Here is a 54463-nt window from a genome sequence, read left to right as displayed (position 1 = left end):
GACGAGTGCTATTGGGAAAACGGTCAGCGTCGCTACTAGGATACTGAACCGCAAGGTTTTTCAGGGCGGCTCGTCGACGGCGGGCCGCCCTTTCCGTGAGAGAATTCAGGGAGGCGGCGACATGACGATGAAATCGACGATTCTGGCGGCCAGTTTGGCGGCTATGGCGCTGGCGGGGTGTTCAAGCCTGCGGACGCCCAGTCGTGACGAGCTGGTAACCGAGCCCTCGGCCTGCGCCGCCAAGCGGTTCGACATCTATTTCGCCGAGGACCAGGCGAGCCTGACGCCGGCCGCGCGGACGGCGATCGGCCTGACCGCGACCCAACTTCAGGGCTGCGAGATCAAGACCGTCCAGGTGCTGGGCCTGGCGTCGTCTACGGGCAGCGCCGACGCCAATCAGGCCCTGTCCGAGCAACGCGCCCTCGCAGTGGCCGAGGCCCTGACCGCCGCCGGATGGCCGACGCCCGCTTTTGAACTCACCGCTGCAGGTGATCAGGGCGCCACCACGCCCTCAGGCGTGGCCGAACCCCTGCGCCGCCGCACCGAAGTCCTGGTTGAGGCCGCGCCCCGCTAGGGATCGTGCCGTCCGTGCTCGACGACGCCCAGCGCGTCGGCGAGCCGGACCCTGGCCGATCCGCGCGGCAGCGGTTTCGGCTGGCTCTCATGCGGCGCCCAGCCCGCCAGGTTGACGATCTCGAACGTGACCGGAATGCGACCATCGGCCTCGCCATATCGCTTTGAATAGAGGGCGGCCGCCCGCGCGATGATCGGCCGGGTCAGGGGCCGGACCGCGCCCGCCAGCACATTGGTCTCGCCCATGGCGCGCAGGTCGCGGATCAGGGCGAACAGGTCCGGATAGCGAACCGTCAACCGATCCACGTCCGCCACCGGCAGGGCGAACCCGGCCCGCTGCAGCAGGCCCGCCCCGTCGAAGCCGTCGGCAAAGGGAGAGACCCGCGCCTGGGCCCCGCCGCGTTCGGCCAGCTCCGCCTCGGTGAGCACGCCGCGCAGTTCCTTCAGCGTCCCCGCGCCCAGCAGCGTCCCCAGAAACAGCCCGTCCGGCTTCAGCGTCCGCCGGATCTGGCTCAGCGCGCCGGGCAGGTCGTTGGCCCAGTGCAAGGTCATCAAAGACACGATCAGATCAGCCGACCCCGGCTCGATGTCCAGGGTCCTGGCGCCCGGTCCGGCGCGATCCGTCCGATCCCCGACCGCGCGCGGCGGTCCGACCCGGCCAGCGGCATCGCTCCCGGCCAGAGCCTGAGCGAACGGTCCCGGATGCGCAGACAGGTCGACGGCGACCGGAAACTCCCGCAAGGTCGCTTCGAGACTCAGAACGGCGTTCTCGGCGGCGCGGTGGTGCAGGAAGTCGGCGTCAGCGAAACGGCGCTCCGACCGCGCCAGCCGGGCCGCCCGCCGCGCGGCGTCGAAGATCAGGGGAGGGCCGGTTTCGGTCATGGCTGTTCAGGATGGGGGCTGGAGCGAGCGTTGGGAAGACGGCCGGTCGCGGATCGGTCGAAGCCTGACGTCTTTCGGCCGGGGTCTGGCCGACCTGATCCTGCCGCCCATGGCCCATGACAGCCGCGAAGCGACGGCCGCCGCCGGCCTGACCGCCGGCGCCTGGAGCCGGGTGATCTTTCTTGAAGACCCCGTCTGCGACGGCTGCGGGGCGGCGTTCGAATACGACGGCGGCGACTTCGCCTCCGACCGCTGCGCCGCCTGTCTGGCCCGGCCCTACGCCTTCGCCCGCGCCCGCGCCGCCTGCGTCTACGACAACGCCTCGCGCGGCCTGATCCTGAAGTTCAAGCACGGCGACCAGCAGCAGTTCGCATCTCTGTTCGCCCGCTGGCTGGGCCGGGCCGCCGCGCCCCTGGTCGAGGACTGCGACGCCGTCGTGCCCGTGCCGCTGCATCGCTCGCGCCTGCTGGCCCGGCGCTTCAACCAGGCCGCCGAGATCGCGCGGCCGATCGCCCGGGCGGCGAACCGCGACTATCTGCCCGAGGCCCTGATCCGCGCCCGCGCCACCGAAACCCAGGGCGGACGCAGCCTGCGCGGCCGCAAGCTGAATGTGAAATCGGCCTTCGCCGTGTCCGAAGCTGCTGCGCGACAGGTACGCGGGCGGCGCATCCTGCTGGTCGACGACGTCCTGACCACCGGAGCGACGGCCGAGGCCTGCACCCGCGCGCTTCTCGAGGCCGGCGCCCGCGCCTTGGACCTGGCCGTCATCGCGAGGGTGCGAACGGCGCGGGAACTGCCTAGATAGGGGAACAGTTCGATCCGTACGCCTTGCACCGTGCACGGTCGATCACACTGATTTTTCGGAGTTGCCGCCTTGGCCGACGTCGTCCTCTACACTAAACCCGGTTGCCCCTACTGCATGGCCGCCATGGGCCTGCTGGCGCGCAAAGGCGTCGACTTCATCGAGATCGTGGCCTCCAACGACCCGGAGAAGAAGGCCGAGATGATCCAGAAATCGGGCGGCAAGGCCACCTTCCCGCAGATCTTCATCGACGGAAAACACATCGGCGGCTCCGACGACATGCACGCCCTGGACCGGCGCGGCCAGCTCGACGAGCTTCTGGCCGCCTGATGTCTTCGGGCCTGCCCATCGCCCTGATCCAGACCCGCACCCCGGGGACGCAGGCTGCGGCGCTGGCCCATGTAGAGCCTCTGATCCGGCAGGCGGCGGCGCACGGGGCGAAATTCATTCTGACGCCCGAGGGGTCGAACCTGCTGGAACAGCGCAAGGACCGCCGCGGTCTCTCCATCGTCAGCGAACGGCAGGACGCCGTCGTCCTGGGCCTGCGCCATCTGGCGGCGGAGCTGGACGTCTGGATCCTGATGGGCTCAGCCATCGTCAAGTCGGAGCAGGCCGGAGACGACCGGGCCGCCAACCGTTCCCTGCTGATCGACGCCCACGGCGGCATCGTCGCCCGCTATGACAAGCTGCACGTGTTCGACGTCGACCTGCCGAATGGCGAGACTCACCGCGAGAGCTCGACGATCCGGCCCGGCGACGGCGCGGTCGTGGCCGACACGCCCTGGGGCCGTCTGGGCCTGACGGTCTGCTACGACATCCGCTTCCCACACCTGTTCCGCCAGCTGGCCAAGGCCGGCGCCGGCATGATCTCGGTTCCGGCCGCCTTCACCGTCCCGACGGGCGAGGCCCACTGGGAGACCCTGCTGCGCGCCCGCGCCATCGAGACCGGCGCCTTCGTCCTGGCTCCCGCCCAGGGCGGGACGCACGAGGACGGCCGGAGGACCTGGGGCCGCTCGACCGTCGTCGGTCCCTGGGGCGAGGTGATCGCCAAGCTGGATCACGACGAGCCGGGCGTGCTGTACGCGAAGCTGGACTTCTCGGCCGTCGAGAAGGCCCGGTCTTCCGTGCCCGCCCTGCGTCACGACCGGGAGTTCACGGCGCCATGATCCGTTACGCCCTCGTCTGCGATCACGCCCACCCGTTCGAAGCCTGGTTCGGGTCGTCCGACGCCTATGACGATCAGGCGGCGCGCGGCCTCGTCGAATGCCCCTTCTGCGGCTCCCACGCCGTATCGAAACAGATCATGGCGCCGGCCCTCGCGGGCACGAAGACTCGCGGTGCCGATCCCGATCTGGCGGCCCGGGTCCAGACGATGATGATGCAGGCCGCCCGCGAGGTGCGCAGCCATGTCGAGCAGAATTTTGACTATGTCGGGGATTCGTTCGCCCGCGAAGCCCGCGCCATCCACGAGGGCGCCGCCGAGAAGCGCGAGATCTACGGCGAAGCCACGCCCGCCGAGGTCAGGGCGCTGAAGGAGGACGGCGTCCCCTGCGCCGCCCTGCCGCCAGTCCCGGTGGATCCGGCCAAGACGAACTGAGGTCCCTTCCCTCCGTGCATCCCGGCCAGGGCCGGGATCCAGATCACGGACACGGGCAGGTTGGACGACGGACCTGGGCCCCCTGAAACGCGTCATTCCATCTAGACCCCGGCCTTCGCCGGGGTGCACGGTAGGAGGGGTTGGGGGATCGCCGCTTGAGCACTGAAGACCGTTACGCCGAGTTTCCGCCGCCGCCGTCCCTTGCCCCCTGGGTCAAGGTGGTCTGGACCTACGCCAGTCCCGAGCCGTCGGACACCGTCCAGCGGATCGCCCCGGACGGCTGTCCCGAACTGATCCTCGACATCGGCGCGCCGTATGAAGAGCAGGGGCCGAACGGCGTCTGGAGCCTCCAGCCCAGGGCCCTGTTCGCCGGCCAGATGACCCGACCCATCGCCATCCGTCCGGTCGGGCCGGTGGAGCTCGTCGCTGTCCGTTTCCATCCCGACGGCGCGAGGGATTGGCTGGACGCTTCGTTGAGCACCGCCACAGACCAGCGGCTGGACATGGTCGCGCGGCTTGTGGGCGTCGCCCCGCCTGCCGGCGATCCGGAGGCGCAGGCGAAGGCCATGACCGACCGGCTGGAGGCGCTGCGACTCCAACAGGGCTGGACCGTCGATCCGGTCGTCCGCGCCGAGGTCGAGGCGATGATGGACGATGCGCCCGCCGCAGTGCGCGCCCCCGCCGGCCAGCGCGCGATGCAGCGCCGCTTTCTCGACCGGGTCGGCGTCTCGCCCCGGATGCTGCGCTCCGTGCTGCGGTTCCGGCGGGTGTTCGACCATGCGCTGGAACCGACGCCCGAGGCGGGAGGCTGGCTGGAGGCGGGGCTGGGCGCCGGCTATTTCGACCAGCCGCAGATGGCACGCGACTTCCGCCGTTTCCTCGGCTGCACGGCGACCGAATGGGCGCGCGAACAGGTCGAACTGGCCCGCGCCATCGCGTCGCAAACCTACAAGCCTGGCCCGCCGCACCTAGCCTAGCCTTACCTCATCGCCGTCTGACGCGGCCTTGGAGGACAAACCATGATCCTGACCGCCCTGTTCGTCGCCGGCCTGACCCAGGCCGCGCCCATCACCGCCGACCAGTTGTCGTGGATGAGCGGCTACTGGCTGTCGTGCGACGGCGGCCGCGAGGTCTCGGAAACCTGGACCGATCCGCGCGGCGGGCTGATGGCGGGACACGCGGTGACCCTGCAGAACGGCCGGGCCAGTTTCGAACTGTCGCGCATCGCTCCGACCACGGCCGGAGCGCCCGGCGTCGCCTATTTCGCCGGGGTCGAGGGCGCGCGCGCCGTAGTCTTCCCCGTCGTGGAGGCTGGCGGGACGCGCGTGGTGTTCGAGAACGCCGCCCACGACTTTCCCCAGCGCGTCATCTACGAACGCGACGGAGATGTCCTGAAGGCCCGCATCGAGGGAGATATGGGCGACCGGCAACAGGCGATGGCATGGGAATATCGCAAGGCGGACCTGAACGCGCGCTGCCCGGGCTGACCACCGGCTGGCGGTCGATGACGGCTGCGGATCTCGATCGCGTCGCCGGGATCGCCGTCATCGGTTTTCCCAACCATTTCGAGGGCCGGGACTGTTTCGAGAACCGGCTCGCCCTCAACCCGGCGGGCTGTTTCGTGCTCCAGACGCCGGGCGGGCTGGAGGGCTATCTGGTCGCCTATCCGTGGACGAGGGACGCAGCGCCGACGCTCAACACCCTGATCGAGGCGATTCCAGCGGACGCCTCGATCCTCTATCTGCACGACCTCGTCCTGACGCCCGCGATGCGGGGGCAGGGCTGGTCGAGGCCGGCGGTGGCCGCTGTGGTCGATCTGGCCAGGGCGAGCGGCCGGACGACGATCGCCCTGGTCGCCGTCAATGACGCCGTCGACTTCTGGCGCGGTCATGGCTTCGAGCTGCGCGAGACGCCGGAGATGGCGGCCAAACTGGCCAGCTACGGCTCAGACGCCCGCTATATGACGAGAGCGCTCTAGCTGCGGGTCCAGCCCTTTTCGGCCATGCAGACGACGAAGGCGTCGCGGCTTTCGGTGCGGTCGTCGCACTCCTCGCGGGCGGCGTCGAACGGCTGGGCATTGTTGCCGTGCCAGGAGTCGTCGCCGTCGGCGTCGATCACGGTGATGCAGCCCGAGGCCATCAGGGCGGCGGAGACGGTGGCGAGAATCAGCAGGCGTTTCATTGCGGAGGCTCCATTGCGATGGCTCCTCGTTGCCACCGCGCGCGGCCAAAATCCCGTTACAAGTCTGACAGCTGGATGAAATCTCCGTAAGCTTTGCGGTCAGTCCCGTGTGGCCAGCATCATGTAGTTGACGTCGGCCCCGGCGCTCTCGCTCCAGCGGTCGCTGAGCGGCGAATAGTTCAGGCCGAAGGGGCCTGTCACCGCTACCGGCTCGGTCGACAGCATCGACCGGATCTCGTCCGGCTTGAGGAATTGACGCCAGTCGTGCGTGCCCGCAGGCACCCAGCGCAGGATGTATTCGGCCGCGATCTTGCCAAGCGCCAGCGACTTCAGCGTCCGGTTCAGGGTGGCGACGACCAGGATCCCGCCGGGCGCGATCAACCGCGCACAGGCCCGGATGAAGGCCTCCGGGTCGGCCACATGCTCGATGATTTCCAGCACCAGAACGACGTCAAACGGTCCCGCGCCTTCCGCTTCGACCTGCTCCACCGTCGCGGCGCGATAGGCGATGTCGAGACCCTGTTCGGCCGCATGGGCCCGGGCCGTGCCGATGTTCTCGGATGAGGCGTCGACGGCGGTGACGGCAAACCCCATTCGCCTCATCGGCTCGGCGATCAGGCCGCCGCCGCAGCCGATGTCGATCAGGCTCAGGCCCTCGAACGGCGCGCGCGTCCTGGGGTCGCGCCCGAACCGTTCGGCCACCCGGTCGCGGATGAAGGCCAGCCGCGCCGGGTTGAACCGGTGCAGGGGGGCGAACGGGCCGCTCGCGTCCCACCATTCCGCCGCCTGGGCCGAGAACCGGGCCACGTCGGCGGGATCGATGCTGGCGCCTTCGGCTATATCGGCAAAACCCTGCCCCGTTTGGGGTTTGCGCATCGTCGACGGGTCGGTAGAAGCGGCCATGGCGGCAAGGGTGAACCCCTTTTGCGGCTTTCTGGCAAGACGGGGACGAACGCCACGATGACGCGGCCGACCAACACACGACTGGTGATGAAGTTCGGCGGCACGTCGATGGGCGACCTCGAGCGCATTCGTCGCGCCGCCCGGATCATCGCCGCCGAGGTCAAGGCCGGCCATTCGGTGGCCGTCGTCGTCTCGGCAATGGCGGGCAAGACCAATGAACTGGTGGCCTGGACGGACGGCGCGGGAAGCGCCGCCGCCGGCCTGCCGCTGTCGGACGATGAGTACGACGTCGTCGTCGCCTCGGGCGAACAGGTGACCTCAGGTCTTCTGGCCATCACCCTGCGCAACATGGGCCTGAACGCGCGCAGCTGGATGGGCTGGCAGATTCCGATCCTCACCGACGAGGATCACGCCCGCGCTCGCATCGTCGACGTGCCGGGCGAGACACTGGGCGCCGCGCTGGACGCCGGGGAGATCGCGGTCATCCCGGGCTTCCAGGGCGTCTCGCCGACCGGCCGGATCACCACCCTGGGCCGGGGCGGATCGGACACCTCGGCCGTGGCCGTGGCCGCCGCTCTGGGTTGCGGCTGCGACATCTATACGGACGTGGACGGGGTCTATACGACCGACCCGCGCATCGAGAGCCGGGCCCGCCGGCTGGAAAAGGTCTCCTACGAGGAGATGCTGGAAATGGCGTCGCTCGGGGCCAAGGTGCTCCAGACCCGATCGGTCGAACTGGCCATGGGCATGCAGGTCCCGGTGCGCGTGCTGTCCAGCTTCATCGAACCCGACGAAAACGGCGTGTTGCCCGCCAAGTCCGGCACCCTGATCTGCGACGAGGAGGAAATCGTGGAAAAACGCATCGTGTCCGGCGTGACCATGAGCCGCGACGAGGCCCGTATCACCCTGCTGGGCCTGTCCGACCGGGTCGACGCCCCCGCCGATGTCTTCACCCGCCTGGCCGAGGCCAGCGTCAACGTGGACATGATCGTCCAGTCCCAGGCCCGCACCGAGGGGGCGGTCAACCTGACCTTCACCACCGGCCGGCGAGACGCCGCGCGCGCCGCCGAACTGATGCGCGCGGCCCAGAAGGACATCGGCTTCGAGGAAATCCGCGTCGACGAGGACGTGGCCAAGGTCTCGGTCGTCGGCGTCGGCATGCGCAGTCACGCGGGTGTCGCCCAGACCATGTTCAAGGCCCTGGCGGACAAGGGCGTGAAGTTCCAGGCCATCTCGACCTCGGAAATCAAGATCAGCGTCCTGATCGACGCCGCCTATGCCGAGCTGGCCGTTCGCGCCCTGCATTCGGCCTATGGGCTGGAAGCGGTATAGTATCGGCTGAACCCGTCCCCATCCCGGGGGCGGACAGGGAGACCGGATGGCCATAGCGGGCGGAGCGATGACCAGGGGACCTCGCGTCCTCCTGCGCCAGATCCGCGAGGCGATGGCCGATGGCGGCCCCGCCCAGGGTCGTCTGGACGTCGTGGTCACCACCATCGCCCAGTCGATGGTGGCCGAGGTCTGCTCCATCTATCTGCGCCGGGCCTCGGGCGAGCTTGAGCTGTTCGCCACCCACGGCCTGAACCGCGACGCCGTCCACGCCACCCGCCTGAAGCCCGGCGAGGGTCTGGTCGGCGAGGTGGCGCGCCTGGCCCAGCCGATCAGCCTGTCGGACGCGCCGAGCCACCCCAGCTTCTCCTACCGGCCGGAGACGGGCGAGGATCCCTATCATGCCTTCCTCGGCGCCCCGCTGCTGCGTGGAGGTCGGGCCATCGGCGTCCTGGTCGTCCAGAACCGGGCCGAGCGCCGCTACGATCCCGACGAGGTCGAGGACATCCAGACCATCGCCATGGTCCTGGCCGAGACCGTCGCTTCGGGCGAACTGCTGGCCCAGGAGGAGCTGCGTGACATCGAGGTCGCGCCCCACCGGCCCGAACGCATCAAGGGCCAACGGTTCGCCGAAGGTCTGGCCTTCGGCCGCGTGGTCCTGCACGAGGCGCCCCTGCCGCCGGAACGGCTTCTGGCCGAGAACCAGCAGGTCGAGGAAATCCGCCTGCGCGAGGGGCTCACGGTCCTCAAGACCTCCATCGACGCCCTGCTCGACGGCGGACAGGGCAAGCTGTCAGGCCAGTCGTTCGAGGTGCTGGAAACCTACCGCATGTTCGCCGACGACCGGGGCTGGAACCGGTCTCTGGAGGAGGCGGTCCGGGGCGGATTGACCGCCGAGGCGGCGGTCGACCGGGTGCGCAACGAACACCGCGCCCGCTTCGCCCAGGCCCGCGATCCCTATATCAAGGAACGGCTGCACGACTTCGAGGACCTGGCCAACCGGCTGCTGCGGGTGCTGGGCGGCGAGAAGCCGGGGCAGCGCGTCCTGCCCGACGACGCCATCCTCGTGGCGCGCAACCTCGGTCCGGCCGACCTGCTGGAGTATCCGCGGCACAAGCTGAAGGGCCTGCTGATCGAGGAAGGCTCGGCGGCCAGCCACGCCGCCATCGTCGCCCGCGCCCTCCAGATTCCCTGTGTCGGCCGTCTGCAGGGCGTGCGCGACCGGCTGAGCGAGGGCGACCTCGTCATCGTCGACGGAGAGACCGGCGAAGCGTATCTGCGACCCCGTCCCGACATGTTGGAATCGATCCAGTCGCGCATGGCCGTGCGCGAACAGCGGCAGGCCGAGTTCGCCAAGCTGCGCGACGTCCCGGCCGTGACCGTCGATGGAACCCGTATCACCCTGTTGACCAACGCTGGCCTTGCTGTCGACCTGGAGAACCTGGATGAGACCGGCGCCGAGGGCATCGGCCTTTTCCGCACCGAGTTCCAGTTCATGGTGTCGGAGGAACTGCCGCGCCTGAACTCCCAGACGGCCCTGTACAAACTGGTGCTCGACGCGGCCGGTGACCGGCCCGTCACCTTCCGCACCCTCGACATCGGCGGCGACAAGGTCCTGCCCTATATGGAGACCACCGAGCGGGAGGAGAATCCCGCCCTGGGACGGCGCGCCATCCGCCTGGGTCTCGACCGCCCCTCCCTGCTTCGTCTTCAGTTGCGCGCGCTTCTGGCCGCGGGGGCCGGGCGGGAGCTGCGCGTCATGTTCCCGATGATCGCCACGGTGGACGAATTCCGCGCCGCCCGGGAACTGGTCGATGTGGAATGCGAATGGGCCCGGCGTCGCGGTCGGCCCCTGCCCGCGACCCTGCGCGTCGGGGCGATGATCGAATGCCCAAGCCTGCTCTGGCACCTGGACGCCCTGCTGCCGATGACCGATTTCGTCTCGGTCGGCTCCAACGATCTGTTCCAGTACATGTACGCCGCCGACCGGACCAATCCCCTGGTCTCGGATCGCTACGACGCCCTGTCACCGCCGGCCCTGCGCGCCCTGCAATCGATCCAGAAGGCCTGCACCGAGACCGGAACGCCCGTTTCGGTCTGCGGCGAGCTGGCCGGCCGGCCGCTGGAGGCCTTCGCCCTGATCTGCCTCGGCTTCACCCGGCTGTCGGCGCCGGCGGGCGGCATCGGACCGGTCAAACGGATGATCCTGACGACCGATCTGACGGCGGCGAAACGCGGCATGAACAACCTGCTCGGATCATCGGCCGGATCGATCCGCAGCGAAATCGAAAGCCTGGCCCGGAAGTTGAACGTCGGTTCGTGATCCGTCCCGTCCGGGGACGGATTCAAGCTTAACAAGGCGTTGAACCGGCGGCTGAAATGGGTTATCCACAGGACGATATGAGTGGGCCTCCGGGGGGAGGCGGGATCCGTCATACCAACGTGGTAAGCGGGTCCTGGTCGAGTACGGCGCGGCTGGAATTCCCGGTCGGGCCGAGTGTGGGGCGACGCGTCATGGCGCTGGATACGGGGAATGTCCCCGATGAATTTCGGGCTTATCCGGACTGGAAGGACCCTGTGCCCTCCATCACAGACGCGGCGACTCTGGGCGACGGCCTGCGCAAGGCCCGCGAACTCTCCGGCAAGTCCATGGCCGAACTCTCCGCCGACACCCGGGTGCACCAGCGCTATCTGAACGCGCTCGAGGAAAACAATATCTCCGGCCTGCCGTCGCGCGTATTCGCCATCGGCTATGTGCGCGCCTATGCCGGCGCCCTGGGCCTCGACGAACAACTGGCGGTCGAACGCTACAAACGCGAGACGCCGGACGCCTCGGTGCCGCTGCAGGCGCCGACCGGCGTCGCCTTCGAGGAGGTGCGTCGCTATTCGCCGCGCATCGTCGGCGGCATCCTGATCGTGGTCGTGGCAGTCATCGGCTGGAACGTGTTCCAGCGCGTCAGCCTAATCCGCGCGCCCCAGCCCTCCGACATCGCCGAGGTTCCCGAAAGCTGGAGCCTCGGAGACGTTCCGGGCCAGAGCGGCCTGCGCGTCGGCGCGCCCCAACCGGCTCCGGCCGACCAGACTACGCCTGTCCTCTACATCACGCCCGGCCTGGAGGCGCAGTTGACCGGCGTCGATCCGTCCGACACCGCCGCCGTCGCGGCGGCTGCGGTGGCGAACGCCCCGCCCGTCCAGGCCGCCTTCAACCCGCGCGGCGCTGTCTACGGCGCCTCGGCCACCGCATCCCAGGTCGTGCTCCAGGCCCGCAAGACCGGCGCCCTGATCGTCAAACTGTCTGACGGCAGCGTCCTGTTCGCTCGCCAGCTCGCAGCCGGAGAGGCCTGGCGCGCTCCGATCGGCCTGTCCGGGACCATCGACGTTTCCGATCCCGCCGCCTTCGACGTCTATCTGAACGGAGAGCATGGCGGGGCCCTGCCCGCCGCACTGACGCCGCTCAGCCAGTTGAACACCCGCGCCGCCACCCTCGCCCGCCAGACCGCGGCCCAGGTCCAGGCCCAGGCCCTCGCCGCCCAGGCCGCAGCAGCCCGCGCGGCGGCCTCGACCCAGCAGGCGTCCATGGTTCAGGCCGTCTCGACCGGGCAGCAGACCTTGGCGCGCTGATCTCGCCTCCTCCCTGTCACGCAGCGATGGGGAGGTGGCAGCGAGCCCTTCGCGAGCTGACGGAGGGGTTCTTGCCGCACGCAGAACCCCTCCGTCTCTCCGCTACGCTTCGAGCCACCTCCCCACGCCTGCGGCGCAGGGAGGAGACAGCAAGCCGTCATGGCCTTGTCTCCGCTCCGCGCCTATATTGATCCTGTCATGAGCGACCATTCCCACATCCGTCCCTGGCGCCACATCGAGCGCCGGAAGTCTCGCCAGATCATGGTGGGCAATGTCGCGGTCGGCGGCGATGCCCCGATCAGCGTCCAGTCGATGACCAACACCCTGACCTCGGACGCCAATGCGACCATCGGTCAGATCCGCGAGCTGGAAGAGGCCGGGGCCGACATCGTCCGCGTCTCCTGCCCCGACGAGGCCTCGACGGCCGCCTTCCGCACCATCGCCCGTGAGGCGAAGGTCCCGCTCGTGGCCGACATTCATTTCCACTACAAACGCGGCATCGAGGCGGCCGAGGCCGGCGCTGCCTGTCTGCGCATCAATCCGGGCAATATCGGCAATGCCAGCCGCGTCCGCGACGTCATCCAGGCGGCCAAGGACCACGGCTGCTCCATGCGCATCGGCGTCAATGCCGGCTCGCTGGAGAAGGAATTGCTGGAGAAATACGGCGAGCCCTGCCCCGAGGCCATGGTCGAATCGGCCCTGAACCACGCCCGCATCCTGCAGGATCACGACTTCCACGAGTTCAAGATCTCGGTGAAGGCCTCCGATCCCTTCCTGACCGTCGCCGCCTACCAGCAGCTGGCCGAGGCCATCGACTGCCCGCTGCACCTCGGCGTCACCGAAGCCGGCCCGCTGCGTTCCGGCACGATCAAATCGGCCATCGGCATGGGCAATATGCTGTGGGCCGGGATCGGCGACACCATCCGGGTCAGTCTTGCCGCGGACCCGGTCGAGGAGATCAAGGTCGGGTTCGACATCCTGAAGTCGCTCGGCCTGCGCCACCGGGGCGTCAACATCATCGCCTGCCCGTCGTGCGCGCGTCAGGGCTTCAACGTCGTCGAGACGGTCGGCCTCCTGGAAGAGAAGCTGGCCCATGTGACCACGCCCATGTCGCTGTCGATCATCGGCTGCGTCGTCAACGGCCCCGGCGAGGCGCTCTACACCGACGTGGGCTTCACCGGCGGCGGCGCCGGCTCGGGCATGGTCTACCTGAACGGCAAGATGGCCCACAAACTGGCCAATGGCGGGATGATCGAACACATCGTAGAGCTGGTGGAGGCCCGCGCGGCCGAACTGGACGCCGCCCGCAACGCCGCCCTCGAAGCCGCCGAGTGACGACGAAGCTCTACATCGCCGCCCCCTCGCCCTTCGCCCGCAAATGCCGCATCGTGGCCCGCCAGAAGGGGCTGGCCGACCGGATCGCGGAGATCGCGGTCGATCGCTACGCCTGATCCGGCCTCAGGCCAGCACGCCCGCCAGCTGCAATCCCTGGACGCCGGCCAGCAGCAACAGCACGATCCCGACTCCATAGGCGAGAACCCGCCGCGGCACCCGTTTGGCGATGAGGCCGGCGAAGGGCGCCGCCGCCAGCCCGCCGACCACCAGTCCGGCCACGGCTGAGGCATGGTTGGTCAGGGCGTCCGCGTCCTTCCAGTGTCCGGTCACCAGGGCCCAGACGAAGGTCGCCGAGATGGCCACTGTCAGAAAGAATTCGGCGGTGTTGACCGTGCCGATGGCGCGGCGCGGCTCCTGACCGGCCCCCACGAGGGTCGAGGACACCGTCGGGCCCCAGCCTCCACCGCCGATGGCGTCCAGAAAGCCGCCGATCAGCCCCAGCGGGGCAGTCACCCATGAGCGTATTCGGCGCAGGGGGATGTCATGCCCGGCGCGCCACAGGATGTAGACCCCCATCAGCGCCAGATAGGCGACCACGAACGGCTTGATGACCCTGCCGTCAATGCCGGCCAGCACATAGGCGCCCAGACAGCCGCCGATCACCCCGGCGACCGCAAGCGGCGTCAGCAGCCGCCAATCGACGTTGCGATGCCAGATATGGCTGCCGGCCGAGGCGGCGGTGGTGAAGACCTCAGCCCCGTGCACGCTGGCCGAGGCCGTAGCGGGCGGCACGCCCAAGGCCAGAAGCACCGACGACGATATCACTCCATAGGCCATGCCCAGGGCGCCATCGACCGCCTGGGCGACCAGGCCGACCAGCAGAAACAGCAAGAACGTGTCCATTCGGCCCCTGTAGGGTATCGATCGTGCGTCCCGGGAAGCGTCACCGGTCCCGCCTTAACCGATTTTACCCGATCGGGTTGCCTCGCTACACACCCTCAAACGGACTTGTCAGCGGCGACTCTCCGCCGCGCCGCCAGCACCTGGCGGCGGCCCCGCAAGAAACGAGGGCTCAGTTCGCCACCGCCCCCGCCTTCGGCGCCGCCACCGTGCGGCCGAGGTCGCTGGCGAGGCTGCGCCAGACCTGGATGGGATCGTCGAGCTGCTGCGGGCCCGCGCCCGCGCTCAGGAGGACGTCGTACTGGGCCACGGCCTGGGGGTCGGCGCCTTCGGTTTCTGGCGCGGCGTAGAAGGCCTTCACGAAGCGGCGGTCGCCGTTCCAGCGCGAGACGATGTCCGGCGTGGCGTCGGCTCCGGAGAAGACGGCCGTGAACTGCACGTCCGGGCAGGAGCCGTCGGTGCAGGAAAACAGGGTCATGACCCAGCGCATCGGGCCGTCATCGACGCGCAGATAGACCCGGTCGGCGTTCGTCTGGGGCGGGGCGACGGTCAGGCCGGCGGCGGTCAGCCGGCCGGTGATCTCCGCCACCGTCAGGCCATTCCAGCGGGCCGGGGCTGACTGGGTCGCGGGCGCAGCGGGCGCGTCCTGGGCGAGGGCCGGGGCGGCGGTGACGGCGAGGAGGGCGGCGGCGGCGGCGGTGAGGGATTTCATGGGCATGTTCCGTTGAGAGGGCGAGCCTAGAGGGCTTTGCGGCGAACGGAAGGCCGGCAAGGGGTTCAGTCCGTGTGCTCGGCCTGTTCCAGCCAGGACTGCGACGACATCTCGTTCAGACGGGACACCGTGCGTTCGAACTCGAAGGCGCCGTCGCCGGTCGGATAGAGGCTTTCGGGGGCGCCGGCCGCCATGGCGACCAGGCGTGTCTTGGCCTCATACAGGGCGTCGATCAGGGTGACGAAGCGGCGGGCGGCCTGTCGATTGTCGGGCGTCAACAGAGGCACGCCGTCGAGGAAGAGGGTGTGGAACCGCCCGGCGATAGCCAGATAGTCCTGCGGCCCCAGGGGCTGTTCGCACAGTTCGGCGAAGGTGGCGCGGGCTAGGCCGCCGGCGGTGCGCGCGATGACCACGTCGCGGCCCAGAACGGCCAGATGCGCCGGGCATTCGGGCGTGTCGCCCTTCAGGTCGATCCACAGCTGTTCGAAACCCTCGCGGCGGGCGCCGGCCTCGCCCCCCTGCTGCTTTCCAAGGTCATACCAGACGCGGGAGGCCTTGATCCGGTCGAGCCGCCAGTCCCGCGCGCCCGAGAGCTCGACGACCTGGCAGCGCTCCTTGATCCGTTCAATGAAGGGGACGAACAGGGGGCGGTTGATGCCATCCTTGTAAAGGGCGTCCGGGGCGCGGTTGGAGGTGATGCAGACCACGACCTTCCTCTCGAACAGGGCGTCGAACAGCCGGCCCAGGATCATGGCGTCGGCGATGTCGGTGACCTGGAGCTCGTCGAAGCACAGCAGCCGCGCTTCCGAGGCGATCAGGGCGGCGACCGGCTCGATGGGGTCGTCGCCCTTGTGGGTTCCGAAGACGTCCTGACGGGTCTTTTTGTCACCCTCGCGCCACTGGCGGATCAGGTCGTGGACCCGGGCCATGAAGGCGTGAAAATGGGCGCGGGTCTTTCGCGTCTCCGGCGCGTTGGCGCAGAACAGGTCCATCAGGATGGATTTGCCGCGCCCGGGCGGGCCCCACAGGTAGACGCCCCGTACCTCGGAGACACCGCCGAACAGGCCTCGCCTGCCAAGGCCCTTCTCCAGGCGTGTCAGGGCGTCGACGGCCTTCTTCTGCGCCGCATCGGCGGTCCACTGGCCGGACTTGAGACGATCGGCATAAGCGCGGGCAATGTGTGACGGCATGGAACTGGGCCTTAACCGGCCCGCCTCCGGCTGAAAAGCGGTTGCTTCGCAGGCGCGAACGCCTAAATGCGGAACCCCGAGATTTGCTTATCTCGGACTCCCCAACTTTCGCGCTCAAGCAGCGAGCCACCGCGTGGCGAGCGTTAGCGCGTCCGAAGGACTACGCTTATGGGATATGTTGTCGCTATCGTCGGCGCCACCGGCAATGTCGGGCGCGAAATGCTGACCATCCTCGAGGAACTGGAGTTCCCCGTCGACGAGATGCACGCGGTCGCCTCGCGAAAATCCAAGGGGATGGATGTCGCCTGGGGCGACAAGACCATCAAATGCCAGGACATCGAGAGCTTCGACTTTTCCAGGGTCGACATCGTCCTGATGTCGGCAGGCGGGGACGTGTCGCGCGCCTGGTCCGAGAAGATCGGCAAGCTGGGCCCGATGGTGATCGACAACTCCTCGGCCTTCCGCAAGGACCCGGACGTGCCCCTGATCGTGCCCGAGGTGAACCCGGACGCGATCAAGCTGGCGGGCAGGAAGAACATCATCGCTAACCCCAACTGCTCGACCGCCCAGCTGGTGGTGGCGCTGAAGCCGCTGCACGACGCGGCGAAGGCGAAGCGGGTCGTCGTCTCGACCTATCAATCCGTGTCGGGCGCCGGCAAGGAAGGCATGGACGAGCTGTGGAACCAGACCAAGGCCATCTATGGCCTGGGCGACGCCAAGCCGAAGAAATTCCCCAAGCAGATCGCCTTCAACGTCATCCCCTACATCGGCTCGTTCAACGAGGACGGCTACACCGACGAAGAGCAGAAGATGTCGGACGAGACCCACAAGATGCTGGACCCGAACATCAAGCTGACGGTCACCTGCGTCCGCGTGCCGGTCTTCGTCGGCCACTCCGAGGCCGTGACGGTCGAGTTCGAAAAGCCGATCAGCCCCGACGAGGCGCGCGCCATCCTGCGCGAGGCGCCGGGCGTGCAGGTGATCGATAAGCAGGAGCACGACGGCTATATCACGCCCGTCGATGCGGCCGGCGAGCACGCCGTCTATGTCTCGCGCATCCGCAAGGATCACACGGTCGAGAACGGCCTGGTCTTCTGGGTGGTGTCCGACAACCTGCGCAAGGGCGCGGCCCTGAACGCGGTCCAGATCGCCCAGCTTCTGGACGAGACGGGCACGATCAAGCCGAAGAGCGGATACCGCAGCCTGACCGTCTAGGGCCATGGCGCCGCCGACTCCGACACGCGCCGCCTTCCTGTCGGCGGTGGGTTGCTATGTCATGTGGGGGTTCATGCCCCTGCTGTTCATGGGCCAGGCCGCGCTGGGCTTCTCCGCGCCGGAAATCCTGTCGCACCGCGCCCTCTGGTCTGTGCTGTTCGCCGGCGCCCTGGTGCTGCTGGCCGGGCAGTCGAAACAGGTGCGGGCCGTGCTGGGCCAGCCGAAGACGCTCGCCTGGCTGGCGCTGGCGACCGTGCTGATCGCGGTGAACTGGGGTATCTACGTCTGGGCCACGACCCACCATGCGACGCTGGAAGCCAGCCTGGGCTACTACATCAACCCCCTGCTCAACATGATCGTGGGGCTGTGGCTGTTCCGCGAAAAGATCGACAAATGGGGCTGGGTCGCCATCGGTCTGGCAGCCGTGGGCGTGCTGTTCCAGGCGCTGGCGCTGGGGCGGCCGCCTTGGATCTCCATCGCGCTTGCTCTGAGCTTCGGCGCCTATGGGGTGATCAAGAAACGCATCCCGGTGGACGCCCAGACGGGGCTGTTCATCGAATGCCTGTTGCTGCTCCCGTTCGGTCTGATGTTCGTGATCTGGCTGCAGACGCAGGGACTGGGCCATGGGTTCGCGACATGGGAGGGCTTCGGCTGGGCCCTGCTGAACGGGCCGGCGACCGTGTTCCCCCTCGTGCTGTTCGCCTGGGCGGCGCGGCGGATGCCCCTGTCGACCATGGGCTTCATCCAGTTCCTGGCGCCGACGATGCAGTTCGGCATCGGGCTGGCGACCGGCGAACTGTTCACGCCGCTCCGGGCCGTATCCTTCGCCTTCATCTGGCTGGGCGCCGGGGTGTTCGCGGCGGCGGCCCTGTGGCGGGCGCGGGCGGCCAGGCGGGCGATGGCGGAGACCGCGCAACCGGTCTAGCCTCCCGTCCATGGCGGAGGCCCACCCAGACCTGTCGAAGGCGCAAAAGCGGTGGATCCTGGTCGCTACGGTGCTGGGGTCCAGCCTGACCTTCATCGACGGTTCGGCTCTCGGCGTCGCCCTGCCCGCCATCCAGCGTGACCTCGGGGCGGGGCCGGCGGCGGCGCAATGGATTTCCAACGCCTATCTGCTCACGCTGGGGGCGCTGGTCCTGATCGGCGGGGCGGCGGGGGACCGGTTCGGACGGCGGCGGGTGTTCCTGATCGGGGTCGTCCTGTTCGCCCTGTCGTCCATCGCCTGTGGACTCGCGCCCACCGCGCAACTGTTGATCGCCGGGCGGGCGGCGCAGGGGATCGGCGCGGCCCTGCTGACGCCGGGGGCGCTGGCGTTGATCGGAGCGACCTTTCCGCAAGACGAGCGCGGGGCAGCCTTCGGGGCCTGGGCGGGGGCCGGGGCCCTGTTCGGCATGGTCGGGCCTCTGGTCGGCGGCTGGCTGTCGGACCATGCGGACTGGCGGTTCATCTTCTGGATCAATCTCCCCCTGGCCGTGCTCACGGTGGTCGTGGCGCTGAAGGCAGTGCCGGAGAGCCGGGATGAGAGCGCCACGGGGCTCGACTGGCCTGGCGCAGTGCTCGCCATCGGCGGACTGGGCGCGCTGATCTGGGGGCTGACGGCGGCGCCGGATCTGGGCTGGACACACCCTGGGGTGATAGGCGGATTGATTGGCGGGGTCGTGCTGCTGGCGGGTTTCCTGTGGGCCGAGGCGAAAGGGCCGCATCCGATGATGCCCCTCGGCCTGTTCCGTTCGTCCGTGTTCAGTGGAATCAATCTGTTGACGCTGCTGCTTTATTTCGCGCTCAGCGGGGCGATGTTCTTCCTGCCGTTCGAGCTGATCCGGGTGCACGGGTGGTCGGCGACCGGGGCGGGGTCCGCCATGCTGCCGTTCGCGGCAGTGATGGGGCTGTTCTCGGGCGCGGCGGGCAGGCTGGCCGACCGATTCGGGGCGAAGCTGTCCCTCAGCGTCGGGCCTGTGCTGGCCGGAACTGGCCTGATCCTGCTGGCCCTGATGCCGCCGGACGCCGGCTATGTGGCGGGGCCGCTGGCCGGGATGACGGTGATGGCCGTGGGCATGACCCTGGCCGTCGGGCCGTTGACGGCGGCGGTCATGGGGGCGGTGAGGGAGGGCCACACGGGCGTGGCCTCGGGCGTCAACAACGCCGTGGCCCGGATCGCTGGCCTGCTGGCCGTGGCCCTGCTGGGGGTGCTGTTGTCGGCGGTGTTTGTTTCAGGCCTTGGGTCGGGGGTCGATGCGCCGGATGCGCGGGCTCAGCTCGGCGCGGTGATGGCCGGGGAAGGTCGTGTCCCGGACGGGGCGGTCGCCGCCTTCCACCGGGCCTTCCAGTGGGTGATGCTCGCCTGCGCGGTCTGCGCAGGACTGGCCGGGGTCATCGGGCTGCTGACCGCGCCCGCCAGAATTCAAGAACATGGGGTTCAGAAGGCCGTGTAGAGGGCCTCGATCAATCGTTGCGCCCGGGGGTCGCCGATCAGATACTGGGACTGGCGGGTCATGGCGTAGGCGGCCGACAGCCTGATCTCCGGGTCGACCATGACGCAGCTGCCGCCCCAGCCGCAGTGGCCGACCGCGTCCGGGTTGGGGCCGAAGATGTTGAGCCCCGCGTTGCGCATCAGGCCCGCCGCCCAGGTGATGTCAAAGGGCAGGACCTTGTCCGGTCCCGAAATGCGCGGCTTCGTCGCCTCGGCGAGGACGGCGGGGGAGAGGATGGGCTGGCCGTCGAGCGCGCCCTCGTTGGCGAAGACCCCCATGATGCGGGCGAGGGCCAGGGCCGTGCCGTGCAGGTTGGCGGACGGGATCTCGATGGAGCGCCACTCGGCCGAGCCGCGCCCGCCGGGGGCCGAACCCTTGTCGAGGAAGGCGGCGGTCTTGATGGCGTCGATGGGGCCGAGGTCGGGGGCTTTCGACGGCTTGCGAAGGGCCGCGACGCGGTCGTGCTCGGCCTCGGGCAGGCCGATCCACAGGTCGAGCCCGAACGGCCTGGCGAAATCCTGCCGCAGGGCCTGACCCAGACTGCGGCCGTCAGCGAGGCGATGGACCTCGTTGGCGAGGAAGCCGACCGTAACGGGGTGGTAGCCGGAGGCGGTTCCCGGCGGCCACATCGGCGCCTGGGCGGCCAGGCGGTCGAGCACGGCGCCCTGGTCGAACCAGATGGCGGGATCGACGGGTTCGTCGAAGCCGGGCAGGCCGTCCTGATGCGACAGCAGCTGGGCGACGGTGACCTCGGCCTTGCCGTTGGCGCCATAGGCCGGCCACAGGTGGGCGACCTTCTCCTCATAGGCCAGCCTGCCGCGCTGTACGGCCGAGGCCATCAGCAGGGCCATGACCGCCTTGCCGGACGAGAAGACGGGCACGAGGCTGTTGTCCGTGAAGGGCGTCTTCTCGCGCGGATCGGCGACCCCGGCCCACAGGTCGAGCACCGTCTCGCCGGCGATCACGACCGAGAACCGGGCCCCCTGTTCGTTCAGCCCGTCGGGGGCGTCGGTGAAATTGGCGGCGAAGGCGTCCTTGACCGCGTGGAAACGGGGCGGGCAGAGGCCGGAAATCTCGGGCGCGGATACGGTCATACGGGGCTTGTATCGGCCGTTTGCGACGCCTGCCAGCCGAGGACGCCCTGCGCCGCGACCACGCCGGAGGCGAGGCTGGCCTGCAACAGATAGCCGCCGGTCGGGGCTTCCCAGTCGATCATCTCCCCGGCGACGAAGACTCCGGGCCGTGCGGTCAGCATCAACGATGGACTCACGGCGTCGAAACGCACGCCGCCGGCCGTGGAGATGGCCCGTTCCAGCCCCTGGATGCCGGTCAGCTTCAGGCGCACCGCCTTGATCCGTTTGGCCAGCTTGTCGAACCCCGGCGGAATGTCGCCGATCTCGCGCAGCAGGGCGACGGCGACGGGCGACAGGCCGCCGGCCTTGCGCAGGTGGTTGGTCATGGAATCCTTGCCGCGCGGGCGGGACAGGCGCTCGGCGAGGGCCGCCTCGGTCAGGTCGGGGCGCAGGTCGACGACCAGGGTGGCGGAGCCCTCGGCGGCGATGACGGCGCGCAAGTGCGCGGAGAGGGCGTAGATCGCCCCGCCCTCGACGCCGTAGCGGGTGACGACCATCTCGCCGCGCACCGTCTGCTCGCCGAAGGTCAGGCTGGCGGGCTTGAGCACCTGACCGGCGAACCGTTCGCTCAGGATGTCGGACCAGGCGACGTCGAACCCGGCGTTGGCGGGGACCAGGGGCGAGACGGCGACGCCGTCGCTCTCCAACGTCCGGACCCAGAGGCCGTCGGAGCCCAGCCGGGGCCAGCTGGCGCCGCCCATGGCGAGGACGGTGGCGGCCGGATGCTCGATCCGTTCGCCGTCGGGGGTCTCGAAGGTCAGGGCCTCGTCCCGCCAGCCGGTCCAGCGCGAGCGAGTGCGGATCTCGACGCCGAGCTCGTTCAGTCGGTTCAGCCAGGCGCGCAGCAGGGGCGAGGCCTTCATGGCGCGCGGGAAGACGCGCCCGCTGGAGCCCACAAAGGTCGGCTGGCCCAACCCTTGCGCCCACTGGGTCATGTCGTCGGGCGAAAAGGCTTCGAGCCAGTCGGAGATCGGCTCTGCGGCCTCGGCGTAGCGGGCCAGAAAGGCCGGCTGATCCTCGGTGTGGGTCAGGTTGAGCCCGCCGCGCCCGGCCATCAGCAGCTTGCGCCCGACCGACGGCATGCGGTCGTGGACCACGACGCGGGCGCCGGCCCTGGCCAGGGTCTCGGCGGCCATGAGGCCTGAGGGACCGGCCCCGATGATGTGGACGGCGTGATCGGAGGGGGTGGTCATTGGCGGGGGTGTAACGCGCGAGAGAACGGTCGTCTCCCTCCCACTTGGGGGAGGGTCGTCGCGAAGCGACGGGGTGGGGACGGCAGGGTGATGCGGATGCAGGCCTGCGGGGTTTCCTTGCCGCCCCCACCCGGTCTCCGCTGCGCTTCAACCACCCTCCCCCAAGTGGGAGGGAAAGAGTTGCGCGGGAACATCCGTGTCCCGCATACGCTTTCCCGATCATGAGCGTCGCCTTCACGCGCGAGGAGGATCTGGAGGCCACGGCCGCCGATCTGCCGGACCGCCCCATCTCCACCCATCCCAATCTGGTGACGCCTGCGGGCCTCGCCGCCATTGAGGATGCACTGGCGTCGGCGAGGGCCGCCTATGCCTCGGCCCAGGCGTCGGGGTCGATTGAGGCGGATCGGACGGCGATGGCGCGGGCGACACGGGACCTGCGCTACTGGTCCGCACGCCGGGCCAACGCCCAGCTGGTCGAGACCCAGGTCGACGGCCGGGTGCGCTTCGGCGGATCGGTGACCATCGAGCGCGACGACGGGCGGACCCAGACCTGGCGAATCGTCGGCGAGGACGAGGCGGACCCCGCCAACGGTTCCGTCAGCCACGTCTCGCCCCTGACCCGCGCCCTGATCGGCAAGGGCGTCGGTGACGAGGCGATGGTGGCCGGACAGTCTGTGGAAATCATCGCGGTGGACTGAGGCATCTCTCCGTGCACCTGACGAATGTCGGGGTCCAGGACCGCGAAATCTGGCATCCGGGATCAGGCATCACCACTTCTGTTCCCGTTGACGAACGTTTCCATCTGGACCCCGGCCGCAGTTTATCCTGGGGCTGGCTCTAGCCAGACCCGGGGGCAGGGGTGCACGGTGTGCAGGAATGAGCTCTCTGCTCGAAAGGACATCTCTCTTCATGGCCAGAAAACCCAACTACGGCTTCGAACGCATGGAACGCGACAAGGCGGACGCCGAGAAGGCCGCCCGCAAGGCGGCGGCAAAGCTGGCGAAGAAGGAAGCGAAAGCGCGGGGCGAGGACGTCGATCACCCCGACTGGCAACCGCCGGAAGACCAGGCCGTTTAACTCCACGGCCCCGCTTGGGGCTGGGAGGACGGCATGGCGGCGAAGGGCGAGCTCGAGACCTATCAGGCCAGGCGCCGGTTCGAGGAAACGCCCGAGCCCAAAGGTCGCAAAGCCGTCGGCAAGAAGGCCGCGCCCCGCCGCTATCTGATCCAGAGGCATGCGGCGACGCGGCTTCATTATGACTTCCGCATCGAGATCGACGGGGTCCTGAAGTCGTGGGCGGTGACCCGGGCGCCGTCGCGCGATGTCTCGGTCAAACGTCTGGCGGTCGAGGTCGAGGACCATCCGCTGGACTACGGCGGCTTCGAGGGCACCATCCCCGCCGGAAACTACGGGAGCGGCACGGTGCAGATGTGGGACCAGGGAACCTGGGAGCCGCACGAGCCGGACCTCGATGAGGCTTTCCGCAAGGGCCAGATCAAGATGGTCCTGCACGGCGAGCGGCTGGCCGGAAAATGGGCGCTGATCCGGCTGAAGTCCGATCGCGGCAAGCCGTCCAAACGATCGAACTGGCTGCTGATCAAGGAGAAGGACGCGTTCGCCGTGGCCGGCGAGGGCGACGCCCTGATGGAGATCGACGCCTCGGCCACCACCGGCCGGTCGCTGGCGGAGATCGCCGGGGGCAAGACCGAGTGGGTCTCGTCGAAGAAGACCGGCCAGAAGGCGCCGCCGAGGCCGAAGGCGTCAAAGGCCCTCGCCAGCACGGCGACCAGGCCGCCAGCCTTCACGCCGATCCAGCTGTGCAAGGTCGTCGATCATCCGCCGCCGGGCCCCGGCTGGGTGCACGAGATCAAGTTCGACGGCTATCGGATGCAGTTCGGGATCGGCGGCGGCAAGGCAAAGCTGCGGACCCGCTCGGGCCTCGACTGGACGGCGAAATTCCCCAACCAGGCGGCCGATGCGGCGCAATGGCCGGACGCGGTGGTGGACGGGGAGCTGTGCGCCCTGGCCGAGGACCACAGGCCAGACTTTTCGGCATTGCAGGCCGCGATCTCGGACGGGGAGACTGGCGGGCTGATCTATTTCGCCTTCGACCTGCTGTTCGAGGGCGACGACGACCTGCGCACCCTGCCCCTGTCGCATCGCAAGGCGCGGCTGCTGGCCTATATGGACCGGATTCAGAAAGGGGCGCGGTCGCGGGTTCGCTATGTCGAGCATTTCGCCTCGACCGGCCAGGCGGTGCTGGAGAGCGCCTGTCGGATGGATCTGGAAGGGGTGATCTCCAAGAGGCTGGGCGCGCCGTATTCGGCCGGGCGGTCGACGACCTGGGTCAAGTCCAAATGCCGGGGCCGCGACGAGGTGGTCATCGGCGGCTGGACCTCGGAGGGGTCGCGGTTTCGATCATTGATTGTCGGCGTTCAGGACATCGATGCGCAGGCGGGCGATGGGTTGAGGCCTCTGGGCCGGGTCGGGACCGGCTATAGTCAATCATTGCTCAAGACCTTGTTGCCGGCGCTGAAGGCAGCAGCAGCGGACAGGTCGCCCTTCGTCGGCAAGGGGGCGCCGCGTGGCGGGCCGGGGATCAACTGGGTCAGGCCCGTGCTGGTCGCGGAGATCGAACACGGCGGCTACACCGACTCGGGCTCGCTGAGGCAGGCAGCGTTCAAGGGGCTTCGTGAGGACAAGCCGGCGACCGAGGTCGATACGGCGCCGCAGGAGGCCGCAATGCCCGCGAAACCCTCCGGCAAGGCGCGGGCGGCGGTCGCGGGCCTGACCATCTCCAATCCCGACAGGGCGCTGTGGCCCGCCGCGGATGGCCATCCGGCGATCACCAAGCTTGAGCTGGTCCAGTTCTATGAGGCGGCGGCGGAGCGGATCCTGCCCCATGTCGCCGACCGGCCCGTGTCGATCATCCGCGCGCCCGAGGGGATCGGCGGCGAGGTCTTCTTCCAGCGTCACGCCATGCCGGGCTCGAACCCACGGCTGAAGCTGATCGATGTGAAGGAGCGCAAACCCTATGTCGGGGTCGTCGACGTCGGCGGTCTGGTCGCTATCGGCCAGTCGGGCGGTCTGGAGCTGCACCCCTGGGGCTGCGCGCCGGGCGACCCGGAGACGCCGGACCAGATCACCTTCGACCTCGATCCCGACGAGGGACTGGATTTCGACGATGTGATCGCGGCGGCCAGGACGATGAAGACGCGACTGGAGGGGCTCGGGCTCAATCCGTTCTGCAAGACCACCGGCGGCAAGGGGCTGCACGTGGTCGTGCCGATCAAGGCGGACGCCAGGAGCCGGATTGAGCGGGACCAGTGCAAGGCCTTCGCCAGGGCCGTGTCGGAACAGGTCCGGCTGGATGCGCCGGATCGGTTCACCACGACCCTGGCCAAGAAGGCGCGGGGCGGAAAGATCTTCCTCGACTATCTGCGCAACGGCCGGATGGCGACGGCGGTCGCGCCCTGGTCGCCGCGCGCCCGTCCGGGGGCGGGGATCGCGTTTCCGCTGAGCTGGGGGCAGGTGAAATCGGGGCTGGACCCGAAGGCGTTCAACCTGAGGACCTGGCCGGCGCTGCTGAAGAAGCCGGACCCGTGGGCCGGGTTCAGGGCGGGGGCAGTGAGTTTGAAGCCGGTGCTGAAGAGGGTGCTCTGACGTCTTTCGTCATCCCCCGGTCTGCGCCGCGAAGGCGCGGCTTGCCGGAGGATGACGAAAGAGAGCTAGGCGAACTCCGCCTCGAGATCCGACAGTCTCGCCGCCTGATCCTCGGCGATCAGGGCGTTGAGCAGCGGATCGAGGTCGCCCTCCAAGATCTGGGGCAGGCTGTGCAGGGTCAGGTTGATGCGGTGGTCGCTGACCCGCCCTTGCGGATAGTTGTAGGTGCGGATGCGCTCCGACCGGTCGCCCGACCCGACCTGGGACTTGCGGGCGTCGGAGCGGGCGTTGTCCTTCATCTGGCGCTGCTGGTCGTAGAGGCGGACGCGCAGGTTCTTCATCGCCTTGTCGCGGTTGACGTGCTGCGACTTCTCCGAAGATGTCACCACGATCCCGGACGGGAAGTGGGTGATGCGGACGGCGGAATCGGTCTTGTTGACGTGCTGGCCGCCCGAGCCGGAGGCGCGGAAGGTGTCGATGCGGATGTCCTTGTCCTGGATGTCGATCTCGACGTCCTCGACCTCGGGCAGGACGGCGACCGTGGCGGCCGAGGTGTGGATGCGGCCCTGGGTCTCCGTCTGCGGCACGCGCTGGACCCGGTGGACGCCGCTCTCGAACTTCAGTCGTCCGAACACGCCGTCGCCGGTGACGGTGGCGATGATCTCCTTGTAGCCGCCGGCTTCACCCTCGGTGGCGCTGTCCAGCTCGACGCGCCAGCCGCGCGTGGAGGCGTAGCGCGAATACATGCGGAACAGGTCGCCGGCGAAAATGGCGGCCTCGTCCCCGCCGGTGCCGGCGCGCACTTCCAGCACGGCCGAGGCGTTCTCGTCGGCGTCGCGCGGGGCCAGCAGCAGGGCGACGTCGCGCTCCATGTCCGGCAGGGTGTCCTTGAGGACCTGCAGCTCATCGGCGGCCATGTCGGCCATTTCCGGGTCAGCGGCCATGGCCTCGAGGTCGGCCATCTCGGCCCGAGTCTTCGCCAGCGCCATGACGGCATCGGCGACCGGCTTCATCTCGGCGTGCTCCTTCGACAGGCGCACGATCTCCTGGCCGTCGGTGGCCGCACCCATGCGGGCCTCCACCTGATGAAAGCGGTCCAGGACCTGGTCGAGCTTGGACTGGGGCAGGCGCAAGGGCGGGGTATCCATCGGCGGAAGCGAGGCGCGGTCTTACTCCGTCGGGCCTCGCCGTGTCGATGCGCGTGCGTGTCCCGGGCCGTTCACGCACGGTTATGACCGCTGTGTGCGGCGGGCGTCGGCCTCACAACGGTTACGCACGGACGCCCGGATGGCCCGGGTCTCCGCCTTGCCCGCGGGTGCCAGGCCCTCTCCCCGCAGGGGGAGAGGGACCGGGTCGGTCAAGCCAGCGAGGGCTCGATATCCTTGCAGGCCTGCAGCAGACCCTGGACCGAAGCGACCGACTTCTCGAACATCGCCTTTTCCTCGTCGTTGGTGGTGAACTCGACGATCTTCTCGACGCCGTTCGCGCCGATCAGGGCCGGCACGCCCACATAGAGGTCCTTGAGGCCATATTCGCCCGACAGCCAGACGGCGCAGGGCAGGACGCGCTTCTGGTCCAGCAGATAGGACTTGGCCATGGCGATGGCCGATTCCGCCGGGGCGTAGAAGGCCGAGCCGGTCTTGAGAAGGGCGACGATCTCGCCGCCGCCCTTGCGGGTGCGGGTGACGATGGCGTCCAGATCGGCCTGCGACAGGAAGCCGGCCGAAACCGCGTCGGGCAGGGGCAGACCGCCGATGGTCGAGTGACGCACCATCGGCACCATGTCATCGCCGTGGCCGCCCAGGGTCCAGGCGTGGATGTCCTGTACCGAGACGCCGGTCTTTTCCGACAGGAAGTAGGCGAAACGGGCCGAGTCCAGCACGCCGGCCATGCCGACGACCTTCTCGTGCGGCAGACCTGAGAATTTCTGCAGGGCCCAGACCATGGCGTCGAGCGGGTTGGTGATGCAGATGACGAAGGCGTTCGGGGCGTGGGCCTTGATGCCCTCGCCGACGGCCTTCATGACCTTCAGGTTGATGGAGACCAGGTCGTCACGGCTCATGCCGTCCTTGCGGGGCACGCCGGCGGTGACGATGCAGACGTCCGCGCCCGCGATTTCCGAATAGGCGTTGGCGCCCTTCAGCGAGACCGAGGAGCCGAACACAGCGGTGGCCTCGGCGATGTCGAGCGCCTTGCCCTGGGGCGTGCCCTCGGCGATGTCGAACAGGATCACGTCGCCCAGGGCTTCGCGCGCGGCCACGTGGGCCAGGGTGCCGCCGATCATACCGGCGCCGATGAGGGCGATCTTCGCGCGAGCCATGGAGTTCTCCGTCAGGGGCTTGTCATGGGCCGGCCGCGCTGAGCGCGACTTGAGGCCGGGTTGTGCAGTGCGATGTCAGAAACCGTCGGGCGGCGGTCTAGACCCGGTGCGGCATGGTCGCAAGCGGGGAAGCGGGGGTTTACCGGCGGCGGGCGTCCTGCGACGGTCGCCGCCTCACAGACGAGGAGCCGACACCGATGCGCGCACAGTTCGCCGCCGCCCTTCTGTTATCCGCCGTCGCCGCGCCCGCAATGGCCCAGACGCCCCCCGCCACCATCGGCCAGCAGTATGTCCCCGCCCCCTGGTGGATGCGCGATCCGGTCATCGCCTCGATCGGCTACGTCCGGGTCGAGCTCCAGGCCAACCGCGCCGGCTTCAACGCCACCTTCGAGGTCGTGGACCGAAGCGTCGCCGAGGCGTCGAGGAAGGCCGCCGACCAGGTCCGCGCCCTGTCACAGACCTTGGCCGCCTATGGCGTTGAAAAAGTCCGCGTCGAGACCAGCCTGACGACTCAGCCCCTCTACGATCAGTATCGCGACGAGAACGGGATCCTGCGCGACAACACCCGCGCCGACCGCATCGAACGCTATCAGGCCCAGGCCACCGTCAGCCTGTCGGTCCGCGACACGGCCCTGCTGGAGCGGATCTACGCGACCGTGGTCGCCTCCCAGCCCAACTCCATCAGCCAGGTCTATTTCAGCCTGGAGCCCGACAATGTCGCCAAGTCCAACCTCGCCCGCGAGGCCGTGCGCGACGCCGCCAACCGGGCGCGCGCGGCCGCCGAGAGCGCCGGCGCGACCCTCGGCTCGGTGCGGGTCATCGATCCGACCGGCCGCGCCTGCCAGACCGACGTCCTCGCCGGCTGGCCGTCCTATGGCTCGGGCGCGTCACAGGCCACGACGGTGGACGAAATCGTCGTTACCGGCAGCCGAAACCGCGCCGAAATGGCCATGGCGCCGCCCCCGCCGCCACCCGCCCCCATGGCCGGCGGCGCGCCCAGCGAAGCCCAGATAGAGGCGGCGCGACTGGCGCTTCAGCCCCCGCTCCAGGTCCTGACCGACCAGGCCTGCGTGGTCTACGGCCTCAACTAGTGGCGGCGTTCGTCGTCGACCCGGCCTTCGCGGCCGGGTCCGTCTTCGCCGCCGACTGGCCCCTGTGTCATGTCCGGCTGCAGGACGACGCCCGTTTCCCATGGCTGATCCTGATCCCCCGGGTCGCGGGCGCGACCGAGCTGGAGCATCTCCCGGTCTCCGATCGCGCAGTCCTGATGGAGGAGACGATCCGGGCCGGCGCGATCGTCCGCGCCCTGGCCGGGGCGGCGGGAAAGCCCATCGCCAAGCTGAACGTCGCCGCCCTCGGCAACGTCACCGCCCAGCTGCACCTGCATGTCGTCGGCCGCCGCCGCGACGACGGCCTGTGGCCGGATCCTGTCTGGGGTCGGGGTCCGGCTGAACCCTACGATCCGGCCGCGAGAGCCCGCGCTCTCGGTCTGATCGATCTCGCATAAGATTTCCGTGCATCCCCGCGAAGGCGGGGACCCCGGTTTTGGCTGCACCTCGGTGCGCGGGATCACGGTCAACGCGCACCTGGCGCCCCCTGTTGCCCACAGCACTGGGTCCCCGCCTTCGCGGGGATGCACGGGGTTGGGCTGAATCAGCGAACGAGCGTAACGGGCCATTCGCGGTCGCCGCGCGCCAACACGCCGCTCCAGCCTTCGCCCGCAGACTGCAGCGACAGTCGTCCGCCGCCCATCTCCAGCACCAGAACGCCCGCCGACCGTTCCGCCGTCGTCAGGGGTCCGACCTCGGCCGTGGCGTCGGCGGTGCGATAGCCGCCCTCCAGCGGCCTGGTCTCGCCCTGGTCCATCAGGGACACGGTCATCAGCGTCCGCCCCTCGCCGTCCTTCAGCAGCCAGCGCCCGTCCAGCGGCCCCATGCGCGCGTCCATGCTGCGCTCGGCGTTGTTGACTCCAGCATCGTAGGCATTGTCCGCCCGCGAGGGCGCATGCTCGTAGCTGCGGCGGTAGGCCTCGACCGAGACCGGGGCCGTAATGACGCGAAGGCGGGTATCGCCCCCGCCGTCGCCTTCCTCCGTGACACGGCCGAAATTCGACGGTGGCTCGAAAGGTCGCACCACCGGCGCCTGATAGACCTGGGCCGTATAGGCCACGGGCGCCGACTGCCCCGTCACTGCAGCGGAGGAAACGGCGAGCGAAATCAGTGCGAAAACGACCATGGGGGGCAGCTTGTCGTCTCGCGGAGGCGATGGCCAGCGCCGACGTGCGACACGCGAAATCGTGATCGGCCCCCCGCAGTGCGGGATGAGGGTGCCGGCAAGCCCGTTTTGCACTGCACCCTCGCGTTGACACCGGCCTGCCACCGTCCGTAAAGCCAGTGCCACTCACGCTTGACGCCTGTTCCGTCTCAGTTTTTTGAGAACCATTCGCATGTCGAACCCTACCGGCGACGCGGCCGACGACCAGACCGGTCGCTTCGTCCCCCAGCCCAACGGCCGCCCACGTCCCCTGTCTCCGCATCTGCAGACCTGGCGCTGGCACATCACCATGACGGCCTCGATCCTATTCCGCGTCACCATCGGCGCGGCCAGCGTCGGCGCGATCTTCGTCGTCGCCTGGATCGCTGCCGCCGCCTTCGGACCGGAGGCCTATGCCGCCGCTCTCGATCTGGCGGGCTCGCCCCTGGGCCTGTTCGTCGGCTTCGGCCTGACGGTGGCGCTGGCCTCGCTCCTGCTGAACGGCGGTCGCCACCTGATCAACGACACCGGCGCCGGCCTGACGATCACGTCCGCCGACCGGCTGTCCTCGATCGCCGTCTACGGCCCCGTCCCCCTGGCCATCCTGTTCTGGGTCGCCCTGTTCGCCACCGGAAGGGTTTCGCTGTGAGCGCCCAGGCCCAGTACAAGAACGGCGTCCGGGTCTCCGAGCGCCACGGCGCCGGGGAATGGACCCTGGAAAAGATCCTGCTGGCCCTGATGATGCCGCTCGGCGTCTGGCTGCTGTCGACCGCCTTCACCCTGGCCGGCGCCGGATACGACGTCGTCCTCCAGTGGTTCGCCAGCCGGCTGAACGCAGGGCTGCTGATCGTCACGGCCCTGGTCTTCTTCGGTTTCGCCAGCCTGGCCTGGAAGGTGATCGTCGAGGACTACATCCACCGTCCGGGGAACAAGGCCCTGCTGCTGGGCCTGCTGAACCTGATCTTCCTCGCGCTGGCTGCCGCCAGCGTCTTCTTCATCGTGCGGCTGGCGCTGGGTTCGGCGCCGCTGCCGGCCGGTTTCGGGATCTGATCGAAAAAAATGGCTGACTATCAAATCGTCGATCACGAATACGACGTCGTCGTCGTCGGCGCCGGGGGCTCGGGCCTACGCGCGGCCCTCGGGGCGGCGCAGCAGGGACTCAAGGTCGCCTGCGTCACCAAGGTCTTCCCGACCCGCTCCCACACCGTGGCGGCCCAGGGCGGCATCTCCGCCGCGCTCGGCAACATGGGCGAGGATTCCTGGAAGTGGCACATGTACGACACCGTCAAGGGGTCGGACTGGCTGGGTGACCAGGACGCCATCGAATATCTGGTCCGCGAGGCCCCCAAGGCCGTCTACGAACTGGAACACTGGGGCGTGCCCTTCTCGCGCACCGACGAAGGCAAGATCTATCAGCGCGCCTTCGGCGGCATGACGAAGAACTACGGCGAGGGCCCGGTCCAGCGGACCTGCGCCGCCGCCGACCGCACCGGACACGCCATCCTCCACACCCTCTACGGCCAGTCGGTGCGCCGCGAGGTCGAGTTCTTCATCGAGTATTTCGCCCTCGACCTGATCATGCAGGACGGCAAATGCACGGGCGTCACGGCCTGGAAGCTCGACGACGGCACCATCCACCAGTTCCGCGCCAAGCTCGTCATCCTGGCCACCGGCGGCTACGGCCGCGCCTATTTCTCGGCCACCTCGGCCCACACCTGCACGGGTGATGGGAATGCGATGGTCCTGCGCGCCGGCCTGCCGCTGCAGGACATGGAGTTCGTCCAGTTCCACCCGACCGGCATCTACGGCGCCGGCTGTCTGATCACCGAGGGCGCCCGGGGCGAGGGCGGTTACCTGACCAACTCCGAGGGCGAGCGGTTCATGGAACGCTACGCCCCGTCGGCCAAGGATCTGGCCTCACGCGACGTCGTCAGCCGCTCCATGACGATGGAGATCCGCGAGGGTCGCGGCGTCGGTCCGAACAAGGACCACATCAACCTGCACCTGGATCACCTCGACCCGGCGGTGCTGCACGAGCGCCTGCCGGGCATCTCCGAGAGCGCCAAGATCTTCGCCGGCGTCGATGTCACCAAGGAGCCGATCCCGGTCATCCCGACCGTCCACTACAATATGGGCGGCATCCCCACCAACTATCACGGCGAGGTCCTGACCAAGGTCGGCGACAACGCCGACACCGTGGTCCCGGGCCTGATGGCCGTGGGCGAGGCGGCCTGCGTCTCGGTCCACGGCGCCAACCGTCTGGGCTCCAACAGCCTGACCGACCTGGTCGTCTTCGGACGCGCCGCCGGCCTTCGGGCTGGTGAGGTGGTCGACAAGGCCGCCCCGGTCCCCGCTGCCCCGGCCTCGGCCACCGCCGGACATCTGGCCCGCCTCGACCGCTTCCGCTTCGCCAACGGCTCCCAGTCGACGGCGAAACTGCGCAACGAGATGCAGCACGCCATGCAGTCCGACGCGGCCGTGTTCCGCACCGGCGAGACCCTGGACGGAGGCGTCGCCAGGCTGCGCGACATCGCCGCCCGCTCGGCTGACATCAAGACCACCGATCGCGGCATGATCTGGAATACGGATCTGGTCGAGGCGCTGGAATACGACAACCTGATCGACCAGGCCCTGGTCACGATCGAGAGCGCGGCCAACCGCAAGGAAAGCCGGGGCGCCCACGCTCGCGAGGACTTCCCCGACCGTCACGACGACGAATGGATGAAGCACACCCTGGCCTGGAAGAGGCCCGGCGAGGACGTCGCGATCGACTACCGACCGGTCCACACCTACACGATGTCGTCCGACATCGAGTACATCAAGCCCAAGGCGAGGGTTTACTGAGATGGTTCAACTCACCCTCCCGCGCGGCTCCGCCCCGACCAAGGGCAAGGTCCACAAGGCTCCCAACGGCGCCAGGAACGTCAAGACCTACAAGGTCTATCGCTATGACCCCAACGTCGACGCCAACCCCTCGTGGGACGTCTTCGAGGTCTCGGCCGACGACCACGGCCCGATGCTGCTGGACGCCCTGATCCACATCAAGAACGAGATCGACCCGACCCTGTCGTTCCGGCGCTCGTGCCGCGAGGGCATCTGCGGCTCCTGCTCGATGAACATCGACGGCCGCAACACCCTGGCCTGCACCAAGGGCTGGGACGAATGCTCGTCCTCGACCATCGCCATCGGCCCCCTGCCGCACCAGGCCGTGATCAAGGATCTGGTGACGGACCTGACCCTGTTCTACGCCCAGTACGACTCGATCAAGCCCTACCTCCAGTCCGACGATCCGGATCCCACCACCGAGCGTCTGCAGTCGCCCGAGGACCGCGCGAAGCTCGACGGCCTCTACGAATGCATCCTGTGCGCCTGCTGCTCGACCTCCTGCCCCAGCTACTGGTGGAACCAGACCGAGTACCTGGGTCCCGCGGCCCTGCTTCAGTCCTATCGCTGGATTTCCGACAGCCGCGACGACAAGACCCAGGAGCGGCTCGACGACCTCGAGGACCCGTTCAAGCTCTACCGCTGCCACACGATCATGAACTGCGCCCAGGTCTGCCCCAAGGGCCTGAACCCGGCCAAGGCCATCGCCGAGACCAAGAAGCTGATGATCGCCCCGGGACGCAAGAAGCAGGCGGCCTGATCCTTGGCCAGAATTAGATACATCGAGCACGACGGCCGCGAACATGCCGTGGAGGTCAAGTCGGGCCTCTCCGTCATGGAGGGGGCGGTCCGCAACAGTGTGCCCGGCATTGACGCCGACTGCGGCGGGGCCTGCGCCTGCGCCACCTGCCACGTCTATGTCGACGAGGCCTGGCGCGAGGCGACCGGCAAGCCCTCGGCCATGGAAGAGTCGATGCTCGACTTCGCCGAGGCGGTGGAGCCCAACTCGCGCCTGTCGTGCCAGATCCGCGTCTCCGACGCCCTCGACGGCCTGATCGTGCGCCTGCCGGCCAACCAGCACTGACCCCAGAGTCTGGCATCGTCGAACCCCGGCTGATCCTGGCCGTGGACGATCTGATCCGCCGCCACGCGCGGCCGGGCCACCTCCCCCTGATCGCCATCGCGGGCGCCCAGGGGAGCGGCAAGAGCACCCTGGCGGCCGAGGCGGCGACGCGCCTGTCCTGCGCCGCCCTGTCCCTCGACGACGTCTATCTGACCCGCGCCGAGCGCGCCGACCTCGCCGCCCGCGTCCACCCCCTGTTCGCTGTCCGGGGTCCGCCCGGCACCCATGACCTCGACCTGCTGGATCAGACCCTGGCCCGCCTGCGCGCCGCCGGGCCAGGGGACAGCACGGCGATTCCCGCCTTCGACAAGCTCGCGGACGACCGCCGGGCCGAGGCGGACTGGCCCGTCTTCACCGGCCGGGCCCGCGCTGTCCTGCTGGAAGGCTGGTGCCTCGGCGCGACGCCTCAGGACGAGCCCGAACTGGCCGTCCCGATCAATGACCTCGAGCGGATCGACGACCCGGACGCCGTCTGGCGCCGCGCGATCAACCATTCACTGGCGACCCGTTACGCCCGCCTGTTCGCCACCTTCGACGCCCTGCTGTTCCTCAAGGCCCCGACCTTCGACCGCATCCTCGACTGGCGGGTCGAACAGGAGGCGGGATTGCTCGGCATCCGTCCTGCCGCCGTGCCAGAGGCCCGCCGCACCGAACTGGCCCGCTTCATCCAGGCCTTCGAGCGCATCACCCGCCATATGCTGGCCGGCGGCGTCACGGCGGACAGCGTCATCGAACTGGACGAAGACCGCGCCGTGCTTCACATCCGGGACCATGGCGGCACCTGAAGCGCCCGCCGCGCGTTGAGTACCGTGGCCTTGACCCAACCCATCGACCGTCGCCTCCAGCCCCGCTCGCCCACGAACGCGCGCGCCGTCCTGGTCGCGCCCGGGATCGAGATGGCCTGCGTGATTGTCGACACCTCGGCGGGCGGCCTCAAGGTCCGAACCGACCGTCAGCTTTCCCTGCCCGCCCGCGTCACCATTGTGGACGTTGCGGCGGGCCTCGCCACCGAGGCGGACGTCGCCTGGCGCAAGGGCGCGGAGGCCGGGCTCACGCTCAAGGGCCAGTCCGCCCTGCGCGGCCTCGTTCCCTCCCGCCTGCTCCCCGCCCGCGAAGCGTGGATCCGCGCCGGCGGGCGCTGACACTCGCCCGGCGGCGCTCAACATTGGCGATCCGTATAGTCGGAGACATGCGGCTCCAAACCGTCGATCACTAGAAACAGGGCTCCAACCACAGGAAGCCCTCACATGAAAACGACCGTTCGCAAATTCCTCCCCGTCGCCTTCGGCGCCCTGGTCCTGACCGCCGTCGGCGGCGCAGCCTTCGCCGCCGTCCAGTATGGAGACGAGGCGGACGAGGTCGCTGCAGCCCGCGCCGCGCCGATCTCCCTGTCCCAGGCCGTTACCGCCGCCGAGACCGCAGCGGTCGGCAAGGCGATCGAGGCGACCCTCGAAATCGACCACACCGGCGCCTACTACGAGGTCTCGGTTGCCACCGAGGTCGACCTGAAGGACGTCATCGTCAGCGCGACCGATGGACGGGTGCTGCAGATCGCCATAGACCGCGACTGAGCATGATGGGCGCGTCACGCCGTTTCGACGGGATTCAGACATGAAGGTTCTCGTCGTCGAGGACGACCCCCGCATCGCCGACTACGTCTGCGATGGCCTGCGTCAGCAGGGTCATGTGGTGGATCACGCCGGCAACGGACGTGCCGCGCTCTTTCTCGCGCTCGAGCCGGGACATGACGTCCTGGTGGTCGACCGGATGCTGCCGGGCATGGATGGCCTGGCGGTCGTCCGCGCCCTGCGCGCCTCCGGGTCCGGGGTCCCCATCCTCTTGCTGACCGCCTTGGGCGGCATCGACGATCGGGTGGAGGGCTTGAACGCCGGGGCTGACGACTATCTGGTCAAACCGTTCGCCTTCTCCGAACTGTCGGCGCGCCTCGCCGCCCTCGCCCGCCGCCCGGCCATCTCGGCCCGGCGGCACGAGACGACGCTGAAGGTCGGAACGCTGGAAATGGACCTGCTGCGACGGGCCGTCACGCGCGAGGGACGCCCCATCGAACTTCAGCCGCGCGAGTTCCGCCTCCTGGAGGTGCTGATGCGCCATGCCGGAGAGGTCGTGACCCGCACCATGCTTCTGGAACAGGTGTGGGAATTCCATTTCGACCCCCGAACGAACATCGTCGAGACCCATGTCAGCCGCCTTCGCGGCAAGATCGACCGCGAGTTCGGAGCTCCGATGCTGCACACTGTCCGCGGCGCGGGATACAGCCTGCGTGGCTAGGTCACGCCTGCTCAGCTCCGCGGCGTTCCGGCTGGCGGCCGTCTATGCCGTCATCTTCGCGGTGTCCGCCGCTGGTCTGCTCAGCGCCGTCTATGTCCTGGTCACCCGGTATGACGAGGCGCGCCATCGCCAGATCGTCCACACCCAGTCGGTCAACCTGCTGCGCGAGGCTGACGAAGACGGGCTGGGGGAAATTCTCGAACACCTGTCGGCCCAGGACGCGGACGATCAGGACCGACCCGACAGTTTCCTTCTGATCGGGCCCGACGGCCGGGTCATGGCCGGTGACGAACGCCTCGCCGACACGCCGCTCGGCCTCTCTGACATCACCCTGATCCAGTCGAACGGCGCCCCCCTGCCGATGATGGCGGTCCGGGCCAATGTGCAGGGCGGTGTCCTGGTCGTGGCCAGCGACACAGGGGACCTGCTCACCCTGCAGCGCGAGATGCGGTGGTCGTTCGCCTGGGCGGGCGGCCTGACCGCGATCCTGGCGATCCTGGGCGGGGCGGCCACCAGTATTCTGTTCCGCAGCCGGATCGGCATGGTCACGCGCACGACGCGACGGATCGTGGGCGGCGAACTGTCCGAGCGGGTATCGGTGTCGCCCAACGACGACGAGTTCGACCGCCTCGCCATGGATGTGAACGCCATGCTGGACCGGATCGAGAGCCTGATGGAGGGCCTGCGGCAGGTCTCCAACGACATCGCGCACGACCTGCGCACGCCCCTGACCCGCCTGCGCCAGCGGCTGGAGACCGTGCGCAACGGACCTCAGGCCATCGCCCTCTATCAGTCCGCGCTGGACGCCGCGGTCGAGGACACCGACGAGATCCTCGCCACCTTCGCCGCCCTGCTGCGCATCGCCCAGATCGAGGCCGGCGCCCGCAAGGCCGGGTTCCAGCGTGTCGACCTCAGTCGCATCGTGGCCAATGTCGCGGAGGCCTTCACCCCTTCCGCCGAGGATCAGGGCCGCCGCCTGACCGCGCGCATTGAACCGGATCGGTCGGTCTCCGGCGACCCGGAGCTGCTGACCCAGCTGATCTCCAACCTGATCGAGAACGCCCTGAGCCACACGCCGGAGGGCACGCCGATCGAGGTCGCCCTGACGTCCCTGGGCGATCGCGTCGACGTCGTGGTCTCTGATCGCGGACCGGGCGTGCCCGAGGCGGCGCGCGACAAGGTCTTCCGTCGCTTCTATCGGGGCGACGCCAGCCGGACGTCGCAGGGCAATGGCCTGGGTCTGGCCCTGGTCGCTGCCATCGCCGACCTTCACGGCATGAGCATCGCTCTGGGGGATGCGCAGCCCGGCCTGACCGTGCGCCTGTCGCTGCGTCGCGCGCCGGAGGCGGCTCTCTAGTCGATCCTCGGCATCGTCCCGGCGTTGATCGCGATCCGCCCGATCAACCCCTTCACGATCAGGTCCAGCGGCTGGCCCTCGCGATAGTCGGCGGCGGCGACGAAATTGACCCGGTCCTCAGAGATCAACGAATAGATCTTCTTCTGATCCTTCTCCGAGTTCCGGGGATCATAGACGGCGATCGAGAAGCCGCCCTTGGTGTGCATCATCTTCATGGTCGGCACGTCGGTGTCGCCGTCGCCGAGGAAGATCATCCGCTCGAACGGAATGGCCCGGTCCTCGTCGGCAGTGAACCGGTTGATCCGCTCGTGGTCCCAGTGGTTCAGGACGCCCTTGTTGATGCGGAACAGATACTGGGTCTTGGTCGTGTAATTGACCCCCACCGCCGGCCAGATCGCCACCCCGTGGTCGTCATAGGCGAATTTCGACGCGAAGACGTGGTGGAAGGCGTCGCGGATCGGACAGCCGTCGATCATCTCCTCCAGACCCGCCGAGATGATGTAGTGTTCGATCTCCAGCCCGTATTTCGCGCCGATGGCGTCAATCCGCTCGAACCAGCCCTTGCCGGTCAGGTCCGACTTCAGCCCGTCGAACAGCTTCACGTCCTGGCCGTGCTCGGCAAGCAGCTTTTTGGTGATCGGCTGGTCGCTGTGCCGCGCCCGCTGCAGCATCAGCTGCATATACATCAGGATGTTGTCGCCATCGGCCGACTTGGTCAGCCGGTCCGCCTCGCCCCAGAAGTCGCCGATCCCCATCCCCACCGAGGGAATGAAAGTGACCTCCTGCATATTCCCCCGCGCCAGGGTCCCGTCGAAATCATAGATCAGGGCGGTCTTGAGGAGCTTCGTCATGCCCGGTCCTTTATTCCGCCGCCTATCACCGCGCCAGCGGGGGCGAAGATGACCAATCCTTAAATAGCCATCCCTGCGACCTCTGTCATAGTCAGTTGTCGCTACGGAGCTTCCCATGTCGCCGAAGACGCTTTCCGTCCGCCCCCTGACCACCGCTGGGATCGTCGCCACCCTCCTGTGCGGCGTGGCGATCCACGCTTCCGCCCAGACGTCCCGACCAGAGCCCGCGACCTTGCCGGCCTCCGGAGCATGGGTGTTGGACGCCGCGCGCACCGGGGATGTCCGCGCAGCCGAGGTCTTCATCGCCCACGGTGCCGACGTCGATGCGGGCCGCGAGCACGACGGCACGCCACTGATCATGGCCGCCCGCAACGGCGACCTGACCATGGCCCGCTTTTTGATCGAACATGGCGCCGAGATCGACCGTCCAATGAAGGGCGATGGCAACCCCCTGATCGCCGCTGCGGCCAGCGGCCATATCGAGATGGCGGACTATCTGATCGGCCTCGGCGCCGACGTGAACGCGATTGTCCCGGACGACGAGACGCCCCTAATCAACGCCGCCCGCGAGGGTCATCTGTCGGTCGTCCAGCGGCTCGTCGCGGCCGGCGCCGACGTCAACCTGGCGGTGCCGGTCACTCTCGCTTCGGGTGGCACGGAAGTCCGATCGCCGATCAGCCAGGCGCGCCGCTATCGACACGCCGATGTCGCTGCCTGGCTGATCGACCACGGCGCCCGCAGCTAGGGCGGTCTACCCCAGCGCCAGTTCCGGCGCCGCAGCCCCGCTGTCGGCCTCCAGCGGCAGGTGCAGGATGAAGGCCGCGCCCTTGCCGGGTTCGCTTTCCACCTCGGCCCAGCCGCCGTGCAGTTCAACCAGGGCCTTGACCAAGGCCGGCCCCACGCCCGGCCCGCCGCGCTCGCGCTTCACGAACCGGTCGAAGACATGCGCCTGCAGATGATAGGGGATGCCCCGGCCGGTGTCCTCGACCCGGATGCGCAGCTCGCTTGAGTTGGCCTCGGCCCGCAGGGACACCGACCCGCCCTCCGACACCGAGCGCCCGGCATTGTCCAGCAGATGATCGACGGCCTGGGCCAGCCGCCGCGCATCGGCCCGGATGGCCGGCAGGTTGGCGGCGGCGACGGCCTTCAGTGTCGCGCCGCGTCCCTCGATCCTCGGCCGATGCTTCTCGACGGCGGCGGCGAACAGGTCACGGATGCGCACGTCGCCGAGCGACAGCTCCATTTCGCCCGCGTCGATCTGGGCCATGTCGAGCACATCGTCGATGGAGTGGGTCAGTTGGCCGGCGGCGACGCGGATGGCCCCCGCGTACTGGCGGCTACGGTCGGGCAGATCGCCCATCGTCTCCAGCAGTTCGGAATAGCCGACGATCGTGGTCAGCGGCGTCCGCAGCTCATAGCTGACCGAGCCCACGAACTCGCGCTTCAGCGCCTGGCTTTCCTTCAGGGCCGCCTCGCGCTGGGCCAGGGCCTGTTCCAGCTCGCGCCGCGCCGTCACGTCGGAGAAGGCCACCAGGGTCGCGCCGTCGGGCAGGGGCCGGGTCTGCCAGGCCGCCGTCCGCCCGTCGGTCGTGCGCCCCTCGCCCGAGACGGCGATGCGGCTCTCGGGATCGGGATCGGCCACCCGCGCCTTCAGCCCCAGCCAAAGGGCCGCGTCGGGCAGGGCCGTCTTGCACAGCTCGGCGATGGCATCGAACTCCCCCGCCTCCTCCAGCTGTTCGGCCGACAGGCTCCAGAAGGTCTCGAACGCCTCGTTGTGCAGCCGCAGCCGCCCGTCCGAGCCGAACACGGCGACCGCGTCGTTGAGCTTGTCGAGCGTCGCCGTCTGCACCTGAAGCTGGGCGTTGAACCGGCTGCGCAGGCTCAGTTCGCCCGTGATGTCCGAGAACAGCAGCAATATGCCGCCCAGGGGATGGGGCTGGCGCACCAGCCTCAGGGTCCGCCCGTCGGGCAGGGACCAGCTGTCGTCGGCCGCTGCTTCGGTGGCCTCGTAGAACTCCAGCTCGCGCGCCTTCCAGCCCGCATAATCGATGACCTCGGGCAGCATCCGGCGCTGACGCAGCCGGTCCAGCAACTCGGCGTGCGTCGGCCGTTCGTTCAGCCAGGCCGGATCGAGGTTGAACAGCACCTGGAAGGCGATGTTGTGGAAGGCCAGTTTCTTGGACGGCCCGAAGATGGCCACCGCATCGGCCAGATGGTTGAGGGTCTCGTCGTGGGCCGTAACGTGACGACGCAGGGTATCGCGCGTCTCCTCGGCCTCGGTCATGTCGATGGCGAAGACCAGCACCGGCCCGCCCGGCCCGGCCGCGCCGCCCGAGAACAGGGGCTCGGCCAGGATCTTCCAGGCCCGGCGACGTCCGTCTCCGGCGGTCCAGCGGAAACCTTCCTGATGCGTCCCGACCCGCGCGGCCTCGGCCGCCAGCTGGTCGGCGCCGCGGTCGAAACTGGCCCGGGCCTCGCGCGCCGCCTCGACCGTTCCGCACTTCACCTCGGCCAGCCACGCCTTGTTGGCCCAGACCAGACGGCCGTCGTGATCCACGACCCAGGTCGGCGAGGGCGAGGCGTCGGCGATCAGCCCGGCCCCGAACCCGTGCTCGCCGGCGCCCTCGCCCGGCCCACCCTGGATGTCCACCTGCGAGACGCTCCGCACTACCGGCGACAGCCTCAGCCAGGCGGTGCCGTTGACGGCGCTGCCCTCGATCTTCCAGGCGTCGCCGTCGTGCGCCTCGAACGGGGTCCCGTCGGCCAGAAGGGCGTCGATCGCCTCGGGCAGGCCCGCATGCAGGGCCTCGGCCAGGGCCGCGCCCGGCGACCCCTGGACGTCCTTCGCAAAGGCCAGCCGCACCGCCTCGATGAAATCGTCCCGCCCCAGCAACAGCGGCGGCTCGCCCGGCGTAAGCCCGATGCGCACGTCGTCGAAGGCGGTCAGGGCGCCGTCGTGCTGCGCCCGGCTCACCGCCGTCGCGACCCGTTCCCGCTCAATCATGGATTCGCGCGCGGCCACGGCCCGGCGCAGACGCCACGCCCAGACGCTGATCGACAGGGCCAGCCCCGCCGCTCCCGCCGCCGCCGCAAAGGCGATATCGGCCTCCGCCATACCCGTTCACCCGCTGGATCGAATCGCGACCATAGCCGAAGCCGCGCCGGGCGCGAATGGATGGTTAACAAGTAGTCGGGGCGTGCGCGACGGTGAGTCCCTTGCGCCACGGTGGCGCTGCCCCGGACGAGCGCCTAACTCCCCCGCCATGACCTGGAACGACCAAGCGGCCCCTTCGCTCGACGACTTCGCCCGGCTGGCGCGCCAGGCCTTCGACGCCCTGCCGGAGCCGTTCAGGTCCGCCGCCGGGGATGTGGTCATCCGCGTCGACGATTTCGCCGACGAGGAGACCCTGGCTGCGGTCGATCTCGAGGACCCGTTCGACCTGACTGGCCTCTATCACGGCGTCCATATCGGCGAGCGCGAAGGCTTCGGCCCTGCGCCCGAGCCGTCGCGCGTCTTCCTCTACCGCCGCCCGATCCTCGACGAATGGTGCGAGCGCGGCGACGTCGGCCTCGCCGAGATCATCGCCCACGTCCTCATCCACGAGATCGGCCACCACATGGGCCTCGACGACGACGACATCGACGGCATCGAGGCCGAGGATTGATGATGCTTCCTTCTCCCCCTGCGGGAGAAGGTGGCCGAAGCGGAGCGGAGGTCGGATGAGGGGTCACGCTGACCTCGCCAATTTACCGTCTGCCCCCTAACTCCACCCGCCGGCGAGACCCCTCATCCGTCAGCCTTCGGCTGCCACCTTCTCCCGCAAGGGGAGAAGGGAAACTCAGGCCGCCTTCTTCTTCCCCGGAGCCTTCGTCTTCGCCGGCGGATTCTTCGCCGCGACTCCCCCCGCCGACCCCTTCAGACTGTTCCGCAGCGCCGCCATCAGGTCCACGACATTGGTGTCGTCCGGTTCCGGCGCCTCGACCACGCCCTGACCCTCCTGTTTGGCCTTGATCATCGCCTTCAGCGCCTCGTCGTAGCGGTCCTTGAACAGCGTCGGATCAAAGTCAGCATCCTTCTGGCTGATGATCCGCGCGGCGATATCGACCATGTCGGCATCCGCCTTCATCGTCGGGATGTCGTCGAAATAGTCCTCGGCGTCGCGCACCTCGTCGTGCGCCCGCAGCGTCCAGGCCACCAGCCCCTTGCCCCGGACCTCCAAGGCGATGCGCCGCTCGCGGTTCCTGAGCACCAGCGAGCCGATGGCGATCTTGTTCTGCTTGGCCATCGCCTCGCGGATGACGGCAAAGGCCTCGGCCCCCACCCCCTTGTCGGGCACGACATAGAGGGGGTCGGCCCAGTACAGCCGGTCGATATCGTCGGCGTCGACGAACTGGTCGATGTCGATGGTCCGCGTCGAGTCCAGCTTCACCTTGTCGAAATCGGCGGTGTCGAACAGGACGTATTCGTCCTTCGACACCTCATAGCCCTTGACCAGATCCGACCGCTCGACCGGCCCCGTATCGGGGTCCGTCGCGACCATGCGGATGCGATTGTTGGTCTTCGGATTGATCAGGTGGAACGAGACGTCGTTCGTCCTGGTCGTCGCCGCATAGAGCGCCACTGGACAGGTGACGAGCGACAGCTTCAGATGGCCTTGCCAGGTGGGGCGTGCGGGCATGGGACGACTCCTCGGGACCGAGTCGAATGCTTGTCCCGCCGGTTGGTTCAGCGGCTCAACCCGGTGCGTGGTCGAGGCGTCCCGGACCCCTCCTCTTCCCGGTCACCCACGGGCGTGCATCGAGCGCGATGATCCGGCGGTTCCGGCGTCAGCAGGCGACGGGCGAAGGTCGCCTTCCCGGCCGGCTCTCGACTGGGGATCCCGACCCAAAGCGCACCTTACCAGGTAACGCTTTGTTCGGTATCGGGCATTAACCCTGAGCGTTCACAGGGATTTGGCGATGGCAAAGAGCGAAGCGTTCGACCGGCTGACCGAACTTGCGGCGGCACTGTTCGGCGCGCCTATCGCTCTGATCACTGTGCTGGATCAGGACCGGCAATGGTTTCGTTCGAACCGGGGCTATGACGCAGATCAGACGACGCGGGACGAATCCTTCTGCGCCCACATGGTTGGCGGGCCGGCAGGATCGACGATGGTGGTCGAGGACGCCACGCTTGATCCCCGGTTTCAGGACAACGGTCTGGTTACGCGCGATGGCGTGCGGTTCTATGCCGGGGCGGTCATAACAACCGTTGATGGAGCGCAGGACGGCGCGGTCTGTGTGATCGACACTGTGGCCCGGCCCGCACCCACCGCCGCCCAGATGGATAGTCTGGTGCTTCTGGCAGGGCTGGCAGGTCACGAGATCGACAAGGCCCGATTGATGCGCCGCCAAAGTGAACAGACCGCCAAGCTTGAGATGGCTGAGGCGATGTCCGGGGTCGGTCATTGGCGATACGACGTCGCGACGCGGGCGATTGAATGGTCGGACGAAGTGTTCCGCATCCACGGGCTGGAGCCTGGTTCGGTCGATCCAACGTTCCAAGCCATGAGCCCCCAGTATCACCCGGAGGACCGGGCGAAAGTCTGGGCTCTCATCGAGCGGGCCCTGGTTAACGGGGAGGGCTATGACACGCTCCTGCGTATAGACCGCGTCGGCGAGCAGCGCGTTACGCGGACCCAGGCCAAGGTTGAGCTGGACCATGAGGGCCAGGTCATCGCTCTGTTCGGCGTCTTTCAGGACATCACTGAGTCAGTGCGCGGACAAGAGCGTATCGAGGCGAGCGAAAACCTGTTTCGACTGATGAGCGAGACCGCCACCGACATCGTCGCGCGATACGCGGCAGACGGATCGTTCTTGTCTGTGTCGCCGTCGGTTGAAGCCATCCTCGGTCGCACACCCGAAGAAATGATCGGCCGGAAATGGGGCGACTTTACCGTCCCCGAAGACCTTCCCACCGTGTGTGCCAAGGTGAAGGCCTATCTCGAAGCGGGTTCAGGGGCGGAGGTCACGCGCTACGAATACCGGGCCCTCAAGGCCGATGGAACGATCGTCTGGCTGGAGGCGTCGCCGCGTGCCTTGCGCGACGCTGACGGACGGGTTTTTGAAATGCAGGACCATGTCCGCGACATCACCGCCAGGAAGGTCGTTGAAGGCGAGCAGGCCGAGTTGGTCGAGACTCTGAGGCTTGCGGAAAACCTGGCGGGTCTGGGCTCCTGGAAGCTGAACGCTGTGTCCGGGCACGTCCGATGGTCGGAGCAGGTCTATCGGATCCATGGCGTGACGCCCGAGGCCTTTGACCCCAACCTCGACGATGCGGTCGGGTTCTATCATCCGGACGACCAGCAGGCCGTCCGTGACTGGTGTGCCAAGGCGATGGAGACAGGCGAAGCCGGGGAGTTCCAACTGCGACTGATGCGTTCGGACGGCGAGGAACGCACTGTGATTTCCCAATGCCGGCCCGAACGCGGGCCGGACGGAACCACAACCGCACTCTATGGCGTCTTCCAGGACGTGACCGAGCGGGTTCAGGCGGAAGAGACGATCAAGTCCAGCGAAGCGCGCTATCGGCTACTGGCGGACAACTCAACCGACATCATCGCAACCTACGGAATAGACGGGGTATTCCGCTATCTGTCTCCTGCGATCGAGGGGCCGATGGGCTACCGGCCTGAAGAGCTGGTGGGTCAACCGTGCGGCTATTTCATGCATCCCGAAGACGTAGACCGGGTTCAGGCTGTATTTGCCGACTACGCGCGGAGCGGGCCCGGAACGCCGTCGCCTCGCGTGCCTTATCGCGGTGTTCGTAAGGACGGATCGTTTGTCTGGCTCGAGGCCCACCCCAAGGTGATCCGTAATGCGAAAGGGCAGCCCTTCGAGTTTCAGGACGTGGTCCGCGATATCACGGAGACCAAAGCGCTGGAGGAGGCGTTGATCGAGGCGCGTGACGTTGCGGAGGCGGGCGCCAGGGCCAAGTCCGAATTCCTGGCCAATATGAGCCATGAGCTGCGCACGCCCCTGACCAGCGTGATCGGGTTTTCGGGGCTGCTGAAAGGCAGCCAGAGCCTGCCGGACGCCGAGCGGCGCTTCGCGGACCGGATCGCGACGTCGTCGGAAGCGCTGCTGAGCGTGATCAATGACATTCTGGACTATTCAAAATTGGAAGCAGACGCTGTGGGGCTGGATCCCATGCCGTTCGATCCGAAGGCCATGGCTGAGGGGGCAGCGGGGATCGTTGAGGCGCAGTGCGTGGCCAAGGGACTGGCGCTGGATATCGAAATAGAGCCCGGACTGCCCGAAGCCCTGATGGGCGATGAGGGGCGGTTGCGACAGGTTATGCTGAACTTCCTGTCCAATGCGGTGAAGTTCACCGGGCATGGCCGGGTTCTACTGAACATGGGCTGGGCCGACGGGCGGTTGCGGATCGCGGTGACCGACAGCGGGATTGGCATTGCGGCCGACAAGATCGACGCGCTGTTCGACCGCTTTACCCAGGCCGATGCCTCGACCACGCGGGTCTATGGCGGGACCGGATTAGGCCTGGCTATTTCGCGCCGCCTGATCGAACTGATGGGTGGGGAGATCGGAGCGGACAGCCGGCCGGGTCACGGTTCTACCTTCTGGCTGGAAGTGCCGCTGGACGTGGCGCGGACCAGTGCGACCGCCGACGCCCAGACCCTGGCGGAGGTACCATCGGGCTCCCGGATCCTTATGGCGGAAGACGCAGCCGCCAATCGCGAACTGGTGCGGGCCATCCTGGGCAGCTGGGACATCGTGCTGGAGACGGTCGACGACGGCGCAGCGGCGGTCCAGGCTGCTGCGAGCGGCGACTATGACCTGATCCTGATGGACGTGCACATGCCGGTCATGGATGGGCTGGACGCCACCCGGGCCATTCGTGCGATGTCGGGGCAAGTGTCGCGCACGCCGATCCTTGCCTTGACGGCCAATGTTCCGCCTGAGCAGGTCGCAGCCTGTCGTGCGGCGGGGATGGATGGCCATGTCGGCAAGCCGATCCAGATCCACGATCTGATGGCGACCATTGCCAAACAGTTGACCGCTTCGAACGTCGAACCTTCCAACGTCGAAGCCGCCGCATGAAACACGCTGTTCTGATCGCTGAAGACGACCCGACAATCGGCGAGATGATGGACATCATTCTCACCCAGGCCGGGTTCGAGGTGTCGCTGGTCAACAACGGCGAGGCGGCTATCGACCTGTTGAAGCGGTCACGATTCTCGCTCGTGCTGCTGGATGTCCACATGCCGCGTGTAGATGGACTGGATGTCCTGAAGGCCATGGGGCGGATGGCGTGGTTTCCGCCGGTGTTGATTGTCAGCGCCAACCGATTGAGCGAGACGATCCGCGAAGCGGCAGCGCTGGGGTGCTCGGGCTACCTGGCCAAGCCGTTCACGCCGGACGGGCTGTTGCAACGGGTCCGCATGGTGATGGCTGGGCGAAAGCGGGCGAATGTCCTCCTTCTTTGACGCCGCTCCATACCGGCAAGTCGAGCAGGTCTTGGTAGCGCGCTTCGCGTTCGAGCGACCGTCGCCATGGCAAGATCGAGAAGTCGTCGCGTAGGGCGATCCCGACGCGAAAGACTGGAGATGGCAGCAAGGGCGGGCGCGAGGCGTTCAATGACGGCGAGCGCCTGATGGGCATCGATGTCGCACCCGGATGACATTGCGGACCGTCCTCCCATATCCGCACCATGCGGACGCGGTTAATCTATTGCGGGGGGCAGGGGCGGTGACAGGTTATGGCTCTGGCGTGAATTCCCGGCCCGATCCGGTGATGCCCGGTCAGGAAAGCGTGTGGGCCTATCCACGCCCGGCGATCGCCCAGCCGAGCGGTGCGCATGTTCTGATCGTCCACGCGGGCGTCATCGTGGCCGACACCCGCTCTGCGGTGCGAACGTTGGAGACGAGTCATCCGCCCAGCTACTATATTCCGCCCTCGGACATAGCGCCCGGGCTGCTGCGTCGCGCCCGCGGCGGCTCGTTCTGCGAGTGGAAGGGCGACGCGACCTACTGGGACGTCGTGATCGGCGCCCAGATCCTGCCGCGCGTCGGCTGGAGCTATCCGCAGCCGACGCCTCCGTTTGAAGGTTTGCGGGACCATATCGCCTTCTATGCCGGCCCCTTCGATCGCTGCAGCGTCGACGACGAGACCGTCGAGCCCCAGGTCGGCGGGTTCTACGGCGGCTGGATCACCTCGCGTCTGGCCGGACCGTTCAAAGGCGGCCCCGGGACCCTGACGTGGTGAGAGCGTGAGCCGGGACACGGGCTCATCCCCCGGACGGTCGGTGCCGCGCGGGCGCCTGTCGCGGCTGAGCCAGTTCGGTCGGCTGGCGGGATCCGTCGCCGGAGGCATGGTGGCGGAGGGCGCGCGACGGCTCGCGGAGGGCGAGCGCCCGCAGCTGCGAGACCTGCTCCTGACGCCGTCGAACGTCGGACGGATCGCCGACCGCCTGTCCCATCTGAGGGGTGCGGCCATGAAGCTGGGCCAGATCATTTCGATGGACGCCGGGGACCTGCTGCCTGCGGAGCTGACCGCCATCATGGCGCGGTTGCGCGACAGCGCCCACCACATGCCCCCGGCCCAGCTGCAGAAGGTTCTGGTGCGCGAGTGGGGCCCGGACTGGCGAAACCGGTTCCAGCGGTTCGACCTGCATCCGATTGCTGCGGCGTCGATCGGCCAGGTTCACCGCGCCATCACCCGCGACGGCCGCGAACTGGCGATCAAGGTGCAGTACCCCGGAGTCAGCGAAAGCATCGTGTCCGATGTCGACAACGTTGCCACCTTGCTGAGGATGTCCGGCGCCCTGCCCAGGGGCCTCGACATCGCGCCGCTCCTTGCCGAGGCCAAGCGCCAGCTTGCCGAAGAGGCCGATTACGAGCGTGAAGGCGAACAGATGATGCTGTTCGAGCGCCTGCTGGCCGATACCCCTGAGGTCATCGTGCCCACCCTGGATCAACAGCTGACGACGTCCCGGGTTCTGGCGATGACCTTCCTGTCGGGCCTTCCGATCGAGACGCTCGAGACCGCCCCCCAGGCGGCGCGCGATGCGGCCGTTCGTACGCTCATGACCCTGGTGCTGCGCGAGCTGTTCCAGTTCGGCGTCATGCAGACCGATCCGAACTTCGCCAACTACCGCGTCCAGCCCGATAGCGGCCGGCTGGTCCTGCTCGATTTCGGCGCAGCACGCCCGGTGCAGCCGGCCACAGCCCTGGGGTACCGCCAGCTCTTGCACGCAGGTCTGTCCGGCGACCGGATGGCCGCGCGGGCTGCAGCGCTCTCGGCGGGCTTCATCGGCCCGGCCGCGGTCGCCCGACATAGCGGGCGCGTCGACGCCATGATCGATGTGATCCTCGGCGAGCTTCAGCGCCCCGGTCCGTTCGACTTCGGCGATCGCCGCTTCGTGGCGGCCTTGCGCGAACCGGGTCTGGAGATCGCGGCGGACAGTGCTGCATGGCATCTGCCGCCTTCGGACATCCTGTTCGTCCAGCGAAAGATCAGCGGCACCGCCCTGCTGGCGGCCAGGCTGAAAGCCCGGATCGATCTCAGGGCACTTGTCCAGCCCTGGCTCTAGAGGTGAGCTCTCAATGGGTTGTCCATCCGGTCCGGGCCGAGGAAGCGGGAATTGCAGACTTCAGACCCTGCCTCGGAGGAGGGCCGAATGAACGTGCATCAGAATGCCCGGCTGACGCCCCATAGTCGAGCCTATCTGGTCCGGCACGGCTGGAGGTGGTCGGTTACACCCTGACCGACAGCGGCCGCAAAACGTGTAAGCACAATTTCCTGTTGAGCCGCCAAGGCCAGCACAAGGTGCTGACCTTGCGCAAGAAAATGATGGACGAAGGCGTCGTCGCCTCGGAATTTGAGGTCTGATGAGCGCCGACCGCTCATCGGCTGCGGCCTAGGCTCAGGACCCATTAAAGGGATTCCCCGCGGGGCTTTGATCTGATTCACTGGAGGCAGGAGGAGCCTGTCATGAGTGATCTTTTCTGGCTGACGGACAAGCAAATGCGGCGGATCGAGCCGTATTTCCCGCTCTCGCACGGTATTCCGCGGGTGGACGACAAACGGGTGCTGAGTGGCATCATTTTCGTGATCCGCAACGGCCTGCGCTGGCGTGATGCGCCCAAGGACTACGGGCCGCACAAGACGATCTACAACCGGTTCATCCGCTGGAGTCGGTTGGGCGTGTTCAACCGGATCTTCGCTGAACTGTCCGCCAAGGGGCCCCGGCCCGAGCGATTGATGATCGACGCCACCCATCTGAAGGCCCATCGGACCGCAGCCAGCCTGCTCAAAAAGGGGCTGTTCCCCGACGTATCGGGCGAACCAAAGGCGGGCTGAACTCCAAGCTCCATGCCGTGTGCGACGGCCAGGGGCGTCCGTTGGTCCTGTTGCTCTCCGAAGGCCAGATGAGCGACTACAAGGGAGCCGCCCTGATGATCGACGCCCTGCCCAAAGCCAAGGCCTTGCTGGGCGACCGGGGCTACGACGCCGACTGGTTCCGGGCCGCCCTGATCCAGCGGGGCATCACCCCGTGCATCCCTTCAAAGGCCAACAGAAAGGTCCAGATCGACCACGACCGAACCCTCTATCGCCAACGCCACAGGATCGAGAATATGTTCGGCAGGCTCAAAGACTGGCGACGTGTCCACACCCGCTACGACCGATGCGCCCACACCTTCATGTCCGCCATCGCCATCGCCGCAACCGTCATCTTCTGGCTATGACCAATGAGTCCTGAGCCTAGTTGCGCGGGCGTTGCGCCAAGGTCCCCGCCGGGGTCGCGGCCACGCCCGGCTCGCGCGCGGCCCAGCCCGACAACCCCCCATAGTAGCCGCTCGCTACAGCTGACTTGCCGTCGGCGGACACCGTGAGGTCCACGCTGATGGCGCGGGACAATCTGGCGACATTGCCTGGCATCGCCGTGCATTGCACCCATCGGCCCCAGCCCGAGCTTCCATGCGCCAGCGGCACGCCGGTCACCTGGGCGGGAAAGGGAGCCGGCGCGAAGGCGAAGAAGACCAATCCCCTCTGTACCTGGGGGTCGGCCCCCGACCCGTCCCGGAAGTCCATGACGCCGGTCACGATCTGGCCGGGCGAGCCTCCCGAGAGATGGTAGAGCCAGCGGCCGCCCGCGAGTTGCTCGCACGGTCCCGCGAAGGCTGGCGCCGCGACCAGCAGCGTGGCGGTGGAGGCCAGGACGGCGAAAACTCTGGACATGACAGGGGCTTCCCGGTCCGGACTGCGCGCGAGCCAGAAGGCCAGGCGACCGGACAGCATCAAAGACAGGGCAGCTTTTATGATGGTTCGTCAATCGACGTCGGATGAACGGTCGATCCCGGACGACTCACCCGCCTCGCTGCGGGACGCCCTGATGGCGCAGGGTGATGAGCGCGGCGCGATCCGAAAAATCCGCGCCGCCGCCGACCGTGCCCCGCAGTGGGGCGCGCTGCATCTGGCCCGGGGCCGGGCGCTGGAGGCGGACGGGAAGCGGGACGAGGCCCGCGAGAAATACACCGAGGCCGCCCGCATGAACCTGGCCGCCGCAGACAGGGCCGAGGTGGTGCGACGGATGGCGGCGGTCAATCGGGGGTCCTGAGACCGGCTGCTGTAATGTCCGCCACCCACCCCAGGCGGCGGTTCGGGAGGTCTGCTCTCAGGCCTGACGGTCAATGTCTGATTTTCGGCCTGACGCTTATGTCGTGCTCCGACCCGTTGCGGACATCCACGCGGTCGATCAAGACATCGTCGGCAAGCGCTCTGACGGCGGCTTGTCGTGATCGGAAGTAGCGAATGGGCGGTTCGAAGAAACCTCACTTCGGGATTGATGCCCCGGATCTTGTCCGCGCGTTCTTGCTGGCAGGCATGGCGCTGGCTTCGGCCAGCGTAGGCATCTTCGTCTTTGCGCCCCCGGTTCTGGGAGTTTGGATCGGCATCATCGTTCTGATCCCCGCAGTCTACGCCCTCTTTATGTTTGCCCTGATGATCCGGGGAAGTCTTGTCGACAAGGTTCGTGATGCCGAGGCCATTCTCGATCTCCATGAATGGAAGGGCAGCGAACAGGTTCTGGACGTGGGTTGCGGTCGGGGTCTGATGCTGATCGGGGCAGCCAGGCGACTGACGACTGGCCGAGCGGTTGGTGTGGATGTTTGGTCTGCAAACGACCAGTCAGCCAACGTTCCGGACGCACCGATCGAAAATGCTCGTCTCGTCGGGGTGTCTGACCGGGTTGTGGTTGAAACTGCCGATGCGCGTCACTTGCCGTTCGAGGATGGGTCTTTCGATGTCGTCTCGTCGAGTTGGGTCGTCCACAATCTTGAGAATGCCGGAGACCGGCTGTTGGCATTGAAGGAAATGGTTCGGGTCACCCGGCCTTCCGGCACGATCCTGCTGACCGACATCGTCAATCGCCACGAATATGTTTCGGCGATGAAAGGGATGGCTCTGGAAGATGTGCGGCTGGTCGTGCTTTCGCCGGGCAGGGACCGGTTCCTGAGTGCCGTTTCATTCGGGTCATTCCAGCCCGCTACAGAGTTCGCTCGCAGGACAGATCACGAAGTCGGGTGAACGTACGCTTCCGACCCCAGGCCGCGGTTCGGGAGGCCTGCTCTCAGGCCTGGCGGCCAATGTCTGATTTTCGGCCTGACGCTTGTGTCATGCTCCGACCCGTTGCCGAAATAGTCGCCTGTCCGCTGAAGAAACCGCCCAGCATCGGGCATCGATGACTGTTGGAGCTCGGGCTGGACTTGCTGCGGAGCAGCTTCGATAGATGGAGCGAGCAGACGCGTTTCACGCGTTTGCCGGGGATCGCATGAACCAGGACTTCATCCGACGCGTCGCGTGGCGGGGCTACCTGCTGGCACTGGTCGCGTTTGGCGCCGCTTTCGCCGTGCGCTACGTGCTGGCGCATTGGTTCCCGCCGGGCTTTCCCTACCTGACATTCTTCCCGGCCGTAGTGGTGGTGGCCTATTATGCCGGCCTGCGTCCCGCCATCCTGACCGCCACACTGTCGGGCCTGGCCGCCTGGTGGTTCTGGATCGGCCCGGAAGGATTCGACCTCACCGTCGCCACCCTGGTCGCCCTGGGCTTTTTCATCTTCGTCGCGGCGGTCGACATCTTCTTCATCATCGGCATGGACGGCGCGTCACGCCGGCTGTCCCGCGAGGTCGAGCGCAGCGCCGCCCTTGCGGAGAGTCGCGACATCCTCATGCGTGAGGTGCAGCACCGGGTTTCGAACAATATCCAGGTGGTGAGTGCGCTGTTGAGCCTGGAAGCTCGAGCCGCCGTCGACCCGGGTGCTCGCAAGGCCTTGGCCGATGCCTCCGCCCGCACCGGCCTGGTCGCCCGAATCCAGAGAAGCCTGGCTGACGCTGAGCAGCAGGCAACGGCTTTCGAGGCCTTGGCGCGCTCCATCGTTGACGACGCGCTCGAAGCCGCCGCCCGCGACGATGTTGTCGTCTCCATTTCCAGCGGCGAGGTGGCGTTGTCGGCCGAAGAGGCCACGCCGGTCGTGCTGATCATGCTGGAATGCGTGAACAACGCACTGGAGCACGCCTTCCCCGACCGTCCCGGCCAGATCACGATCGAGCTGAGCGACGATGGTGTGGTCCGAACCCTGGTCATCGCCGATGACGGCGTGGGCGTCTCCGAAACGGCGACCACCGAACCCGCGAGTCTGGGGCTCAAGATCATTACAGCCCTCGCGCGACAGCTGGGCGGGCAATGGTCGCTTCGGTCGGCAGCTCCCGGCGCAGATGCCCGGCTGTGCTGGCCCAGCTCGCCCCTGTCGGGGCAGACATAACACCGCCCAGATCGGGAAGCGGCGCTCCAAGCCTTCACTTTTTCATATCCTGGCACAACGTGGGTAATGTCCGCTAACCATCTGTGGACGCCCCCTTCAGCGCAAGAGTGAATTCGGGAGTTTCTGACACGTAGTCGGATGCTGCCATCTGTCCGGCCTGTAGTGCGGCGGCGAACCGTCGCTGGCCTGTATGGGAGTTCGCGGATCCGGTCCAAATCACCCATGGCGTGCTCGAGGCACGGTGGTTAGCCCTGGTTTTCCTGATCCCGTCTCGCCGACTGTTGCGCCATACGCTCCTTCGCTCATCCTACGCTTCGACGTCTCGCGTTCGTGCTGGCTAGGCCGGCACGCCCGGAGCTCGGTAGACATCGCCTTTGGCCAGGAGCGCCCAGACGATGCGGGCGTTCTTGTTGGCCAGGGCGACGATGACCAGCATCTTCGGCTTTCGCGCCAGCATCTGGTCGAGCCACGACCCTGCTGGTGCGCCTCGGATGGCGGCCTGTTTGATGACGGCACTGACACCGATGGTCAGCAGCCGTCGAAGCGTTCGTTCGCCCATCTTGGTGATCGAACCCAGCTTCTGCTGACCGCCGGTGGATCGCTGTCGCGGCGTGAGGCCCAGCCAGGCGGCGAAGTGACGGCCGCTCTTGAAGGCTTCATGCGATGGCGCGAGCGCGATCAGGGCCGTCGCCGTGATCGGGCCAATCCCCGGGATGGTCATCAATCGACGCGCGACCGGATCATGCCGGGCGCGTGAGGCGATCTCCGCATCGAGCACGGCGATCTGCTGGTCGAGTGTTCGCAGGGTCGAGACCAGCACCAGTAGAATGGTTCGTGCGGCGGGAGGGAGCGCTTCGGCCGGATCT

59 protein-coding genes (1 of these 59 cut by a window edge) are annotated in these 54463 nt (G+C 67.9%); 43 read left to right on the top strand and 16 right to left on the bottom strand.

Annotated features, from left to right (window positions below):
- Positions 1 to 39, top strand: partial view of a YMGG-like glycine zipper-containing protein gene (locus ACP7AU_RS12090; RefSeq protein WP_426038644.1) — the 3' end only. 309 nt of this gene lie to the left of the window's left edge; 39 of the gene's 348 nt are visible here — the last part of the coding sequence; its start codon lies beyond the left edge, outside the window; the stop codon is at positions 37 to 39.
- A gap of 82 nt (positions 40 to 121) precedes the next feature.
- A complete protein-coding gene (locus ACP7AU_RS12085; protein ID WP_426038643.1) occupies positions 122 to 574 on the top strand; it encodes an OmpA family protein in 453 nt (150 codons plus the stop codon).
- Here ACP7AU_RS12085 and ACP7AU_RS12080 read toward each other — a convergent pair.
- Positions 571 to 1455: a methyltransferase domain-containing protein gene (locus tag ACP7AU_RS12080; RefSeq protein ID WP_426051544.1), complete on the bottom strand. Its 885-nt coding sequence runs from the start codon at positions 1453 to 1455 to the stop codon at positions 571 to 573. The two genes, ACP7AU_RS12085 and ACP7AU_RS12080, sit on opposite strands and share 4 nt — an antisense overlap.
- Between ACP7AU_RS12080 and ACP7AU_RS12075 the strand changes: the two genes are divergently transcribed.
- The 7 genes from ACP7AU_RS12075 to ACP7AU_RS12045 all read left to right on the top strand — a co-directional run bounded on the left by ACP7AU_RS12075 (position 1454) and on the right by ACP7AU_RS12045 (position 5832).
- Positions 1454 to 2260 (top strand): ComF family protein, encoded by an 807-nt coding sequence (locus ACP7AU_RS12075; protein WP_426051543.1) that lies wholly within the window; start codon positions 1454 to 1456, stop codon positions 2258 to 2260. The two genes, ACP7AU_RS12080 and ACP7AU_RS12075, sit on opposite strands and share 2 nt — an antisense overlap.
- Positions 2261 to 2329: 69 nt before the next feature.
- Positions 2330 to 2587, top strand: a complete 258-nt coding sequence (gene grxC / locus ACP7AU_RS12070) for a glutaredoxin 3 (protein ID WP_426038640.1) — start codon at positions 2330 to 2332, stop codon at positions 2585 to 2587.
- Complete coding sequence (locus ACP7AU_RS12065; protein WP_426051542.1) at positions 2587 to 3423, top strand: carbon-nitrogen hydrolase family protein; 837 nt, start codon at positions 2587 to 2589, stop codon at positions 3421 to 3423. The genes grxC and ACP7AU_RS12065 overlap by 1 nt, the downstream gene beginning before the upstream one ends.
- Entirely contained in the window at positions 3420 to 3854 is a 435-nt protein-coding gene (locus ACP7AU_RS12060) for a DUF1178 family protein (RefSeq protein ID WP_426038638.1), read from the top strand. The genes ACP7AU_RS12065 and ACP7AU_RS12060 overlap by 4 nt, the downstream gene beginning before the upstream one ends.
- Positions 3855 to 4009: 155 nt before the next feature.
- The gene (locus tag ACP7AU_RS12055) at positions 4010 to 4831 is read left to right on the top strand and encodes an AraC family transcriptional regulator (protein WP_426051541.1); all 822 of its coding nucleotides are present in this window, start codon (positions 4010 to 4012) and stop codon (positions 4829 to 4831) included.
- Between the two features lie 42 nt (positions 4832 to 4873).
- The gene (locus ACP7AU_RS12050) at positions 4874 to 5341 is read left to right on the top strand and encodes a DUF6265 family protein (RefSeq protein ID WP_426051540.1); all 468 of its coding nucleotides are present in this window, start codon (positions 4874 to 4876) and stop codon (positions 5339 to 5341) included.
- On the top strand, positions 5296 to 5832 hold the full coding sequence (locus tag ACP7AU_RS12045) for a GNAT family N-acetyltransferase (RefSeq protein ID WP_426051539.1): 537 nt from the start codon (positions 5296 to 5298) through the stop codon (positions 5830 to 5832). Before ACP7AU_RS12050 ends, ACP7AU_RS12045 begins: the two co-directional genes overlap by 46 nt.
- On the opposite strand, the gene ACP7AU_RS12040 is transcribed toward ACP7AU_RS12045, so the two are convergent.
- Together ACP7AU_RS12040 and ubiG are read right to left on the bottom strand one after the other, a co-directional pair.
- Positions 5829 to 6035: a hypothetical protein gene (locus tag ACP7AU_RS12040; RefSeq protein ID WP_426038634.1), complete on the bottom strand. Its 207-nt coding sequence runs from the start codon at positions 6033 to 6035 to the stop codon at positions 5829 to 5831. The two genes, ACP7AU_RS12045 and ACP7AU_RS12040, sit on opposite strands and share 4 nt — an antisense overlap.
- Before the next feature lie 99 nt (positions 6036 to 6134).
- The gene (ubiG, locus tag ACP7AU_RS12035; RefSeq protein WP_426038724.1) at positions 6135 to 6911 is read right to left on the bottom strand and encodes a bifunctional 2-polyprenyl-6-hydroxyphenol methylase/3-demethylubiquinol 3-O-methyltransferase UbiG; all 777 of its coding nucleotides are present in this window, start codon (positions 6909 to 6911) and stop codon (positions 6135 to 6137) included.
- 84 nt (positions 6912 to 6995) lie between these two features.
- On the opposite strand from ubiG, the gene ACP7AU_RS12030 reads away from it, so the two are divergent.
- The 5 genes from ACP7AU_RS12030 to ACP7AU_RS12010 all read left to right on the top strand — a co-directional run bounded on the left by ACP7AU_RS12030 (position 6996) and on the right by ACP7AU_RS12010 (position 13339).
- Positions 6996 to 8270, top strand: a complete 1275-nt coding sequence (locus ACP7AU_RS12030) for an aspartate kinase (protein WP_426038633.1) — start codon at positions 6996 to 6998, stop codon at positions 8268 to 8270.
- A gap of 67 nt (positions 8271 to 8337) precedes the next feature.
- Entirely contained in the window at positions 8338 to 10590 is a 2253-nt protein-coding gene (gene ptsP / locus ACP7AU_RS12025) for a phosphoenolpyruvate--protein phosphotransferase (protein WP_426051538.1), read from the top strand.
- A gap of 254 nt (positions 10591 to 10844) precedes the next feature.
- The gene (locus ACP7AU_RS12020) at positions 10845 to 11888 is read left to right on the top strand and encodes a helix-turn-helix domain-containing protein (RefSeq protein ID WP_426051537.1); all 1044 of its coding nucleotides are present in this window, start codon (positions 10845 to 10847) and stop codon (positions 11886 to 11888) included.
- Between the two features lie 198 nt (positions 11889 to 12086).
- The gene (gene ispG / locus ACP7AU_RS12015; protein WP_426051536.1) at positions 12087 to 13223 is read left to right on the top strand and encodes a flavodoxin-dependent (E)-4-hydroxy-3-methylbut-2-enyl-diphosphate synthase; all 1137 of its coding nucleotides are present in this window, start codon (positions 12087 to 12089) and stop codon (positions 13221 to 13223) included.
- A complete protein-coding gene (locus tag ACP7AU_RS12010) occupies positions 13220 to 13339 on the top strand; it encodes a glutathione S-transferase N-terminal domain-containing protein (RefSeq protein WP_426038629.1) in 120 nt (39 codons plus the stop codon). Before ispG ends, ACP7AU_RS12010 begins: the two co-directional genes overlap by 4 nt.
- A gap of 7 nt (positions 13340 to 13346) precedes the next feature.
- Here the strand turns inward: ACP7AU_RS12010 and ACP7AU_RS12005 are convergent, their stop codons facing one another.
- From ACP7AU_RS12005 to zapE, 3 genes are all read right to left on the bottom strand, one after another.
- Positions 13347 to 14114, bottom strand: coding sequence for a sulfite exporter TauE/SafE family protein (locus ACP7AU_RS12005; RefSeq protein ID WP_426051535.1), 768 nt, complete (start codon positions 14112 to 14114; stop codon positions 13347 to 13349).
- 181 nt (positions 14115 to 14295) lie between these two features.
- The gene (locus ACP7AU_RS12000) at positions 14296 to 14835 is read right to left on the bottom strand and encodes a YbjN domain-containing protein (protein WP_426051534.1); all 540 of its coding nucleotides are present in this window, start codon (positions 14833 to 14835) and stop codon (positions 14296 to 14298) included.
- 65 nt (positions 14836 to 14900) lie between these two features.
- A complete protein-coding gene (gene zapE / locus ACP7AU_RS11995) occupies positions 14901 to 16025 on the bottom strand; it encodes a cell division protein ZapE (RefSeq protein ID WP_426051533.1) in 1125 nt (374 codons plus the stop codon).
- A gap of 168 nt (positions 16026 to 16193) precedes the next feature.
- On the opposite strand from zapE, the gene ACP7AU_RS11990 reads away from it, so the two are divergent.
- Genes ACP7AU_RS11990 through ACP7AU_RS11980 form a run of 3 tightly spaced genes read left to right on the top strand, consistent with a single transcriptional unit; the run spans position 16194 to position 19672 of the window.
- Positions 16194 to 17240: an aspartate-semialdehyde dehydrogenase gene (locus ACP7AU_RS11990; protein WP_426038625.1), complete on the top strand. Its 1047-nt coding sequence runs from the start codon at positions 16194 to 16196 to the stop codon at positions 17238 to 17240.
- Positions 17241 to 17244: 4 nt separating this feature from the next.
- Positions 17245 to 18165 carry an EamA family transporter RarD gene (gene rarD, locus ACP7AU_RS11985; protein ID WP_426038624.1) on the top strand — a complete coding sequence of 307 codons (921 nt, stop codon included), beginning with the start codon at positions 17245 to 17247 and terminating at the stop codon, positions 18163 to 18165.
- Between the two features lie 10 nt (positions 18166 to 18175).
- Positions 18176 to 19672, top strand: a complete 1497-nt coding sequence (locus ACP7AU_RS11980; protein WP_426051532.1) for an MFS transporter — start codon at positions 18176 to 18178, stop codon at positions 19670 to 19672.
- On the opposite strand, the gene ACP7AU_RS11975 is transcribed toward ACP7AU_RS11980, so the two are convergent.
- Positions 19657 to 20805 carry a serine hydrolase domain-containing protein gene (locus tag ACP7AU_RS11975; protein WP_426038622.1) on the bottom strand — a complete coding sequence of 383 codons (1149 nt, stop codon included), beginning with the start codon at positions 20803 to 20805 and terminating at the stop codon, positions 19657 to 19659. The two genes, ACP7AU_RS11980 and ACP7AU_RS11975, sit on opposite strands and share 16 nt — an antisense overlap.
- Positions 20802 to 22037 carry an NAD(P)/FAD-dependent oxidoreductase gene (locus tag ACP7AU_RS11970; RefSeq protein ID WP_426051531.1) on the bottom strand — a complete coding sequence of 412 codons (1236 nt, stop codon included), beginning with the start codon at positions 22035 to 22037 and terminating at the stop codon, positions 20802 to 20804. Before ACP7AU_RS11970 ends, ACP7AU_RS11975 begins: the two co-directional genes overlap by 4 nt.
- A 221-nt stretch (positions 22038 to 22258) precedes the next feature.
- On the opposite strand from ACP7AU_RS11970, the gene greA reads away from it, so the two are divergent.
- The 3 genes from greA (at position 22259) to ligD (ending at position 25700) form a co-directional block, all read left to right on the top strand.
- Positions 22259 to 22735, top strand: a complete 477-nt coding sequence (gene greA, locus ACP7AU_RS11965; protein ID WP_426038620.1) for a transcription elongation factor GreA — start codon at positions 22259 to 22261, stop codon at positions 22733 to 22735.
- 211 nt (positions 22736 to 22946) lie between these two features.
- The gene (locus ACP7AU_RS11960; RefSeq protein ID WP_425990210.1) at positions 22947 to 23114 is read left to right on the top strand and encodes a hypothetical protein; all 168 of its coding nucleotides are present in this window, start codon (positions 22947 to 22949) and stop codon (positions 23112 to 23114) included.
- 33 nt (positions 23115 to 23147) lie between these two features.
- On the top strand, positions 23148 to 25700 hold the full coding sequence (gene ligD, locus ACP7AU_RS11955; protein WP_426051530.1) for a DNA ligase D: 2553 nt from the start codon (positions 23148 to 23150) through the stop codon (positions 25698 to 25700).
- 65 nt (positions 25701 to 25765) lie between these two features.
- On the opposite strand, the gene prfA is transcribed toward ligD, so the two are convergent.
- Together prfA and mdh are read right to left on the bottom strand one after the other, a co-directional pair.
- A complete protein-coding gene (gene prfA / locus ACP7AU_RS11950) occupies positions 25766 to 26833 on the bottom strand; it encodes a peptide chain release factor 1 (protein ID WP_426038618.1) in 1068 nt (355 codons plus the stop codon).
- A gap of 224 nt (positions 26834 to 27057) precedes the next feature.
- A complete protein-coding gene (gene mdh / locus ACP7AU_RS11945; protein WP_303694706.1) occupies positions 27058 to 28020 on the bottom strand; it encodes a malate dehydrogenase in 963 nt (320 codons plus the stop codon).
- Between the two features lie 197 nt (positions 28021 to 28217).
- Between mdh and ACP7AU_RS11940 the strand changes: the two genes are divergently transcribed.
- Together ACP7AU_RS11940 and ACP7AU_RS11935 are read left to right on the top strand one after the other, a co-directional pair.
- Positions 28218 to 29111: an SIMPL domain-containing protein gene (locus ACP7AU_RS11940; RefSeq protein ID WP_426038617.1), complete on the top strand. Its 894-nt coding sequence runs from the start codon at positions 28218 to 28220 to the stop codon at positions 29109 to 29111.
- Entirely contained in the window at positions 29111 to 29527 is a 417-nt protein-coding gene (locus ACP7AU_RS11935; RefSeq protein ID WP_426038616.1) for an HIT domain-containing protein, read from the top strand. The genes ACP7AU_RS11940 and ACP7AU_RS11935 overlap by 1 nt, the downstream gene beginning before the upstream one ends.
- A 146-nt stretch (positions 29528 to 29673) precedes the next feature.
- Here ACP7AU_RS11935 and ACP7AU_RS11930 read toward each other — a convergent pair whose 3' ends face one another.
- On the bottom strand, positions 29674 to 30255 hold the full coding sequence (locus ACP7AU_RS11930) for a hypothetical protein (RefSeq protein ID WP_426038615.1): 582 nt from the start codon (positions 30253 to 30255) through the stop codon (positions 29674 to 29676).
- 211 nt (positions 30256 to 30466) lie between these two features.
- Between ACP7AU_RS11930 and sdhC the strand changes: the two genes are divergently transcribed.
- From sdhC to ACP7AU_RS11880, 10 genes are all read left to right on the top strand, one after another.
- Positions 30467 to 30922, top strand: coding sequence for a succinate dehydrogenase, cytochrome b556 subunit (gene sdhC, locus ACP7AU_RS11925; RefSeq protein WP_426038614.1), 456 nt, complete (start codon positions 30467 to 30469; stop codon positions 30920 to 30922).
- Positions 30919 to 31323: a succinate dehydrogenase, hydrophobic membrane anchor protein gene (gene sdhD / locus ACP7AU_RS11920; RefSeq protein WP_426038613.1), complete on the top strand. Its 405-nt coding sequence runs from the start codon at positions 30919 to 30921 to the stop codon at positions 31321 to 31323. Before sdhC ends, sdhD begins: the two co-directional genes overlap by 4 nt.
- Before the next feature lie 9 nt (positions 31324 to 31332).
- A complete protein-coding gene (gene sdhA, locus ACP7AU_RS11915; protein ID WP_426038612.1) occupies positions 31333 to 33117 on the top strand; it encodes a succinate dehydrogenase flavoprotein subunit in 1785 nt (594 codons plus the stop codon).
- A 1-nt stretch (position 33118) separates the two neighbouring features.
- Positions 33119 to 33916, top strand: coding sequence for a succinate dehydrogenase iron-sulfur subunit (locus ACP7AU_RS11910; RefSeq protein ID WP_426038611.1), 798 nt, complete (start codon positions 33119 to 33121; stop codon positions 33914 to 33916).
- A 3-nt stretch (positions 33917 to 33919) separates the two neighbouring features.
- Positions 33920 to 34240, top strand: coding sequence for a 2Fe-2S iron-sulfur cluster-binding protein (locus ACP7AU_RS11905; protein ID WP_426038610.1), 321 nt, complete (start codon positions 33920 to 33922; stop codon positions 34238 to 34240).
- A gap of 41 nt (positions 34241 to 34281) precedes the next feature.
- The gene (locus ACP7AU_RS11900) at positions 34282 to 35064 is read left to right on the top strand and encodes a kinase (RefSeq protein WP_426038609.1); all 783 of its coding nucleotides are present in this window, start codon (positions 34282 to 34284) and stop codon (positions 35062 to 35064) included.
- A gap of 24 nt (positions 35065 to 35088) precedes the next feature.
- Positions 35089 to 35421, top strand: coding sequence for a PilZ domain-containing protein (locus ACP7AU_RS11895; RefSeq protein ID WP_426038608.1), 333 nt, complete (start codon positions 35089 to 35091; stop codon positions 35419 to 35421).
- Between the two features lie 105 nt (positions 35422 to 35526).
- Complete coding sequence (locus ACP7AU_RS11890; RefSeq protein WP_426051529.1) at positions 35527 to 35850, top strand: PepSY domain-containing protein; 324 nt, start codon at positions 35527 to 35529, stop codon at positions 35848 to 35850.
- 40 nt (positions 35851 to 35890) lie between these two features.
- The gene (locus tag ACP7AU_RS11885) at positions 35891 to 36568 is read left to right on the top strand and encodes a response regulator transcription factor (RefSeq protein ID WP_426051528.1); all 678 of its coding nucleotides are present in this window, start codon (positions 35891 to 35893) and stop codon (positions 36566 to 36568) included.
- Positions 36561 to 37925 (top strand): ATP-binding protein, encoded by a 1365-nt coding sequence (locus ACP7AU_RS11880; RefSeq protein WP_426051527.1) that lies wholly within the window; start codon positions 36561 to 36563, stop codon positions 37923 to 37925. The genes ACP7AU_RS11885 and ACP7AU_RS11880 overlap by 8 nt, the downstream gene beginning before the upstream one ends.
- On the opposite strand, the gene ACP7AU_RS11875 is transcribed toward ACP7AU_RS11880, so the two are convergent.
- Positions 37922 to 38776: an HAD family hydrolase gene (locus ACP7AU_RS11875; protein WP_426038606.1), complete on the bottom strand. Its 855-nt coding sequence runs from the start codon at positions 38774 to 38776 to the stop codon at positions 37922 to 37924. The two genes, ACP7AU_RS11880 and ACP7AU_RS11875, sit on opposite strands and share 4 nt — an antisense overlap.
- 115 nt (positions 38777 to 38891) lie before the next feature.
- Here ACP7AU_RS11875 and ACP7AU_RS11870 point away from each other — a divergent pair, with 115 nt between their 5' ends.
- A complete protein-coding gene (locus tag ACP7AU_RS11870; RefSeq protein ID WP_426038605.1) occupies positions 38892 to 39521 on the top strand; it encodes an ankyrin repeat domain-containing protein in 630 nt (209 codons plus the stop codon).
- A gap of 6 nt (positions 39522 to 39527) precedes the next feature.
- Here ACP7AU_RS11870 and ACP7AU_RS11865 read toward each other — a convergent pair whose 3' ends face one another.
- Entirely contained in the window at positions 39528 to 41891 is a 2364-nt protein-coding gene (locus ACP7AU_RS11865) for an ATP-binding protein (RefSeq protein WP_426051526.1), read from the bottom strand.
- 148 nt (positions 41892 to 42039) lie between these two features.
- On the opposite strand from ACP7AU_RS11865, the gene ACP7AU_RS11860 reads away from it, so the two are divergent.
- Positions 42040 to 42441: a metallopeptidase family protein gene (locus ACP7AU_RS11860; protein WP_426038603.1), complete on the top strand. Its 402-nt coding sequence runs from the start codon at positions 42040 to 42042 to the stop codon at positions 42439 to 42441.
- A 174-nt stretch (positions 42442 to 42615) separates the two neighbouring features.
- Here ACP7AU_RS11860 and ACP7AU_RS11855 read toward each other — a convergent pair whose 3' ends face one another.
- Positions 42616 to 43455 carry a Ku protein gene (locus ACP7AU_RS11855; protein WP_426051525.1) on the bottom strand — a complete coding sequence of 280 codons (840 nt, stop codon included), beginning with the start codon at positions 43453 to 43455 and terminating at the stop codon, positions 42616 to 42618.
- A gap of 280 nt (positions 43456 to 43735) precedes the next feature.
- On the opposite strand from ACP7AU_RS11855, the gene ACP7AU_RS11850 reads away from it, so the two are divergent.
- The 6 genes from ACP7AU_RS11850 to ACP7AU_RS11825 all read left to right on the top strand — a co-directional run bounded on the left by ACP7AU_RS11850 (position 43736) and on the right by ACP7AU_RS11825 (position 50523).
- Positions 43736 to 46876, top strand: a complete 3141-nt coding sequence (locus ACP7AU_RS11850; RefSeq protein ID WP_426051524.1) for a PAS domain S-box protein — start codon at positions 43736 to 43738, stop codon at positions 46874 to 46876.
- Entirely contained in the window at positions 46873 to 47262 is a 390-nt protein-coding gene (locus ACP7AU_RS11845) for a response regulator (protein ID WP_426038600.1), read from the top strand. The genes ACP7AU_RS11850 and ACP7AU_RS11845 overlap by 4 nt, the downstream gene beginning before the upstream one ends.
- Positions 47263 to 47545: 283 nt before the next feature.
- A complete protein-coding gene (locus ACP7AU_RS11840) occupies positions 47546 to 48040 on the top strand; it encodes a DUF427 domain-containing protein (RefSeq protein ID WP_426051523.1) in 495 nt (164 codons plus the stop codon).
- Positions 48041 to 48080: 40 nt separating this feature from the next.
- Positions 48081 to 49367, top strand: coding sequence for an ABC1 kinase family protein (locus tag ACP7AU_RS11835; RefSeq protein WP_426038598.1), 1287 nt, complete (start codon positions 48081 to 48083; stop codon positions 49365 to 49367).
- Between the two features lie 155 nt (positions 49368 to 49522).
- The gene (locus ACP7AU_RS11830) at positions 49523 to 49666 is read left to right on the top strand and encodes a hypothetical protein (protein ID WP_426038597.1); all 144 of its coding nucleotides are present in this window, start codon (positions 49523 to 49525) and stop codon (positions 49664 to 49666) included.
- Positions 49667 to 49768: 102 nt separating this feature from the next.
- Positions 49769 to 50523, top strand: a protein-coding gene (locus ACP7AU_RS11825; protein WP_426051522.1) for an IS5 family transposase whose coding sequence is annotated in 2 segments (ribosomal slippage) — positions 49769 to 50102 and positions 50102 to 50523 — 756 coding nt in all. Because the reading frame shifts where the segments join, the coding sequence is not laid out codon by codon here.
- A 16-nt stretch (positions 50524 to 50539) separates the two neighbouring features.
- On the opposite strand, the gene ACP7AU_RS11820 is transcribed toward ACP7AU_RS11825, so the two are convergent.
- Positions 50540 to 51016: a hypothetical protein gene (locus ACP7AU_RS11820; protein ID WP_426038596.1), complete on the bottom strand. Its 477-nt coding sequence runs from the start codon at positions 51014 to 51016 to the stop codon at positions 50540 to 50542.
- 79 nt (positions 51017 to 51095) lie between these two features.
- Between ACP7AU_RS11820 and ACP7AU_RS11815 the strand changes: the two genes are divergently transcribed.
- From ACP7AU_RS11815 to ACP7AU_RS11805, 3 genes are all read left to right on the top strand, one after another.
- Entirely contained in the window at positions 51096 to 51395 is a 300-nt protein-coding gene (locus tag ACP7AU_RS11815) for a hypothetical protein (RefSeq protein WP_426051521.1), read from the top strand.
- Positions 51396 to 51589: 194 nt separating this feature from the next.
- On the top strand, positions 51590 to 52363 hold the full coding sequence (locus ACP7AU_RS11810) for a class I SAM-dependent methyltransferase (RefSeq protein WP_426051520.1): 774 nt from the start codon (positions 51590 to 51592) through the stop codon (positions 52361 to 52363).
- Positions 52364 to 52607: 244 nt separating this feature from the next.
- Positions 52608 to 53597, top strand: coding sequence for a sensor histidine kinase (locus ACP7AU_RS11805; RefSeq protein WP_426051519.1), 990 nt, complete (start codon positions 52608 to 52610; stop codon positions 53595 to 53597).
- Between the two features lie 337 nt (positions 53598 to 53934).
- Here ACP7AU_RS11805 and ACP7AU_RS11800 read toward each other — a convergent pair.
- A partial coding sequence (locus ACP7AU_RS11800; RefSeq protein WP_426051518.1) for an IS110 family transposase occupies positions 53935 to 54463 on the bottom strand: 529 nt, incomplete at its 5' end.

The sequence above is a fragment of the Brevundimonas sp. SL161 genome, from assembly GCF_049896985.1.
Taxonomy (GTDB): domain Bacteria; phylum Pseudomonadota; class Alphaproteobacteria; order Caulobacterales; family Caulobacteraceae; genus Brevundimonas.
This window is presented reverse-complemented; position numbering and strand designations above follow the sequence as displayed.

Bases quoted from the DNA above. Each gene is read 5' to 3' on its own strand.
- ACP7AU_RS11940 (WP_426038617.1), top strand. From the start codon at position 28,218: ATGCGCGCACAGTTCGCCGCCGCCCTTCTGTTATCCGCCGTCGCCGCG.
- ptsP (WP_426051538.1), top strand. From the start codon at position 8,338: ATGACCAGGGGACCTCGCGTCCTCCTGCGCCAGATCCGCGAGGCGATG.
- ACP7AU_RS12060 (WP_426038638.1), top strand. From the start codon at position 3,420: ATGATCCGTTACGCCCTCGTCTGCGATCACGCCCACCCGTTCGAAGCC.
- ACP7AU_RS12045 (WP_426051539.1), top strand. From the start codon at position 5,296: ATGGGAATATCGCAAGGCGGACCTGAACGCGCGCTGCCCGGGCTGACC.
- ACP7AU_RS11845 (WP_426038600.1), top strand. From the start codon at position 46,873: ATGAAACACGCTGTTCTGATCGCTGAAGACGACCCGACAATCGGCGAG.
- ACP7AU_RS11810 (WP_426051520.1), top strand. From the start codon at position 51,590: ATGGGCGGTTCGAAGAAACCTCACTTCGGGATTGATGCCCCGGATCTT.
- ACP7AU_RS11970 (WP_426051531.1), bottom strand. From the start codon at position 22,037: ATGACCACCCCCTCCGATCACGCCGTCCACATCATCGGGGCCGGTCCC.
- ACP7AU_RS12030 (WP_426038633.1), top strand. From the start codon at position 6,996: ATGACGCGGCCGACCAACACACGACTGGTGATGAAGTTCGGCGGCACG.
- ACP7AU_RS11890 (WP_426051529.1), top strand. From the start codon at position 35,527: ATGAAAACGACCGTTCGCAAATTCCTCCCCGTCGCCTTCGGCGCCCTG.
- ACP7AU_RS11870 (WP_426038605.1), top strand. From the start codon at position 38,892: ATGTCGCCGAAGACGCTTTCCGTCCGCCCCCTGACCACCGCTGGGATC.
- ACP7AU_RS11815 (WP_426051521.1), top strand. From the start codon at position 51,096: ATGATGGTTCGTCAATCGACGTCGGATGAACGGTCGATCCCGGACGAC.
- ACP7AU_RS12075 (WP_426051543.1), top strand. From the start codon at position 1,454: ATGGCTGTTCAGGATGGGGGCTGGAGCGAGCGTTGGGAAGACGGCCGG.
- ACP7AU_RS11805 (WP_426051519.1), top strand. From the start codon at position 52,608: ATGAACCAGGACTTCATCCGACGCGTCGCGTGGCGGGGCTACCTGCTG.
- ACP7AU_RS11855 (WP_426051525.1), bottom strand. From the start codon at position 43,455: ATGCCCGCACGCCCCACCTGGCAAGGCCATCTGAAGCTGTCGCTCGTC.
- ACP7AU_RS12085 (WP_426038643.1), top strand. From the start codon at position 122: ATGACGATGAAATCGACGATTCTGGCGGCCAGTTTGGCGGCTATGGCG.
- ACP7AU_RS12065 (WP_426051542.1), top strand. From the start codon at position 2,587: ATGTCTTCGGGCCTGCCCATCGCCCTGATCCAGACCCGCACCCCGGGG.
- ACP7AU_RS11975 (WP_426038622.1), bottom strand. From the start codon at position 20,805: ATGACCGTATCCGCGCCCGAGATTTCCGGCCTCTGCCCGCCCCGTTTC.
- ACP7AU_RS11980 (WP_426051532.1), top strand. From the start codon at position 18,176: ATGGCGGAGGCCCACCCAGACCTGTCGAAGGCGCAAAAGCGGTGGATC.
- mdh (WP_303694706.1), bottom strand. From the start codon at position 28,020: ATGGCTCGCGCGAAGATCGCCCTCATCGGCGCCGGTATGATCGGCGGC.
- sdhC (WP_426038614.1), top strand. From the start codon at position 30,467: ATGTCGAACCCTACCGGCGACGCGGCCGACGACCAGACCGGTCGCTTC.
- ACP7AU_RS11820 (WP_426038596.1), bottom strand. From the start codon at position 51,016: ATGTCCAGAGTTTTCGCCGTCCTGGCCTCCACCGCCACGCTGCTGGTC.
- ACP7AU_RS11865 (WP_426051526.1), bottom strand. From the start codon at position 41,891: ATGGCGGAGGCCGATATCGCCTTTGCGGCGGCGGCGGGAGCGGCGGGG.
- sdhA (WP_426038612.1), top strand. From the start codon at position 31,333: ATGGCTGACTATCAAATCGTCGATCACGAATACGACGTCGTCGTCGTC.
- greA (WP_426038620.1), top strand. From the start codon at position 22,259: ATGAGCGTCGCCTTCACGCGCGAGGAGGATCTGGAGGCCACGGCCGCC.
- ACP7AU_RS11885 (WP_426051528.1), top strand. From the start codon at position 35,891: ATGAAGGTTCTCGTCGTCGAGGACGACCCCCGCATCGCCGACTACGTC.
- ACP7AU_RS12080 (WP_426051544.1), bottom strand. From the start codon at position 1,455: ATGACCGAAACCGGCCCTCCCCTGATCTTCGACGCCGCGCGGCGGGCG.
- rarD (WP_426038624.1), top strand. From the start codon at position 17,245: ATGGCGCCGCCGACTCCGACACGCGCCGCCTTCCTGTCGGCGGTGGGT.
- ACP7AU_RS11875 (WP_426038606.1), bottom strand. From the start codon at position 38,776: ATGACGAAGCTCCTCAAGACCGCCCTGATCTATGATTTCGACGGGACC.
- ispG (WP_426051536.1), top strand. From the start codon at position 12,087: ATGAGCGACCATTCCCACATCCGTCCCTGGCGCCACATCGAGCGCCGG.
- ACP7AU_RS11930 (WP_426038615.1), bottom strand. From the start codon at position 30,255: ATGGTCGTTTTCGCACTGATTTCGCTCGCCGTTTCCTCCGCTGCAGTG.
- ACP7AU_RS12040 (WP_426038634.1), bottom strand. From the start codon at position 6,035: ATGAAACGCCTGCTGATTCTCGCCACCGTCTCCGCCGCCCTGATGGCC.
- ACP7AU_RS11990 (WP_426038625.1), top strand. From the start codon at position 16,194: ATGGGATATGTTGTCGCTATCGTCGGCGCCACCGGCAATGTCGGGCGC.
- ACP7AU_RS11850 (WP_426051524.1), top strand. From the start codon at position 43,736: ATGGCAAAGAGCGAAGCGTTCGACCGGCTGACCGAACTTGCGGCGGCA.
- zapE (WP_426051533.1), bottom strand. From the start codon at position 16,025: ATGCCGTCACACATTGCCCGCGCTTATGCCGATCGTCTCAAGTCCGGC.
- ACP7AU_RS11860 (WP_426038603.1), top strand. From the start codon at position 42,040: ATGACCTGGAACGACCAAGCGGCCCCTTCGCTCGACGACTTCGCCCGG.
- ACP7AU_RS12000 (WP_426051534.1), bottom strand. From the start codon at position 14,835: ATGAAATCCCTCACCGCCGCCGCCGCCGCCCTCCTCGCCGTCACCGCC.
- ACP7AU_RS11910 (WP_426038611.1), top strand. From the start codon at position 33,119: ATGGTTCAACTCACCCTCCCGCGCGGCTCCGCCCCGACCAAGGGCAAG.
- ubiG (WP_426038724.1), bottom strand. From the start codon at position 6,911: ATGCGCAAACCCCAAACGGGGCAGGGTTTTGCCGATATAGCCGAAGGC.
- ACP7AU_RS11960 (WP_425990210.1), top strand. From the start codon at position 22,947: ATGGCCAGAAAACCCAACTACGGCTTCGAACGCATGGAACGCGACAAG.
- ACP7AU_RS12050 (WP_426051540.1), top strand. From the start codon at position 4,874: ATGATCCTGACCGCCCTGTTCGTCGCCGGCCTGACCCAGGCCGCGCCC.
- ligD (WP_426051530.1), top strand. From the start codon at position 23,148: ATGGCGGCGAAGGGCGAGCTCGAGACCTATCAGGCCAGGCGCCGGTTC.